The 56,181-nt window shown below is 68.3% G+C and carries 54 protein-coding genes and 1 tRNA gene (1 of these 55 cut by a window edge); 33 read left to right on the top strand and 22 right to left on the bottom strand.

Going from position 1 to position 56,181, the window contains the following annotated elements; genetic code table 11:
• Positions 1-101 precede the first annotated feature (101 nt).
• From ABD156_RS31915 to ABD156_RS31905, 3 genes are all read right to left on the bottom strand, one after another.
• On the bottom strand, positions 102-488 hold the full coding sequence (locus ABD156_RS31915) for an SCO5389 family protein (RefSeq protein ID WP_344282305.1): 387 nt from the start codon (positions 486-488) through the stop codon (positions 102-104).
• Positions 489-580: 92 nt separating this feature from the next.
• The gene (locus ABD156_RS31910) at positions 581-1,306 is read right to left on the bottom strand and encodes an ABC transporter permease (RefSeq protein ID WP_344282302.1); all 726 of its coding nucleotides are present in this window, start codon (positions 1,304-1,306) and stop codon (positions 581-583) included.
• 13 nt (positions 1,307-1,319) lie between these two features.
• On the bottom strand, positions 1,320-2,027 hold the full coding sequence (locus ABD156_RS31905; RefSeq protein ID WP_344282299.1) for an ABC transporter ATP-binding protein: 708 nt from the start codon (positions 2,025-2,027) through the stop codon (positions 1,320-1,322).
• A 169-nt stretch (positions 2,028-2,196) separates the two neighbouring features.
• On the opposite strand from ABD156_RS31905, the gene ABD156_RS31900 reads away from it, so the two are divergent.
• Both ABD156_RS31900 and ABD156_RS31895 read left to right on the top strand, forming a co-directional pair.
• On the top strand, positions 2,197-3,999 hold the full coding sequence (locus ABD156_RS31900) for a sensor histidine kinase (RefSeq protein WP_344282296.1): 1,803 nt from the start codon (positions 2,197-2,199) through the stop codon (positions 3,997-3,999).
• Entirely contained in the window at positions 3,939-4,595 is a 657-nt protein-coding gene (locus tag ABD156_RS31895) for a response regulator (RefSeq protein WP_344282293.1), read from the top strand. Before ABD156_RS31900 ends, ABD156_RS31895 begins: the two co-directional genes overlap by 61 nt.
• Here the strand turns inward: ABD156_RS31895 and ABD156_RS31890 are convergent.
• A complete protein-coding gene (locus tag ABD156_RS31890) occupies positions 4,588-5,181 on the bottom strand; it encodes a TetR/AcrR family transcriptional regulator (protein ID WP_344282288.1) in 594 nt (197 codons plus the stop codon). The genes ABD156_RS31895 and ABD156_RS31890 overlap by 8 nt on opposite strands.
• Before the next feature lie 62 nt (positions 5,182-5,243).
• Between ABD156_RS31890 and ABD156_RS31885 the strand changes: the two genes are divergently transcribed.
• Complete coding sequence (locus ABD156_RS31885; protein WP_344282285.1) at positions 5,244-6,137, top strand: NADP-dependent oxidoreductase; 894 nt, start codon at positions 5,244-5,246, stop codon at positions 6,135-6,137.
• Position 6,138: 1 nt separating this feature from the next.
• Here ABD156_RS31885 and ABD156_RS31880 read toward each other — a convergent pair whose 3' ends face one another.
• Positions 6,139-7,455, bottom strand: a complete 1,317-nt coding sequence (locus ABD156_RS31880) for an FAD-dependent oxidoreductase (RefSeq protein WP_344282889.1) — start codon at positions 7,453-7,455, stop codon at positions 6,139-6,141.
• Between the two features lie 110 nt (positions 7,456-7,565).
• On the opposite strand from ABD156_RS31880, the gene ABD156_RS31875 reads away from it, so the two are divergent.
• From ABD156_RS31875 to ABD156_RS31850, 6 genes are all read left to right on the top strand, one after another.
• A complete protein-coding gene (locus tag ABD156_RS31875) occupies positions 7,566-8,210 on the top strand; it encodes an aminodeoxychorismate/anthranilate synthase component II (protein ID WP_344282282.1) in 645 nt (214 codons plus the stop codon).
• Positions 8,211-8,224: 14 nt separating this feature from the next.
• Complete coding sequence (locus ABD156_RS31870; protein WP_344282886.1) at positions 8,225-9,028, top strand: ATP-binding cassette domain-containing protein; 804 nt, start codon at positions 8,225-8,227, stop codon at positions 9,026-9,028.
• Positions 9,016-9,660: a hypothetical protein gene (locus tag ABD156_RS31865; protein ID WP_344282279.1), complete on the top strand. Its 645-nt coding sequence runs from the start codon at positions 9,016-9,018 to the stop codon at positions 9,658-9,660. The genes ABD156_RS31870 and ABD156_RS31865 overlap by 13 nt, the downstream gene beginning before the upstream one ends.
• 115 nt (positions 9,661-9,775) lie before the next feature.
• Positions 9,776-10,135: an effector-associated constant component EACC1 gene (locus tag ABD156_RS31860; protein ID WP_344282276.1), complete on the top strand. Its 360-nt coding sequence runs from the start codon at positions 9,776-9,778 to the stop codon at positions 10,133-10,135.
• 5 nt (positions 10,136-10,140) lie between these two features.
• Positions 10,141-11,568 (top strand): caspase, EACC1-associated type, encoded by a 1,428-nt coding sequence (locus tag ABD156_RS31855; protein ID WP_344282273.1) that lies wholly within the window; start codon positions 10,141-10,143, stop codon positions 11,566-11,568.
• Between the two features lie 100 nt (positions 11,569-11,668).
• The gene (locus ABD156_RS31850) at positions 11,669-11,998 is read left to right on the top strand and encodes an effector-associated constant component EACC1 (protein ID WP_344282270.1); all 330 of its coding nucleotides are present in this window, start codon (positions 11,669-11,671) and stop codon (positions 11,996-11,998) included.
• Positions 11,999-12,060: 62 nt separating this feature from the next.
• Here the strand turns inward: ABD156_RS31850 and pknB are convergent, their stop codons facing one another.
• The 7 genes from pknB to ABD156_RS31815 form a co-directional block, all read right to left on the bottom strand.
• Positions 12,061-14,043, bottom strand: a complete 1,983-nt coding sequence (pknB, locus tag ABD156_RS31845) for a Stk1 family PASTA domain-containing Ser/Thr kinase (protein ID WP_344282267.1) — start codon at positions 14,041-14,043, stop codon at positions 12,061-12,063.
• Positions 14,040-15,293 carry a serine/threonine-protein kinase gene (locus tag ABD156_RS31840; RefSeq protein WP_344282264.1) on the bottom strand — a complete coding sequence of 418 codons (1,254 nt, stop codon included), beginning with the start codon at positions 15,291-15,293 and terminating at the stop codon, positions 14,040-14,042. The genes pknB and ABD156_RS31840 overlap by 4 nt, the downstream gene beginning before the upstream one ends.
• 3 nt (positions 15,294-15,296) lie before the next feature.
• On the bottom strand, positions 15,297-16,760 hold the full coding sequence (locus ABD156_RS31835) for a peptidoglycan D,D-transpeptidase FtsI family protein (protein ID WP_344282261.1): 1,464 nt from the start codon (positions 16,758-16,760) through the stop codon (positions 15,297-15,299).
• Entirely contained in the window at positions 16,757-18,244 is a 1,488-nt protein-coding gene (locus ABD156_RS31830; RefSeq protein ID WP_344282258.1) for an FtsW/RodA/SpoVE family cell cycle protein, read from the bottom strand. The genes ABD156_RS31835 and ABD156_RS31830 overlap by 4 nt, the downstream gene beginning before the upstream one ends.
• Complete coding sequence (locus ABD156_RS31825; protein WP_344282255.1) at positions 18,244-19,620, bottom strand: PP2C family protein-serine/threonine phosphatase; 1,377 nt, start codon at positions 19,618-19,620, stop codon at positions 18,244-18,246. The genes ABD156_RS31830 and ABD156_RS31825 overlap by 1 nt, the downstream gene beginning before the upstream one ends.
• Positions 19,617-20,078: an FHA domain-containing protein FhaB/FipA gene (locus ABD156_RS31820; RefSeq protein ID WP_037718919.1), complete on the bottom strand. Its 462-nt coding sequence runs from the start codon at positions 20,076-20,078 to the stop codon at positions 19,617-19,619. The genes ABD156_RS31825 and ABD156_RS31820 overlap by 4 nt, the downstream gene beginning before the upstream one ends.
• Before the next feature lie 102 nt (positions 20,079-20,180).
• Positions 20,181-21,416, bottom strand: coding sequence for an FHA domain-containing protein (locus tag ABD156_RS31815; protein WP_344282244.1), 1,236 nt, complete (start codon positions 21,414-21,416; stop codon positions 20,181-20,183).
• A 130-nt stretch (positions 21,417-21,546) separates the two neighbouring features.
• Here ABD156_RS31815 and ABD156_RS31810 point away from each other — a divergent pair.
• From ABD156_RS31810 to ABD156_RS31780, 7 genes are all read left to right on the top strand, one after another.
• Positions 21,547-21,632, top strand: a tRNA-Leu gene (locus ABD156_RS31810).
• Between the two features lie 398 nt (positions 21,633-22,030).
• The gene (locus ABD156_RS31805) at positions 22,031-22,777 is read left to right on the top strand and encodes a hypothetical protein (RefSeq protein WP_344282241.1); all 747 of its coding nucleotides are present in this window, start codon (positions 22,031-22,033) and stop codon (positions 22,775-22,777) included.
• Entirely contained in the window at positions 22,770-23,084 is a 315-nt protein-coding gene (locus ABD156_RS31800) for a hypothetical protein (RefSeq protein WP_116201986.1), read from the top strand. The genes ABD156_RS31805 and ABD156_RS31800 overlap by 8 nt, the downstream gene beginning before the upstream one ends.
• 30 nt (positions 23,085-23,114) lie before the next feature.
• A complete protein-coding gene (locus ABD156_RS31795; protein WP_344282237.1) occupies positions 23,115-23,876 on the top strand; it encodes a hypothetical protein in 762 nt (253 codons plus the stop codon).
• The gene (locus ABD156_RS31790) at positions 23,876-24,430 is read left to right on the top strand and encodes a hypothetical protein (protein WP_344282234.1); all 555 of its coding nucleotides are present in this window, start codon (positions 23,876-23,878) and stop codon (positions 24,428-24,430) included. Before ABD156_RS31795 ends, ABD156_RS31790 begins: the two co-directional genes overlap by 1 nt.
• 20 nt (positions 24,431-24,450) lie before the next feature.
• Positions 24,451-24,900 carry a hypothetical protein gene (locus ABD156_RS31785; protein ID WP_344282231.1) on the top strand — a complete coding sequence of 150 codons (450 nt, stop codon included), beginning with the start codon at positions 24,451-24,453 and terminating at the stop codon, positions 24,898-24,900.
• 40 nt (positions 24,901-24,940) lie between these two features.
• Entirely contained in the window at positions 24,941-26,989 is a 2,049-nt protein-coding gene (locus tag ABD156_RS31780; RefSeq protein ID WP_344282228.1) for a hypothetical protein, read from the top strand.
• Here ABD156_RS31780 and ABD156_RS31775 read toward each other — a convergent pair.
• The gene (locus ABD156_RS31775; protein ID WP_344282225.1) at positions 26,951-28,480 is read right to left on the bottom strand and encodes a hypothetical protein; all 1,530 of its coding nucleotides are present in this window, start codon (positions 28,478-28,480) and stop codon (positions 26,951-26,953) included. The genes ABD156_RS31780 and ABD156_RS31775 overlap by 39 nt on opposite strands.
• A gap of 215 nt (positions 28,481-28,695) precedes the next feature.
• On the opposite strand from ABD156_RS31775, the gene ABD156_RS31770 reads away from it, so the two are divergent.
• Positions 28,696-30,702, top strand: coding sequence for an ATP-binding protein (locus ABD156_RS31770; RefSeq protein ID WP_344282222.1), 2,007 nt, complete (start codon positions 28,696-28,698; stop codon positions 30,700-30,702).
• On the opposite strand, the gene ABD156_RS31765 is transcribed toward ABD156_RS31770, so the two are convergent.
• The 5 genes from ABD156_RS31765 to ABD156_RS31745 all read right to left on the bottom strand — a co-directional run bounded on the left by ABD156_RS31765 (position 30,703) and on the right by ABD156_RS31745 (position 34,855).
• On the bottom strand, positions 30,703-32,322 hold the full coding sequence (locus tag ABD156_RS31765; RefSeq protein ID WP_344282219.1) for a hypothetical protein: 1,620 nt from the start codon (positions 32,320-32,322) through the stop codon (positions 30,703-30,705). It lies immediately after the preceding gene.
• Positions 32,323-32,370: 48 nt separating this feature from the next.
• The gene (locus ABD156_RS31760; protein ID WP_344282217.1) at positions 32,371-32,706 is read right to left on the bottom strand and encodes a hypothetical protein; all 336 of its coding nucleotides are present in this window, start codon (positions 32,704-32,706) and stop codon (positions 32,371-32,373) included.
• A 36-nt stretch (positions 32,707-32,742) separates the two neighbouring features.
• Positions 32,743-33,477: a S1 family peptidase gene (locus ABD156_RS31755; protein ID WP_344282214.1), complete on the bottom strand. Its 735-nt coding sequence runs from the start codon at positions 33,475-33,477 to the stop codon at positions 32,743-32,745.
• A 125-nt stretch (positions 33,478-33,602) separates the two neighbouring features.
• Positions 33,603-34,361, bottom strand: a complete 759-nt coding sequence (locus tag ABD156_RS31750; RefSeq protein WP_344282211.1) for a S1 family peptidase — start codon at positions 34,359-34,361, stop codon at positions 33,603-33,605.
• A gap of 119 nt (positions 34,362-34,480) precedes the next feature.
• Positions 34,481-34,855, bottom strand: coding sequence for an FKBP-type peptidyl-prolyl cis-trans isomerase (locus tag ABD156_RS31745; RefSeq protein WP_344282208.1), 375 nt, complete (start codon positions 34,853-34,855; stop codon positions 34,481-34,483).
• Positions 34,856-35,019: 164 nt separating this feature from the next.
• On the opposite strand from ABD156_RS31745, the gene ABD156_RS31740 reads away from it, so the two are divergent.
• Positions 35,020-38,235, top strand: coding sequence for a penicillin acylase family protein (locus ABD156_RS31740; protein ID WP_344282205.1), 3,216 nt, complete (start codon positions 35,020-35,022; stop codon positions 38,233-38,235).
• Here the strand turns inward: ABD156_RS31740 and ABD156_RS31735 are convergent.
• On the bottom strand, positions 38,189-39,055 hold the full coding sequence (locus tag ABD156_RS31735) for an EamA family transporter (protein WP_344282202.1): 867 nt from the start codon (positions 39,053-39,055) through the stop codon (positions 38,189-38,191). The genes ABD156_RS31740 and ABD156_RS31735 overlap by 47 nt on opposite strands.
• A 67-nt stretch (positions 39,056-39,122) precedes the next feature.
• On the opposite strand from ABD156_RS31735, the gene ABD156_RS31730 reads away from it, so the two are divergent.
• The 4 genes from ABD156_RS31730 to ABD156_RS31715 all read left to right on the top strand — a co-directional run bounded on the left by ABD156_RS31730 (position 39,123) and on the right by ABD156_RS31715 (position 42,587).
• On the top strand, positions 39,123-39,959 hold the full coding sequence (locus ABD156_RS31730) for a LysR family transcriptional regulator (protein ID WP_344282199.1): 837 nt from the start codon (positions 39,123-39,125) through the stop codon (positions 39,957-39,959).
• Positions 39,960-40,005: 46 nt separating this feature from the next.
• A complete protein-coding gene (locus tag ABD156_RS31725) occupies positions 40,006-41,037 on the top strand; it encodes a trans-sulfuration enzyme family protein (protein WP_344282196.1) in 1,032 nt (343 codons plus the stop codon).
• Between the two features lie 237 nt (positions 41,038-41,274).
• Positions 41,275-41,991 carry a hypothetical protein gene (locus ABD156_RS31720; RefSeq protein WP_344282193.1) on the top strand — a complete coding sequence of 239 codons (717 nt, stop codon included), beginning with the start codon at positions 41,275-41,277 and terminating at the stop codon, positions 41,989-41,991.
• Positions 41,991-42,587, top strand: a complete 597-nt coding sequence (locus ABD156_RS31715; protein ID WP_344282190.1) for a class F sortase — start codon at positions 41,991-41,993, stop codon at positions 42,585-42,587. The genes ABD156_RS31720 and ABD156_RS31715 overlap by 1 nt, the downstream gene beginning before the upstream one ends.
• Before the next feature lies 1 nt (position 42,588).
• Here the strand turns inward: ABD156_RS31715 and ABD156_RS31710 are convergent, their stop codons facing one another.
• The gene (locus ABD156_RS31710) at positions 42,589-43,326 is read right to left on the bottom strand and encodes a FadR/GntR family transcriptional regulator (RefSeq protein ID WP_344282187.1); all 738 of its coding nucleotides are present in this window, start codon (positions 43,324-43,326) and stop codon (positions 42,589-42,591) included.
• 77 nt (positions 43,327-43,403) lie between these two features.
• Here ABD156_RS31710 and ABD156_RS31705 point away from each other — a divergent pair, with 77 nt between their 5' ends.
• Genes ABD156_RS31705 through ABD156_RS31670 form a run of 8 tightly spaced genes read left to right on the top strand, consistent with a single transcriptional unit; the run spans position 43,404 to position 51,718 of the window.
• Entirely contained in the window at positions 43,404-44,894 is a 1,491-nt protein-coding gene (locus ABD156_RS31705; RefSeq protein WP_344282184.1) for an ABC transporter substrate-binding protein, read from the top strand.
• The gene (locus ABD156_RS31700) at positions 44,891-45,835 is read left to right on the top strand and encodes an ABC transporter permease (protein ID WP_344282181.1); all 945 of its coding nucleotides are present in this window, start codon (positions 44,891-44,893) and stop codon (positions 45,833-45,835) included. Before ABD156_RS31705 ends, ABD156_RS31700 begins: the two co-directional genes overlap by 4 nt.
• On the top strand, positions 45,835-46,650 hold the full coding sequence (locus ABD156_RS31695) for an ABC transporter permease (RefSeq protein WP_162834330.1): 816 nt from the start codon (positions 45,835-45,837) through the stop codon (positions 46,648-46,650). Before ABD156_RS31700 ends, ABD156_RS31695 begins: the two co-directional genes overlap by 1 nt.
• Positions 46,647-47,381, top strand: coding sequence for an ABC transporter ATP-binding protein (locus ABD156_RS31690; protein ID WP_344282175.1), 735 nt, complete (start codon positions 46,647-46,649; stop codon positions 47,379-47,381). Before ABD156_RS31695 ends, ABD156_RS31690 begins: the two co-directional genes overlap by 4 nt.
• Positions 47,378-48,145, top strand: a complete 768-nt coding sequence (locus ABD156_RS31685; protein ID WP_344282172.1) for an ABC transporter ATP-binding protein — start codon at positions 47,378-47,380, stop codon at positions 48,143-48,145. Before ABD156_RS31690 ends, ABD156_RS31685 begins: the two co-directional genes overlap by 4 nt.
• Positions 48,138-49,562, top strand: coding sequence for an aldehyde dehydrogenase family protein (locus ABD156_RS31680; RefSeq protein ID WP_344282169.1), 1,425 nt, complete (start codon positions 48,138-48,140; stop codon positions 49,560-49,562). The genes ABD156_RS31685 and ABD156_RS31680 overlap by 8 nt, the downstream gene beginning before the upstream one ends.
• Positions 49,559-50,317 carry an SDR family NAD(P)-dependent oxidoreductase gene (locus ABD156_RS31675; protein ID WP_344282166.1) on the top strand — a complete coding sequence of 253 codons (759 nt, stop codon included), beginning with the start codon at positions 49,559-49,561 and terminating at the stop codon, positions 50,315-50,317. Before ABD156_RS31680 ends, ABD156_RS31675 begins: the two co-directional genes overlap by 4 nt.
• 15 nt (positions 50,318-50,332) lie before the next feature.
• The gene (locus ABD156_RS31670; protein ID WP_344282163.1) at positions 50,333-51,718 is read left to right on the top strand and encodes an amidase; all 1,386 of its coding nucleotides are present in this window, start codon (positions 50,333-50,335) and stop codon (positions 51,716-51,718) included.
• Here ABD156_RS31670 and ABD156_RS31665 read toward each other — a convergent pair.
• Positions 51,711-53,399, bottom strand: coding sequence for a toll/interleukin-1 receptor domain-containing protein (locus tag ABD156_RS31665; RefSeq protein ID WP_344282160.1), 1,689 nt, complete (start codon positions 53,397-53,399; stop codon positions 51,711-51,713). The genes ABD156_RS31670 and ABD156_RS31665 overlap by 8 nt on opposite strands.
• Before the next feature lie 58 nt (positions 53,400-53,457).
• Between ABD156_RS31665 and ABD156_RS31660 the strand changes: the two genes are divergently transcribed.
• Positions 53,458-53,904: a hypothetical protein gene (locus tag ABD156_RS31660; RefSeq protein ID WP_344282157.1), complete on the top strand. Its 447-nt coding sequence runs from the start codon at positions 53,458-53,460 to the stop codon at positions 53,902-53,904.
• The gene (locus ABD156_RS31655; protein WP_344282154.1) at positions 53,904-54,485 is read left to right on the top strand and encodes a hypothetical protein; all 582 of its coding nucleotides are present in this window, start codon (positions 53,904-53,906) and stop codon (positions 54,483-54,485) included. Before ABD156_RS31660 ends, ABD156_RS31655 begins: the two co-directional genes overlap by 1 nt.
• A gap of 12 nt (positions 54,486-54,497) precedes the next feature.
• Here ABD156_RS31655 and ABD156_RS31650 read toward each other — a convergent pair whose 3' ends face one another.
• On the bottom strand, positions 54,498-55,247 hold the full coding sequence (locus tag ABD156_RS31650; protein ID WP_344282151.1) for an IclR family transcriptional regulator: 750 nt from the start codon (positions 55,245-55,247) through the stop codon (positions 54,498-54,500).
• Between the two features lie 86 nt (positions 55,248-55,333).
• On the opposite strand from ABD156_RS31650, the gene ABD156_RS31645 reads away from it, so the two are divergent.
• On the top strand, positions 55,334-56,181 hold the 5' portion of the coding sequence (locus tag ABD156_RS31645; protein ID WP_344282148.1) for an MFS transporter. The gene runs 475 nt beyond the window's last position; the window shows 848 of its 1,323 coding nt (coding positions 1-848); it begins with the start codon at positions 55,334-55,336; its stop codon lies beyond the right edge, outside the window.

Here is a 56,181-nt window from a genome sequence, read left to right as displayed (position 1 = left end):
GTAGAACGGCAACGGAGACCGCGGCGGGTACGAACCAGCTAAAGACCGGCCTGGTCAGGGAAATCCCCTGACCAGGCCGGCACCCAAGTCCGAAACCAGGCTCAGCAGTCCCGCAATTCCGGGCTCTGGTTCAGCAACTGCCCCCGCGGCGAGACAAACGCCCGGTACCGATCCCCGTCCGTCTCGCGGAACACTGCTACCCGGTGGCAGTTCTGGAATGCCAGTTTCACCCCGAAATGCCGCTCCAGCCCGCCGCGGATCGCGTCTGAGGCCAGGGCTCGCAGGAGCTGGCCGCGGGCGGCCTCGCTCGGCGGCGGGGTTTCGTTGTCCGCGAATCCGTCCGCGGCGGTGTCCGCTTCCGCGATCACTCCGGTGATGACCTCCCACGCGTACGGCAGCGATTCCCGCACACAGGCCACGAACTCGGCGTCGGAGACCTCCCCGCGTTCGGCTTTTTCCAGCAGCGCGGGCGATACGTCCAAGGACAAGACAACCTCCATGGTCAGCGGTACCCCTCAGAGCTACCGGCCCGCCGGACCCGGCCACAAGAGAAAACGAGTTTCATCACCACTTTGGTGGATCACTCCCACCGGAACAGCCGCACGGCGAGCGCCGTTCCGCCCAGCGCGAAGGCGGCCAACGCGACGAACTGCAGCGGCTGCCCGCCATCGCCGATCCAGGCGTCTTGCAGCGGTTGGGTGCCGGGTGGGAGGTAGCCGCCGATTTTCTGGATCACTGCTGGCAGCAGCGGTCGTGGCAGGTAGACGCCGCCGACGAACATGATGGGGAAGAACGCGATCATGGCCAGTCCGCCGGCGGCTTTGCCGGTGCGGGCGAGAGACGCGGCGATCAGGCCCAGCGCGAACACCGAGACCAGGCCCAGCAGCAGGGCCAGCAGGAAGAGTCCGGGATGGCGGGGGATCGGCACGTCGAAGGCGATGCGGGCGGTCACGAGCATCAGCAGAACTCCGGCCAGCGCGACCGCGGCGTGGATCAGCACCTGGGCGAGCAGGAGATACGCGGGCGGCACGGGGGTGGTGGCTAGGCGGCGGAGAATTCCCTGTTCGCGGTAGGTGGCGACGGCGGCGGGGATGACTTGCAGGCCCAGCATCGCCAGTGCGATGACGATCAGCGAGGGCACCCAAAGGTCGACAAATCGATACCCATCGGTGACGGGGCTCGGTTCTCGCATGCCGGGGATCGAGCCGACACCCAGCAGGACCGCGGTCGGCAGGAAAACGCCCAGGAGCGCCCACAGCGGCGTGCGCAGGAACAGTTTTGCTTCGGTGATCAGCAAAGTACGCATCGGGAGAGCTCCTTCAGCCGCGAGTGAGCGCGACGAACGCGTCGTGCAGGGTGGATTGGCCGGTGGAGGCGAGCAGGTCGGCGGGGGTGCCGGTGGCGACGACGCGGCCCTGGTCGAGCAGCACCAGGCGATCGCACAGCCGTTGCGCCTCGTCCATGAAGTGGGTGACCAGCACGATCGTCACGCCGGAATCGCGGACGTTCTCGACCAGTTGCCAGGTTTCTTGCCGGGCATGCGGGTCGAGGCCGGTGGTCAACTCGTCGAGGATGGCCAGTTCGGGGTTGCCGACCAGGGCGAGTGCGATGGACAGCCGTTGCCGGAGACCGCCGGAGAGCTTGCCGAAGGCGATGTCGCGGTGGGCGTCGAGGCCGAGTCGGGTCAGCAGCGTGTCGATGTCGGCTGGGTTCGGATAGAAGGACGCGAACAGCGAAAGCGCTTCCCGGACCCGCAGTTTGTCCGGCAGGCGCGCGTCTTGCAGCTGGGTGCCGACGCGGCGGCGCAGTTCGGCGGTGTCGCGCGCCGGGTCCAGGCCCAGTACGGAAATCGTGCCGGAATCCGGCGAACGCAGGCCCTGGAGACATTCGACCGTGGTGGTCTTCCCGGCTCCATTCGTGCCGAGGACGCCGAAGATCTCGCCGCGTTCGACGGAGAACGAGACCCCGCCGACCGCGACCCGGCCCGCGTAGGCCTTGCGGAGTTCGGAAACTTCGATGAGTCGCATGCGAACGACGCTAGAAGCGCTCGCGGTCCGGCAGAATGAGCCGGAAACCCCAGTTGAGGTGGGGTTTCGCGGGTGCCGGGGGTGGGGCTGGGGCCACCCTGATCCGGGAGCTGGGGCCAGGGTCCGGGACGGCCGCAGCGGCGAGACTGGGGCGCGAAAGGGGGGTGCCATGACGTCGGTGCGGCGCGCGTGGGCACTAGCCGGTCTCGCGGTGGTGAGCTGGGTCGACGTTCTGCTTGAACTGATCGCGTTCGCGCTGTTGTGCGTCGGTCTCGTGCTCTTCTTCTCCCCGGCGGTCGAAATCGCGCGCGTCCGGTCGCGGCGCACGCGGGAACTGGTCGGCCGGTGGACCGGGCGGGAGATTCCGAGCCCGTACCGGCCCGCGCCGCCGGAGCCGGAACGCGAGCGCGACGGCTGGTATCGCGACGGCACCCAGCTCTACCGGCGCGCCTGGTGGATCCGCTGGAATCGACGTTTCACGTGGATCATGGAGGATCCGGCGACCGGCCGGGAGTTCGGCTGGCAGCTGCTGAATCCGCTGGTCGCGCTGGGTTTCGCGGTGTTTTCGCTGGTCACCGGGCCGGTCGCGCTGCGCGGGTACGCCCGGTGGACCGGGTACTGGCTTGGCCCGCACGCACCGCGGGGGAAGAGCTGGCTTGGTCGCAGGTTCGAGACGCTCGGGTATCAGCTCGGGCTGTGGGCGATCTCGGTGGCGCAGCTGGGCCTGGCAGTCGCCCAGATCATCGTGCTGACCGGCGCGGTGCCGGTGTTCCCGACGGTCACGCGGGCCAGCCGCGCGGTCGCTGACACCTTCCGCCGCGAGGCCGAGCGCTGGACCGGGGTTCGGATCGCCCAGCCGTACCTGCCGCCGCCCGCGTTGCCGGTGCCGCGTGGCGACGGGATGTACCAGTTCGGCAAGCAGCTGTACGAGGAACCGTGGTGGCCGATGCTGCGCGCCCGGATCCACTGGGTGCTCCACGACCGCGCGACCTGGCGGGACCTGGCCGCCGCGCTGCTGCTGCCGGTGCTGACGCCGGTGTTGTGGGTGCCGTCGGCGGCTCTGGTTTTCTGGGGGATTTACGGTCTGGTCGCGCTGTGGATCACCGGCCAGCACAGCTGGTTCGAGATGGTCGGGCTGCCCGCGGTGACCAGCACCGGCGGCGCGTTCGCGATGATGCCGGTGGCATTGGCGGCGGTGTTCGTCGGGCTGCTGCCGGCGCCGTGGCTCGCTAGGCGGCAGGCGAAATTCGGGCGCTGGCTGCTCGGCCCGACCGAGGCGTCCCGGCTCGCGCAGCGCGTCCACCGGCTGGACCAGACACGGGTCGAGGTCAACGTCGCGCAGGCCGCTGAGCTGCGGCGGATCGAGCGCGACCTGCACGACGGCATCCAGTCGCGGCTGGTCGCGATGGGGATGAAGCTCGGCGCGGTGGAGGCCTTGATCGACCACGATCCGGATAAGGCGAAACAGCTGGCCGCCGAGCTGCGGGAAGCGTCGTCGGAAGCGCTCACCGAGCTGCGGTCGCTGGTTCGCGGCATCCATCCGCCGGTGTTGTCGGAGCGCGGACTGGTCGACGCGGTGCGCGCGGCGGCGTTGGACAGTCCGTTGAAAGTCGAGGTCACGGCAACGGTGCCGGGTCGGCTCGAACAGCCGGCGGAGGCGTGCGCGTACTTCGCGGTGTGCGAATTGCTTGGCAACGCGGCAAAACACGGCGAGGCCCGGCGCGCGACTGTGGCGCTGGAATACCTCGACGGGTTGCTGCGCGCGACCGTCACCGACGACGGCAAGGGCGGTGCCGACGCCGCTCGCGGAACGGGCTTGCGCGGGATCGAGCGGAGGCTGTCGGGATTCGCCGGTAGGTTGGCGCTGACCAGCCCGCCGGGCGGCCCGACGGAGGCGATTGTGGAGGTGCCGTGCCAGCTCGACCCCGGACCGTCGTCGCCGAAGACCAGTACCTCCTCCGAGACGGCCTGACCCACCTGCTCGCCGCGCACGGGTTCGACGTCGTCGCGGCGGTCGGTTCCGGGCCCGAACTCGCCGCCGCGCTAAGGGAACACCGGCCTGATGTGTCCATTGTGGACGTAAGAATGCCGCCGACCAACACCGACGAAGGACTGCAGGTCGCCCTCGCCGCTCGGCGGGAGACGCCGGGGCTGCCGATTCTCGTGCTGTCGCAACACGTCGAGCAGCTTTACGCGCGCGAACTCCTGGCGGATGGCACCGGCGCAGTCGGCTATCTGTTGAAGGACCGGGTATTCAACGCGGAACAGTTCATCGACGCGGTTCGCCGGGTCGCCGCGGGCGGGACCGCGATGGATCCGGAAGTGATCGCGAAACTGGTGGCGGGCAATGCTTCCGATCCGCTGGCGGCCTTGACGCCACGGGAACGCGAGGTGCTCGGCTTGATGGCTGAAGGCTGTTCGAACGCCGCGATCGCCAGCCGGTTGCACTTCAGCGAAGGCGCGGTCGGCAAACACACCGCGAATATCTTCGCCAAACTCGGGATTTCCGCCTCGGACGACACGAATCGCCGGGTGCTGGCCGTGCTGAAGTTCCTCGGTTCTAGCTGAGCGGCACCCGCACGGCGGGCGGAAGCGGCCCGGCAGCCGGATGCGCCCGGAACGACTGGAGCAGCAACGCCGTGAACCGCCGCACCGCTGCGACACGGGCGGCAGCCGGTTCCACCCGGATGCCTTCGTTGGCGACCAACGCCAGCACGAGGTCTTCCAGCACGAAATCCGGGCGCAGATCGCCGCTTTCCTTGGCCCGGTGGATGAGTTCGAGCAGCAGCCGCAGTGTCCGGGCGCGGTCGGCGGCGAAGTCGAGTCGTCGCGGCAGTTGCGCGACGAACGCGCGAAACCCCTGCTCACGAGCGTGGACCTCGGTGAGTTTCTCCACCGCCAGGACAAAACCCTGCCACGGATCAGCCGCGGCAAGGCCCTCCTCGACGATCGACGAGCACAACGCTAGTTCTTCGGCGAAGGCTTCGGCGATCAGCGCGTCTTTGGTCGGGAAATGCCGGTAAACCGTCGCGACGCTGACCCCGGCTTGCCGCGCGATCTCCCGCATCGGCACGCGGTATCCGCGGACGGTGAAGGCCGCCCGGGCGGTAGCGAGAATGCGCACGCGGTTGTGCGTGGCGTCGGTCCTTCTCACTTCGGCCGCCACCCCTCTCACTTCCGCCTGAACCGCTGACCTGCCGGAATACCGTCGGACGCATGAAAGCCGTCCAGTTTTCCCAGTATGGCCCGCCCAGCGTCGTGCACGTCGCCGATGTCGCCGAACCGCACGCCGGACCCGGGGAGATCCGCATTTCCGTGCGCGCTTCCGGCTTCTCCGCGGGCGAAACCGCCATTCGGTCCGGTGCGCGCAAAGGTATGTGGCTCCCGTTCCGGACGGGATACGACGCCGCCGGCGTGGTTGACGAGGTCGGTGACGGAGTAACCGGGGTCGAACTCGGCGCGCACGTCTTCGGCATGACAGCCGCGGATCGTCGCGGGGCCAACGCCGAGTACGCCGTTCTCGTTCACTGGGCGGCCAAACCGGCCGCGTGGAGCTGGGCCGAGGCAGGCGGTGCCGCGGGCGCGATCGAAACCGCCACCCGAGTTTTGGATCAGCTGCCTGGCGAAACGCTCCTGGTGCACGGCGCGGCGGGCGGGGTCGGCACGGTCGCGGTCCAGCTGGCAGTAGCGCGCGGTGCCACCGTTATCGGCACCGCGAGCCCGCACAACCACGATTTCCTGCGTTCACTCGGTGCCGAACCGACGACTTACGGCCCAGGCCTGGTCGACCGGGTCGGCAGTGTTGACGCAGTGTTCGACTGCGCCGGGGGAGCGCTGCCAGACCTGATCGAGATCGCCGGAGACCCAGCGAGGGTCGTGACGATCACCGACGCCGCAGCACCCCAGCATGGCGTGCATTTATCGCACAGCGCCGCGATCCCCGGTGCCGATCCGCTAGCAGTACACGGCCTTGCCGCAGCGGTAAAACTCGCTGAGGAAGGCCGGTTAAAGATCCCCGTCGCAGCGACCTTCCCGCTGAGCGAAGCCGCGGCCGCACATGAGCTGAGCGAGAGCAGGCACGCCCGCGGGAAGATCGTCTACGTGAACTGACTCAGGCGCGCGAAACCCGTACCATCTCGTCCCGCTCCACGACCTTCACCCGCTCGCGTCCTTCGGGCTCGCCGAGCGACTTCTCGTGCGCGTCGAGCTTGCCCCACCCTTCCCAGGTGGTGAACGAAATCCCGCGCGCGGCAAGGAAGTCCAGGATCGCGTCCGGCGAGGAATGCCGCGGCGCGGCGAGCGTGTCGGCGTCCGCCAGCAGGTTCGCGACGGTCTCGGCCGCGTCGCCCTTCGTGTGGCCGATCAGGCCGACCGGGCCGCGTTTGATCCAGCCGGTCACGTACACGCCGGGGACCTGGTTCTCGTCCAGGTCCAGCACGCGGCCGCCCTGGTTCGGGATCACGCCCGCGGTGTGGTCGAACGGGATTTCCGGCAGATGCGACGACAGGTACCCGACCGCGCGGTACACCGCCTGCACGTCCCAGTCGTGGAACTCGCCGGTGCCGACGACCTTGCCGTCGCGGTACTCGGTGCGTTCGGTGCGCAGGCCGACGACCTTGCCGTCCTCGCCGAGCACCTCGGTCGGCGCGTGGAAGAAGTGCAGGTGCAGCCGCCGCGGACGGGTGCCTTCGTCGCGAATCGCCCATTCCTGCAGCGTCTTCACGACCATGTCGGTCTGCTTGGAGGACCGCAGCTGCGCGACGCTCGCCTCGTCGAACTCCATGTCCTCGGGGTGCACGATCACCTCGACGTTCGGCGAATGGTCCAGTTCGCGCAGTTCCAGCGGCGAGAACTTCGCCTGCGCCGGGCCGCGGCGGCCGAACACGTGCACGTCGGTGACCGGGCTGGCCTTCAGGCCCTCGTAGACGTTCGCCGGGATGTCGGTCGGCAGCAGTTCGTCGGCGGTCTTGGCGAGCACCCGCGCCACGTCCAGCGCGACGTTGCCGACGCCGAGCACCGCGACCGAGGACGCGGTGAGCGGCCAGGTGCGCGGCACGTCCGGGTGGCCGTCGTACCAGGACACGAAGTCGGCGGCGCCGTGGCTGCCGTCGAGGTCGATGCCGGGCAGGTCGAGCGCGCGGTCGGCCATCGCGCCGGTCGCGAAGATGACCGCGTCGTAGAACTCGCGCAGGTCGTCGAGCTTCAGGTCGGTGCCGTAGTCGACGTTGCCGAGCAGCCGGATGTTCGGCCGGTCGAGCACCTTGTGCAGGGCGTTGACGATGCCCTTGATGCGCGGGTGGTCGGGCGCGACGCCGTAGCGGATCAGCCCGAACGGCGCCGGCATGCGCTCGAACAGGTCGATCTCGACATCGGCGTCGGACTTGTCCAGCAGGTCGGCGGCGTAAATGCCGGCGGGACCGGCGCCCACGACGGCGACACGAAGGATTCGGCTCACCGGTCCACGGTAAGTTAGGTGATCCTAACAATCACTGTGATCTGGCGTACGGTCCAGCAGGTGGGAGCCGCTAAGCTGGCGGCATGCGCGTTCTCGTCGTCGACAACTACGACAGCTTCGTCTACAACCTCGTCCAGTACCTGGCGCAGCTCGGCGCCGACTGCACGGTGTGGCGCAATGACGTCGTCGACCTCGACCGCGTCCCGGAATTCGACGCGGTGCTCGTCTCCCCGGGCCCGGGAACGCCGGAACGTGCAGGTCAGAGCATTGAAGTGATCGCGAAGTGCGCCGAGACGCGCACGCCGATGCTGGGCGTCTGCCTCGGCCACCAGGCGCTGGGCGTGCACTTCGGAGCCACCGTCGACCGGGCGGACGAGTTGCTGCACGGCAAGACCAGTCAGGTGCATCACACCGGCGTCGGCATCCTCGCCGGGCTGCCGGAGGAGTTCACCGCCACTCGCTATCACTCGCTCACAGTGCTGCCGGAGACCATCGATCCGGCCATTTTCGAGGTCACCGGGACCACCGAGAGCGGCATCGTGATGGGCATGCGGCACCGCGAGCTGCCGCTGGAAGGCGTGCAGTTCCACCCCGAATCCGTGCTCACCGAATGCGGCCACCGGATGCTGGCGAACTGGATGGCCTCGGCGGGGCACCCGGTCGCGCCGACCGTCGTCGACGACCTGGAGCGGGCCACCCGCACCCTGCAGAAGGCCGCGACTGCGTGACCGCCCCGACTCCGCTGATCCGGCTCAGCGGAGTCGGAAAACGGTACGGCAGCGGCGAACCCGTCCTGACGCACGTCGATTTCGAGGTGCCCGCCGGACAGGTCGCCGGCATCCTCGGCGCGAACGGCTCGGGCAAATCGACCCTGCTGCGGATCCTCGCCGGGGTGTCGCGGGCGTCGTACGGGGACATCACCGGAAGCCCGGCGGTCGGCTACCTGCCGGACCGCTTCCCCGGCGGCCAGCGGCTGAGCGCGCGGGCGTACCTGCGGCATCTCGCGCGGATCCGCGGGCTGGCTGACCTGTCCGGGATCGATCCGCTGCTGAAGCGGCTCGCGCTGGTCGGCAGCCCGGACGCGCAGCTGCGGACGCTGTCGAAAGGCAACGCGCAGAAGGTCGGCCTCGCCCAAGCCGTGCTGGTGCGGCCGGACCTGCTGATCCTCGACGAACCCTGGTCCGGCCTCGACGTCGGCACGCACGCGGTGCTCGGCGAACTGGTCGCGGAAACCCGGGCACGAGGCGCGAGCGTCGTGTTCACCGACCACCGGCCGGACGTCGTGCGCGCCCACGCCGACGAGGTGTACCGGCTCGAATCCGGCCGGCTCGCGCCACTGGAAACGCATCCGGAGCGCAAGCGGATCACGCTGCTGCCGGTGTCCTCCAGCGTCGACAACTGGTCCGCCGAACCCGGCGTGCACACGGTCGCCGATCAGGCAGGCGGCGTGGTCCTGACGGTCGACGCCGACCACGCCGACGCCGTACTGTTGCGCGCCCTGTCCGGCGGCTGGTCGGTGCGGGAGGTGGCGCCGTGCTCGCAGTGAGCCGCTATTACCTGGCGCTGCTGGGACATTCGCAGCGGTATCTGCCGGCCGGACTCGCGTACCTCGCGTTGTGCTCGATCCTTTACGCAGACCCGAGTTCGCCGGTGATTCCGCTGTATGGCGTTAGCGGGGCGGGGATTCTCGTACTGGGCTGCTGGCTGACGATCGCGTTGCTGGACATCGAAGACCCGGTGCAGCGGTTGATCACCCTCAATCACGCTGGGGGCAACCGGAAAACCATTGGCGGCGCGGCGCTTACGGTTTTTGGCTGCACCTTGGCGAGCACATTGGTGACCGTCGCATGGGCTGCGACGCATCGGAATCAGCTGCATTGGCAGATCGTCAGCGCCGGATTGGCGACCCATCTGGCGTGCGCTCTCGTCGGCATCGCAATCGGCCTGCCGTGCTCGCGACTGCTGGTGTCGCGTATCGGATGGACGGTGCTCGCGGCGGTTCTCGTGCTTGGCGTGGTGCTGCTGGGAAAGTGGGTTCCGGTGGTGCATCCGCTGCTGGAGGCGCTGATGAACGGCACTCCATACGGCGGCCCGCTCACGTTGGCGATCGGCGCGTCGGTGGTGTTGCTGGCGGCCAGCATGACGGTGGTGGGTGCGGTTTCGGCCCGCCGGTCTTGAATCTTTATCAAAGCCTTGAGCGAGACGCATTCTGCACCTCTCGGGCGCAAGCTAGGATATCCGACCTGAGCTGGGCCGAGTGCGGTTTCCGGCCCCATGAGCAAGGGGAGGTCTCATGGCGGATGGCACCATTGCGATCACCATGCCAGGAGCGTCGGACGACGAACTCCGGAAGCTCGCGGCATGGTTTCGGGACGAGGACGACTTGCGCGGCCGGGTCCGAGCCCAAGACGCTCCGGCTGGTCCCGGGGAAATGGGCGGTGCGCTCGACGCGATTACCGTCATCGCCACCAGTGGTACAGCTACCGCGTTTTGCCGTTCGCTATTCGACTGGCTGACTCGTCTCCGCGACGCGCGCAAGGTTTCGCTCAAGCTGACGAGGGGCAAGGAGACGCTCGAACTGGAGTGCGGCTCGGGCGACGACTCCGCCCAAGTGCTCGCCGCGGTCCGGAATTTCCTCGAGCGGGAGTCCTGATCGGAGTGAGCGCGCTTCCCGACCCGGAGCGGTCTCGAGCGATCCTCATCGGCACGAGCGACTTCGAGTCCGAGCTGTTCGTGAACCTGCCGGCGGTCCACAACAACCTGGCGGACTTGCGTTCCGCGCTCAGCGACCCGCGGGCCGGGATTCTCGAATGGGACCACTGCTATGTCGTCGACAATCCTGATTCGCCGACAAGCCTGACGAAGCGCTTGCGCCGCTTCTCCCGGGAAGCCGAAGATTTCCTCTTCGTCTACTACGCGGGCCACGGGGTCCGGCACGAACTCCGCGACCGGCTCTATTTGACGACCCGGGAGACCGACCCCGAGGAACCCGACACGACAGCGGTCGCCTTCGATACCTTGCGCGACGCGGTGGAGATGAGTCCCGCTCAGGTCAAGTTGCTCGTCCTGGACTGTTGTTACTCCGGAATGGCGATCGGGGCGATGTCTGATTCCCGGCTGGACTCCCGGGAAATCAAGGTTCGCGGGACAACGGTGATCGCCTCTTCGCCGAAGAACCGGGTGTCGCTCTCGCCGCCCGGAGACCGCAACACCGCGTTCACCGCGGAGTTGCTCACCTTGCTCACCAGCCGTTCTCCCGGACGTCCGCTCGACGTCAACAACCTCTACGGTGCCCTTGACGCGGCTCTCGCGCGTCGTGGAATGCCCCGGCCGAAGATGCAGGCGATGGACACCAGCAGCAGTCTTCTGCTGCGCAGGGAACCATTGACGGACAAGCCCGCTGTGGAGAAGCCGCCCGCGGTTGTCGAACCAAAGAGCCCGGTCGCTTCGGAACCGATCAGAAGCAAGCCGGTCACTCCGGTGCTCACGCCCGCGGAACCGGTTGTGCCGACAGCGGAACCGAAGCCCGCCAAGCCCAAGCTCGAAGAGGTCTCGAAGGCCCCGACAGTCGCTCAGGATGACCCGCTTTCTGCCCAGCCGCGCGGTCAGCAAGCAGTGTGGCTGTGGCGGGCGGCGCTTGCCGCTCTGCAGTGGCTGGTCTTCTATATCAGTCTCGGCTACACCGTCGGAGGACTGGCCAATGCTCTGGGCAGCGACGCTTCTGCCAGCAGCAGGCTCGGAGACCTCGCCCTCAGTTTGGTGATGCTGGTGATCGCCGGAGGAACGGGGACTTCTCTCTATCGGCGCATCCGGCACGAAGGTCGACGGATCGTCTTCGCGACAGCTTTCCCCTGGCTCGGCGAAAAGGCGGAAAAAGTCCGTGCGGCGCTCCTGTGGGCGCTGCTCGCGTGTTGTGTCGCGATGGCTGCGGCTGGAATATTCTCGCCCATGCGGACCCCGCAGCCGGGGTCGACCGCCTCTGTTCTCGTCGCGAATGTGGGGTTGCCGACCGTTTTCTCGCTCGGCGCGGTGATGTGCGTATCCGCGCTGGTCAAGCAGCATCGCGGACGGAAGCACTCGCTGTAGTTTGCAAATTGCATTCGGCAAATGCCGATTTGGGGGTTCCGGGTTCGGTAGCGAGTCGGTTACCCTCGCGCCGTCTGTTCGGCCCGGGAGGGGAGCATCCGTGACGGCAGGGATCGCCGCGATCAGCGTGGACGGCTCCGCGGACGAGTTGCAGCAGCTGGTTTCCTGGCTCGGCGCCGAGGACGAGCTCGCCGGCCGGGTTCGGCTCGCCGGGCCGGGAAGCGACGTCGTCGTGATGGTGAGCAGCCGGTCGGCGGGCACGTTCTGCCGGTCGCTCTTCGGCTGGTTGCGCGGGCAGCGCGACGGGCGGCAGGTGTCGCTCACGGTGAAGCGTTCCGGGGCCGTCGAAGAGCTGGACGTCGATTGCGGCGGCGGGCACGACGTGGACGAGGTGCTCGCCAGCGTGCGGAGTTTTCTCGACCAAGACTGATCGGCCGGCGCGAAAAAAGGGCCCGCACGGTGCGCACCGTGCGGGCCCTCCTTACGACCGGGTCAGCCGTTGTTGTGGATCCCGCCCGGCGGGAAGATGCCGCCGGAGCTCGACGTCGTCGAGCCGCTGCCGTCGTCCGCCTTGATCACCAGGACGATCGTCTGGTTCGGGCTGATCTGGGTGCCCGCGGGCGGGTTCTGCTTCACCACGGTGTTCGGCTGGCCGCTGCCGCTGTGCGTCGTCTGCGGCTGAATGGTGCCCGACCAGCCCATGTTCTGCAGCTGCTGCGTCGCCTGGTCCTGGGTCATCCCGGTCAGGTCCGGCATCTGGATCTGCTTCGGCCCGGACGACACGGTCAGCCGCACCGGGCTGTTCGGGGGCAGGTTGCCGCCGTTCGGCTGCTGGTCGATGACCTGGTCCTTCGGCTTGTCCGAGGCCTGGTCGGTGCGCTTGACCTGGAAACCGGCGTTCTCCAGCGTCTGCTTCGCCGACGCGTAGTCCTGGCCGACCGTGTTCGGCACCGTCTTCTGGTTGACGCCCGAGCCGACGACGATGTCCACCGGCGTTCCCTCGACCGCCGAGGAGTTCGCGGTCGGGTTCTGCGACACGACCTTGCCGACGTCGCTCGGGTTGTCGACGGGCTTCGAGGTCGTGTTGCCCAGCTTCAGCTTGGCCTGCTCGAGCGCCGACTTCGCCTCGTCCTGCGACTTGCCCTGCAGGTCCGGCACCGTCGCGCTGCCCGGCTTCTGGCCGACGGTGAGGGTGATCGTGGACGTGGTCGCCACCGTCGCGCCGACCTGCGGGTCGATCGCGATGACCTTGTCGATCTGGTCCTCGGTGCAGGTCTGGCCGCCGGGGTTGCTCGCCTCGGGGCCGCACACCACGTACTTGGTCGGCCCGAACGACGAGAAGCCCGCCTGCTGCAGCTGCGACTTCGCCGTCTGCACCGGCGTGTTGACCACCGGCGGGATCTGCGCGGTCTCGTTCTTGTCGCGGAACGATCCGCTCAGCCAGAAGATCAGCAGCACCACGCCCGCCACGAGCAGCGCGGCGATCACCCCGAAGATGATCCGGCGGCGGCGCTTGGCCCGCGGGTCCTCTTCCGGATCGTCGGGGTACTCGTCGTAGGCCTGCGGCTGGCGCCGGTCGGCGTTCATCACCTGGGTGCGCTCGTCGTCCGACATCACCATCGGGGCCGACGGCCGCTGCCCGGACAGCGTCCGGACCAGGTCCGAGCGCATCTCGGCGGCCGACTGGTACCGGTTCGCCGGGCCCTTGGCCAGCGCCTTCAGCACGACCGCGTCCAGCTCCGGCGACACCGCCGGGTTCACCGACGACGGCGGGTTCGGGTCCTCCCGCACGTGCTGGTACGCGACCGCGACCGGGGAATCGCCGGTGAACGGCGGCTCGCCGGTGATCAGTTCGTACAGCACGCAGCCCGCCGCGTAGACGTCCGAACGGGCGTCCACCGACTCGCCGCGCGCCTGCTCCGGCGAGAGGTACTGGGCGGTGCCGATGACGGCCGCGGTCTGCGTCATCGCCGACTGGCCGTCGTGCATGGCGCGCGCGATGCCGAAGTCCATCACCTTGACGGCGCCGTTCTTCGTGATCATCACGTTCGCCGGCTTCACGTCGCGGTGCACGATGCCGTGCCGGTGCGAGAAGTCGAGCGCGGCGCAGACGTCGGCCATGACCTCCATCGCGCGCTTCTGCGACAGCGGGCCTTCGGTCTTGACGATGTCGCGCAGCGTCCGGCCTTCGACGTACTCCATCACGATGTACGGCAGCGGCCCGACGTCGGTGTTCGCCTCGCCGGTGTCGTACACGGCGACGATCGCGGGATGGTTCAGCGCGGCGGCGTTCTGCGCCTCGCGCCGGAACCGCTCCTGGAACTGCGGATCGCGGGCGAGGTCCGCGCGCAGGACCTTGATCGCGACTTCCCGGCCCAGCCGCACGTCGTGCCCGTGGTGGACCTCGGACATACCGCCGTACCCGAGCGTGTCGCCCAGCTCGTACCGATTGGAGAGCAGTCTGGGTGTCGTCATCGCTTCGTGCCGTTCCATTCCGTCCAAGGTGTGGTCATCATGCCTTGCAGGCCCTGGGCCTCGCTCGTACCGGCCGGGGTGGCTGAGGTCGGTCCGCTCCCGCTGTCCACGCTTCGCGGCGTCCCGCCGTTGCCGGCCGACACCACTCTCGCGATCAAGAACGCCACGGCCACCAGGACCACGACGACGACCACCGCGAGCAGCACCCACCAGCCCCATTGGTTCCGCCTCGGCGGCGGGACCGGCGGGACCCGCTGTCCCGGCGGACCCGGCGGAGCCGACAGCGGCCGGAACGCCGGATTGGAGCTGGGCCCGATCGGCGCGCCGGTACCCGCCTGCGGCACTGCGGGCGGAACCGGCGGCACTGGTGGTTGCCCCGCCGCGTAGGCGGCGTTCACCAGGCCGAGCGGGGTGGGCAGCGGGCGGCCGGCCCGGACCGCGGCGACCGCGCCGGCGAACTCTCCGCCGCTCGCGTACCGCTGCCGGGGGTCCTTGACGAGCGTCGCCTCGATGACCGCCCGCGCGCCCGGCGGCACGTCCGGCGGCAGCGGCGGCGGGACGTCGCGGATGTGCATCATCGCGACCGTCACCGCGTTCTCGGACAGGAACGGCCGGTGCCCGGCGAGGCATTCGTACCCGCACACGGCGAGCGAATAGACGTCGCTGGCCGGTTCCGCGTCCTGGCCGAGCGCCTGCTCCGGCGCGATGTAGTGCGCTGTGCCCATGACCATGCCGGAGCGGGTGACCGGGGCTGCGTCGGCGGCCTTGGCCACGCCGAAGTCGGTGATCTTCACCTTGCCCGCGGGGGTGACCAGGATGTTGCCCGGCTTCACGTCGCGGTGCACCAGGCCCTGCTCGTGCGCGGCCTGCAGCGCGGTGCCTGCTTGCTCAAGCAGATCGAGGGTGTAGTCCGCGGTGAGCCGCCCGTGCTTGGCGAGGATGCCCGCGAGCGGATCGCCCTCCACGTACTCCATCACCAGGTACGCGATGGACAGATCCTCGTTGACCGTCTCGCCGTAGTCGTGCACCGCGGCGATTCCGGCGTGGTTGAGCGACGCGGTCATCCGCGCTTCGGTACGGAACCGGTGCAGGAATTCGGCGTCGCCGGACAGTTCGGCCTTCAGCACCTTCACCGCGACGATCCGGTCGAGCCGGGTGTCGCTCGCCTGCCAGACCTCGCCCATCCCGCCGACGGCGATCCGGTTCGTCAGCTTGTAGCGCTCGGCCAGCAGCTGACCCGAGGACAGCATCGGCTATCCACCCCCGAGCCGGGCGGCGATGGCGGCGCGGCCGATCTCGGCGGCCACCGTGCCGCCGGTCGCGGCGAGACCGCGGTTGCCGCCGTTCTCGACGATGACCGACACGGCGATCTGCGGGTTGTCCGACGGCGCGAACGCGGTGTACCACGCGTGCGGCGCGGTGTTCTTCGAGTCGGCGCCGTGCTCGGCGGTACCGGTCTTCGAGGCGATCTTCAGCGCGTCGTTCTTGCCGCCGCCCTTGGTGAAGGACTCCGACGCGATCATCATGTCGGTGAGGATCTTGTCGTTCTCCGGCGACAGCGCGGGCTTGCCGGTGAGCTGCTCCGGGTCGACGTTCTCGACCGTCGACAGGTCCGGGGCCAGGATCGACTGGATCAGCTGCGGCTTCATCGCGTAACCGTTGTTCGCGACGGTCGCCGAGAGCAGGCAGTCCTGCAGCGGAGTGAGCCGGACGTCGCGCTGGCCGATGCCGCTCTGGTAGAGCGCGCCCGGCGAGTCGAGCGGGCCGACGGTCGAGCCGACGACCCGCATCGGCACCGTCAGGTCGTTCTGTCCGATGCCGAAGTTGGTCGCGGCCGCCTTCATCTTGTCCGCGCCGAGCTGGCCCGCGAAGGTCGCGAATGGCACGTTGCAGGAGTGCGCCAGCGCGTCCTTGAACGTGTTGCCCGGGCAGGTCTCGCCGCCGTAGTTCTCCAGCGTCGTGTTCGTGCCCGGCAGCTGCACGTTCGGCGCGGTGCTGACCTGGGTGTCCGGGCCGATGCCGCTCTCCAGCGCCGCGCTGGCGGTGACGATCTTGAACGTCGACCCCGGCGGGTAGTTCTCCGAGATCGCCCGGTTCAGCATCGGGTTGTTCTTGTCCTTGGAGTAGGCGTCCCACGCCTTGTTCTGGTCGGTGCCGTGCGTCGCCAGCTGGTTCGGGTCGTACGACGGGGTCGACACCATCGCCAGGATGCGGCCGGTCTTCGGCTCCATCGCGACCACCGCGCCGGTGTACCCGCGCTGCGTCATCAGGTCGTAGGCGGCCTTCTGCACCTTCGGGTCGATGGTGAGCTTCACGTTGCCGCCGCGCGGATCGCGGCCGGTGACCATGTCCGACAGGCGGCGCACGAACAGCCGCGGGTCCGACCCGTTCAGCACGTCGTCCTCGGCGCGCTCGAGCCCGCCCGCGCCGTAGTTGATCGAGTAGTACCCGGTGACCGGGGCGTACATCGGGCCGTCGGCGTAGGTGCGGAAGAACTTGAACTTGTCCGTCGAGGGCTTCACGCCGGCGAGGACGGTGCCGTCCGGCGTGACGATCTGGCCGCGCTGGCGGGAGTACTCGTCGTAGAGCACCCGCTGGTTGCGCGGGTCGGTGCGGTACGTGTCGGCCTTGATGACCTGGACGTAGGTGTCGTTGGCCAGCAGCAGCACGATCATCGCGAGCATCGCCATGCCGACCTTGCGCAGGGGGGCGTTCACGCGGTCCTCCCGTTCGGGTCGCCTTCGGCTGGCGGACGCCGCACCATCACGGTGTGCGCCTCGGCGATCGGAGCCTGCGGCTGCTGCGGCTTCGGCCGGGTGGCCGGCCTGCGCGCCGCGTCCGAAATGCGCAGCATCAGGGCGACCAGGATGTAGTTCGCCAGCAGCGAAGAGCCGCCGTAGGACAGGAACGGCGCGGTGACGCCGGTTTCCGGGATGAGCGCGGTGACGCCGCCGACGACCACGAAGATCTGGATCACGATGGTGAAGGCGAGTCCGCCGCCGAGCAGTTTGCCGAACGTGTCGCGCACGGCCAGCGCGCTGCGCATGCCGCGCATCGCGAGCAGCACGTACAGCATCAGCACCGCGGCCAGCCCGATGAAGCCGAGTTCCTCGCCGATCGCGGCGGTGATGAAGTCGGTGCTCGCGGCGGGCGGGATGTCCGGGCGGCCCGCGCCGAGCCCGGTGCCGCCGACGCCGCCGGTGCCGAGCCCGAACAGGCCCTGCGCGAGCTGGTAGCTGCCGCCCAGCACGTCGTAGCGCGGGCCGAGCGGGTCGGTCCAGTTCTCCACGCGCTGCTGGACGTGGCCGAACAGGTTGTAGGCGAGGATGCAGCCGCCGACGAAGAACGTCAGCCCGACGACGACCCAGATCGCGCGCTCGGTCGCGACGTAGAGCATCACCAGGATGATGCTGAAGTACAGCAGCGACGTGCCGAGGTCCTTCTCGAACACCAGCACGCCGATGGCGACCCCGGCTGCGATCAGGATCGGGCCGAGGTCACGCGCGCGCGGAAGTTCCACGCCGAGGAACTTCTTGCCCGCCACCATGAACAAGTCGCGTTTGGACACCAGGAACGACGCGAAGAAGATCATCAGCAGCAGCTTCGCGAACTCGCCCGGCTGGATCGAGAAGAACGGCAGCTTCAGCCACACCTTCGCACCGCCGGCCTCGGACAGGCTGGCGGGCAGCACCGCGGGCAGCGCGAGCGCGCCGAGCCCGATCAATCCGGCGATGTAGCTGTAGCGGGTCAGCGTGCGGTGGTCGTTGACCACCACCAGCACGATCACGAACAGCACCAGCGAAACCGCGGTGAACAGCAGCTGCTTGGTGATCTCCGGCGAGTACTCCTTGCCGCGCTGCAGCGCCGATTCGGCCTTCGCCAGGTCGAGCCGGTGAATCATCACCAGCCCGATCCCGTTCAGCAGCGCGACGCACGGCAGCAGCACCGGGTCGGCGTACGGGGCCCACCGGCGCACGGCGAGGTGCGTCGTGGCGAGCACGCCGAGGTAAGCCAGCCCCACCCACAGGATCGAGAGCGTCAGCTCCTGCTCCTGGTTGGCTTCGACGATGACCAGCGCCAGGGTGACGATGCCCGCCGCGAACGCCAGCAACGCGAGCTCCGTGCCCCTGCGCTTCGGGAGGTCTCGCGGCGGATTCGTGGCGAACTGGGCGGACGTCGGGTCGGCCAACGGCTGGCCCATCAGTTACCGCCCCCTGTCGGCGGCGTACCCGCCGTCGAGCAGTCCCTCCCCGCAGGCTGGTTCGCCGACGAAGGCGTGCCGCCGGGCGGCGCCACGCTGGACGAGGGCGCACCCGACTGCGGGACGCCCGTGGAAGAGGTCGGCTTGCAGTCCGACAGCTTCTTCTTGAGACGCAGGAAATCGTCGATGTACTTGCGCGCGTCGTCGAGGCTTTCGCGCTTCACGCCGTTCTGCACGGCGATCCGCGCGTCCTCCTGCAACGCGGAGACGCGGAGCTTGTCGGTGCACAGCTGGCCCGGCGGGCACGAGCCCTGCTCGAGCGCGTGCAGGTCGATGCCGAGGATGCTGCCCGGGACGCCGCGATAGATCACGACCTCCTGATCGGGGCCTTCTCCGACGTAATACTGGCTGAGCACGAAGTATCGAGTCGCGATCGCGGCGGCGCCCAGCACGATCAGCACCACGACCGCCCCCACGAGCCAGCGGAACCGTTTCCGCCGTTTCGCCTTCGGGTCTTCCGGTGGAGCCTGCTGCTCCGGCCGCGGCTGCGGAGGCGGCTGAGTCAGCGCGCGCGCCCGGGCCGCGGGGGAATCGCCCTGATGCATCTCGTCGCTGCCGTCGCCGGCCGCTCCGCCCACGATCGGGGCGTCGTCGCCGAAATCGACGTCGACCACGTCGGCGATGATGACGGTCACGTTGTCCGTGCCGCCGCCCTTGAGGGCCAGTTCGATCATCCGGTCGGCGCAGTCCTGCGGGTCCGGGATCTGCACGGCCTCGGCGAGCGTCTCGTCGCTGACCATTCCGGACAAACCGTCGGAGCAAATCAGGTACCGGTCACCGGGACGCGCTTCGCGCACGGTGAGGCTCGGTTCGACCTCGTGTCCGGTGAGCGCCTTGAGCAGCAGCGACCGCTGCGGGTGCACCGCCGCCTCTTCCGGCGTGATGCGGCCCTGTTCGAGCAGTTCGTTGACGAAGCTGTCGTCCCGGGTGATCTGGGCGAACTGGCCGCCGCGCATCAAATACGCGCGCGAGTCGCCCACGTGGACCAGACCAAGTCTGCTTCCCGCGAACAAGACGGCGGTGAGCGTGGTGCCCATGCCGTCGAGATCCGGGTCCTGGGACACCAGTTCGGCGATCGCCGCGTTGCCGTTCTGGACGGCTTCGCGGAGCTGGGCGAGGAGGTCGTCTCCAGGCTCGTCGTCGTCGAGCGGGGCGAGCGAGGCGATGACGACCTTGCTGGCCACCTCACCTGCGGCGTGCCCGCCCATGCCGTCGGCGAGCGCGAGGAGACGCGGGCCGGCGTAGACGGAGTCCTGGTTGTTGGAACGCACCAGGCCCCGGTCGCTGCGGGCCGCGTAGCGGAGGACGAGAGTCATGGGCGAAGCTCGATCACCGTCTTGCCGATCCGGATGGGGACTCCGAGCGGGACCCGGAGGGGTGCAGTGACCTTAGCCCGGTCGAGGTAGGTCCCGTTCGTCGAGCCCAGATCTTCCACGTACCAGTCCTCCCCGCGCAGCGCGATCCGGGCGTGCCGGGTCGATGCGTAGTCGTCGTCGAGCACCAGCGTCGAGTCGTCGGCCCGGCCGATGAGGATCGGCCGGCCGTCGAGCGCGATGCGGGTGCCCGCGAGGGCCCCGTGTGTGACGAGCAGTTGCTGCGGGGCCTTGCTGCCCCGCGGCTTCTTCTCTTTGTTGCGGCGGAAGGACGGCACCTGGACCCGGAGGCCCGACGCGGCGTAGAGGTCCGAGCGCACGACTCGGAGCGCGGCGAACACGAAGAGCCAGAGCAGCACGAGAAAGCCCACTCTGGTGAGTTGAACGACCAGCTCTGGCACTTGTTGTGTCCGCTCCCGCCTGTGCCTGCAAGCCGCGGCGCCACGCGCGCCGCGGATCCCCCCGCACGACAATTCTGCGGGAACCCTGTGGACGGTCTGCGATCAGCCCTGGGTTCGGAACACCAGGGACGAATGGCCCACCCTGATCACGTCGCCGTCGGCGAGCTGCCACGTCTGCACCGGAGTGCCGTTGACCGTGGACCCGTTGGTCGACCCGATGTCGGCGAGCGTCGCGCTCTGGCCGTCCCAGGTGATCTCCAGGTGCCGCCGGGAGACGCCGGTGTCCGGGAGCCGGAAGTCGGCGTCCTGGCCGCGGCCGACCACGTTCGCGCCCTGCTTCAGCGAGTAGGTGCGGTTGGAGCCGTCGTCCAGCTGGAGGCTCGCCTGCAGCTGCCGTCCCGGAGCCGGGGCGCCCTGCTGCGCGTACGGGTCCTGGCCGTAAGCCGCCTGCTGCTGGCCGCCGTACTGGTCGTACCCGCCCTGCTGGCCGTAACCCTGGTCGTAGCCGCCCTGCTGGGGCTGGCCGTAACCCTGGTCGTACCCCTGCTGCGGCTGCCCGTAGCCCTGGTCGTACCCGCCCTGCGGAGCCTGGCCGCCGTAGCCCTGGTCGTAGCCCTGCGCCGGGGGCTGGCCGCCGTAACCCTGGTCGTACCCCTGCTGCGGCGGCTGCCCGCCGTAGCCCTGGTCGTACCCGGGCTGCTGGCCCTGGCCGCCGTACTGGTCGTAGCCCTGCGCGGGGGGCTGGCCGCCGTAGCCCTGGTCGTAGCCCTGCTGCGGCTGACCGCCATAACCCTGGTCGTACCCGGGCTGCTGGCCACCCTGCTGTCCGTAGCCGTACTGGCCCTGCTGGCCGTACGGGTCACCCTGGTCGTATTGGCCGTAGCCGGGGGGCTGGCTCATTGGTGGGTCTCCTGCGTTGCTGGGTCGTGCCGACCGTGACGGCCCTTCCCCCGCAGTGTCGCGGGCGTCGGGATCGACGGACGAACGGGTCTTGAACTGTCCAGTATGCAGCGCCTCGTTGCGCTCGAGTGATACGACGACGTCACCATAGGTGTCCCAGCCCTGTGCGGCGAGGTGTTCCGCCACCGCCCTCGCGAGAACCCCGGTGACCCGCTGCTCATCGCCGGCCATGCGATCGTGGTCAGCCGCCCCCAAAGACACGATGTAGTGATTCGGGGCGAGCTGCCGACCGCCTGCCAGCTCACGAACGTTCTCCTCGCCTTCCCTCTCGAGCGCAACCGCCACTTCCTGCGTGACGACGTTGCCGCCGAACATGCGCGCGAAAGTATTCCCCACCAGGTTCTCGAGACGCCTGTCAAAGCGCTCAACGCGACCCACCGGGGACAACCTCCTCACACGTGTGCTTCCGCATCGATCCTATCCGGGGGAGGAAGGGTTGGGCATGCCCCCGGTGAAACCCGTCAGAAGGCCCTGCTAAGCTTTGCTGGCTGCCTCAAGGAAGCAACTCGGGCGAGTGGCGGAATGGCAGACGCGCACGGTTCAGGTCCGTGTGTCCGAAAGGACGTGAGGGTTCAACTCCCTCCTCGCCCACCATGGTCAGAGCCCCAGTCGCTTGCGCGACTGGGGCTCTTTTCCGTTGTCGGTCGTTCCTTTGCCCCGGGGGCCGAGCCCCCGGACCCCCGCGGTGCCTTCGGCTGCGGTTCGCGGGTGGGTTGGGCCGTGTGGGTGTGCGTTGCCTGTTTGGGGCGGGCATATGCGCGGGTTTTTGTCGTCATGGCTGTGTACGTGGTGTGGGACACAGTTTGTTCGGGCAGCTTGGGGCGTGGGGGCGCTTGGGTGGTTTGTGCCTTGAACTGCGTCTCGGGGAGCGGTCTGTGTTGTAGCGTCGGAGTGCTTAATTGAATACGTACAGCTACTGCCGACAAGACCTGGGGAGGGCTTGATGGGGTTCACGACCCGGCCGGACGCGCTCTCCGAACGCGACAAGGAGCGTGACCGCAGTGGATGACGGCAGGTGGGGCTTCGAGGAAGCGGAGGACTGGGAATACGAGCAATCCGCGCGTGCTGAGGAGCCGGTCCCCGACGAGGATCGGCTCGTGGGGCGAGATCCTGATCGGATCATCTCGGTCACGGTCTCGCCGGGCGCGGAAGTATTGGCGGTAGCGGTCGATCGCGATTGGACAAGGGCGGTCGACCCGCGGGGCCTGCATTCGAGTGTTGTCGCGGCGGCGAACGCGGCCACTATGGCGGCTCTCGCTCGCCAGGTGGAAGACGTCCAGCGGAATCCGCCTGCCCCGCCCGACTTCGGCGGGAGTCAGTCACGATCGGCTGACGAGTCGCCGCTCAGCCCGGACGACATGCTGCGGCTGGTCGACGCGGCGACCAGCGAAATGAACCGTTTCACCGAGCAGGCGGCGGCGGTGGTCGATCGCCGGCTCACCGCCGAGAGCGCCGGCGGACATCTGAGCGGCGCGGCGATCAACGGTCAAGTAGTCGACATATCTATTGACCCGACGTGGGCGGGCAGCGTCCGCTCCACCGAGATCGCGAGCGAGATCAAGGACGTGCTGCAGCAGCTTCATGTCGCCACCACGCCGCCGGAAATCATCAACGGGCCGCAAGGGTCCGCGATTGCCGAGATCATGGGAATGCTCTACGACCCGCAACGGCTGTCGCGCCGAGTCGGCCTTCTGCCACCACTCAACGGCGAAACGACGGAGGAGCGACGCAATGACTGATGTAGCCGTAGCCTTGGCAGCTCTCCGGTCGGACGCGGCGACCTGGGACCAGACCGCGGACGGGCTGCAGCCGCCCAAAGGCGCGATCGACCCACTCGGTCTCGGTCCTCGCGAGGTGATGTCGTACGCCGCCTCGCACGGCTTCGACCGGCTCTACAACCAGACGCGCTCCACCATGCAAGACATGATCAACCAGGCGGAGGCCAACTTCCGCAACCTCGCCGGTGCGCTGCGGAAAGCCGCTGACGTGTACGAACGCGATGAGGAAGACCACCAGCATCGCATCACTCGGGCAGGCGGACGCTGACAGCGCGATGACAGGGAGGGGATTTTCACGATGACCGCCGCAACCGGAGACGACCCGATCATCGACCAGACGATCGGCAAGCTCAACGAGGTCGAACGCCTGGTCCAGCAACTATTCGACAAGGTCAACGACGTAATCAGCTGGGTGCCGGGATTCCTGTCGGACCTGATCGAACCTATTCGCAAGGCCATGGACGATCTCAACAAGAAAATGGCTGAATTCTGGGAATCTTGCAAGCATTTCATGACCGACCGGGGGCGTCCTAGCATTCTCAAGGCCACCGCGGCCAGTTGGTCAGACGGGGTCGGAAATCCCATCGGCGATCTCGCGGGCGCGATCTCTCTGGACAAGCTCAAGACGGAGATCGAGTGGCAAGGGCGAGGGGCCGAGGCGTACAAGGCCACGGTGCCGGCTCAGGCAAGCGGGTTGAACGCGCTGAAGGACCTGGGCTTGCAGATCCGAAACTCGCTGATCAATCTCGCTAACGGAATCGACAGCTTCTGGACTCAGCTCATCGGCGTGGTCACGGGGCTGGCGATCGCATTGGGTGTCGCGCTCGTGAGCGCGGCCACTGTCGTGGGCATCCCGGCCGCGATCGTGGTTCTGCTCGGCGCCATCGGAGCGGGCATCGCCGGGATTATCACGACCATCTCGGCTGTCGACTCCCTGACCGCCACTGTCACCAACGAGCAGCAGGGAATCCTGGACAAGGTCAAGGCTCTCGGTTCCACCTGGTCGGTTTCCGATACGGGGGCGATGTCGAGTCCGTCGGACTGGCGCATCCAGCAGTGATGAATCCCTACCAGCCAGCAGTGGCTCCCGATCGCTGGCTCCCTCCAGCGCTGATCGGGACGATTCGTGCCACCACCATGCGCTGGGGCTTGGCGAGTGCCGTTCTCGGCCTGCTCATGATCATCGCTATGCCCGTGTTCGGGTACCTTCTGCCCACTTCGTACGACGTGACAACAGTGGTCACGGTCGGCCTGGGGACGCTCGCGTCGGCTTGCTTGCTGATGTCCGGAGTCGGTCTGCTGATCGCCCGTTCCTATGTGGCGACCGGGTATCTCCGGTATCGAAAAGAGTACATGGCGATCGGAATTCAGCTAGGATCTGTTATTCCTGGATGGTTGGTGACCATCGCTTTTGTGCTCTGGTACATTGTCGTCGTCACGACGTCGGGCAGCTACATTGGCCAGGAACAACTGCACTTCACTGTGCCCATCGTTATTTACATGCTGCTTCCGGTTGTAGCGATGCTCATTAATTCAGTAAATTTGATTATTGTATTTTGTTTGTTCTTTCCGTCGCCTCGCAGGTTGAGCAGGTACAGTTCCAGGGCGGCGTAACCGAGTCGGATGGGCACCTGATGAGTGAGCTGGAAGCCCGGGTCGAGCGGTACTTCGAGGGCGACTGGCACGAGCCGGTGCGCGTTGTGGTGCTGGGGCGGGTCAAGGTGCGGCGCGATCGGCGGCGGGCTGATCGGTCGCTCGGGTGTGTGGCGGAGACCGTTCTGGAGATTTTCGCGCATCTCGCCTGGCCCGTTATGGGGCTTTGGGAGTTCGTGACGGTTCCCAAGAGAAAAAGGAAACCGGTGGCGGTGCCCAGCGGGCCGGCTCGTGGGCAGGCTTACGAAGTGGCCTCGAGGTTGAAGGGGCGCGGGGAGATAGCTGTGGTGCGCGGGGCGGCGCGGGTGGCGTTGGTCGAGGTGGGGGAGGGCGCGCCGGTCGTGGTGTGGCAGGGACAGGCGCGGTGGAGTCCTTCGCCTGCCTGTTTGTACTGGGAAGACGGCTCGATGTTGCTGCTGGCGCCGCAGTGAATCGGTAAGCTGGCGGTCACTCGGGGTGAGGGGTGGACTGGTGCACAACGAAGTCGGGTCGGTCGGCAGCGGTGGTTCTCTCGTGCAGGCGCAGTACATCGGCACGGTCAACCAGCAGCTGCCCGGGCCCGAACGCGTGGTGCCGCACGAGACGCCGCGGGCGTTGCGGCGGTTGGTCGGGCGGGAAGAGCAGATCAAGGCGTGTCTCGAAGATCGGCGCGCGCCGCTCGTGGTGTTCGACGGGTTGACCGGGGTCGGGCGGCGGGCGTTGGCGCGGTATGTGGCTGAGCAGGTGAAAGACCGTTATCCGGGCGGGGCCTATTACACGGACTACGCGACCCACACGGTCGACGGGGAGACGGTGATTTCGGCGGCGCTGCGGTCCTTGCTGCGCCGGGACGGGGTCCGCGACGAGGTGATGCCCGCCGAACCTGGGCTGGCGAGTCTGTGGCGGAGCCGGTCGTCCGGGGCGGCCGCGGTGATGTTGCTGGAGAACGTCACGGAAGCCGAGCAGTTTCTGCAGTTGATGCCTGGCGGGCGGGATTGGCTGGTGCTCGTCGCGGGGCGGGTGGAGTCGCCGATCGAGATCGACGAGGTCGGCGGCAAGAGGGTCCGGGTCACTCCGCTCGACGAAGCGCAGTCGGCCCAGTTGTTTCGTGAGCTGAGCGGGCTGGACGGCGATGATGCGCTGCTGGCGGAGATTCTCGGCTACTGCGGCGGCTTGCCGTTGGCACTTCGGAACGCCGCGACGCTCGTCGTGGTCGGGCGGTGTCCTTCGTTGCCGGAGCTGGCGGCGCGGCTGCGGCGTTCGCGTGCCGAGCTGATGCGGACCGACCGGGGGCCGAAGAAGGGGGAGCCGGTGTTTGAAGCGACGTATCAGGAAGCGACGGAACCGGCGCAGCGCGCGTATCGGCTGCTCGGCGCGTATCCGGCGATCGAGTTCACCGCGCCGGTCTTCCACCTGCTGCTCGGGCTCGACGAGGCGACGGCGGGAGACATCCTTGCCGAACTGGTTCTGCTGAAGGTGCTTCAGGAAGATCGAGGCCGGTACTCCATGCATCCGCTGGTCCACGACCACGCGGCGTCCCTTTCGGGCTTGGGCGACGAGGAGATCCACGAGGCGCTCGCCCGGGTGGTGCGAGGGTTCCGCGACGTCGCGTACTACGCGGACGCGGCGATGATCGAGGTCAATCGGTACCGGGTCGCGGGCGTTCCGGAGATTTCGGATCCCTTCACCGGCGACCGGCGGGCCAACGGGCTTGCCTGGTTCGAGGAGAACCGGCGCGCGCTGCACGAGCTGCTGCCGGTGGCCAGTGAAATCGGCCTGGTGGACGAGATTTGGCAGATCGCCGAGTCGCTCGCGGCCTACTACTTCGATCGCAAGCGGCATGCCGATTCGCTCAGCAGTCTCCGGCACGGCATCAAGGCCGCGGAAGAAGCCGGGAATCGTGCCGCGGAGGCACGATTGCGCAGCCTGGCGTCGCGTCCGTTGACGGATCTTGAGCAGTTCGAGCAAGCCGGGGAGTTCGTGGCACGCTCTCTCGAACTGGCGGATCAGGACGGACATCTGGTGCTGCGGGCGTCGGTGCGGGAGTTCGCCGGTCGGTACCACGATGTGGTTGGGCAGCCGGAACAAGCGCAGCAGCGGTATCGCGAATCGATCGAGTTGAACGAGGTGGCCGGGGAAGCGCGTGGTGAGGCGCTGAGCCGGATGTTTCTCGGGCAGTCGCTCGGCGACGCGGAGGGGTTGCGCGAACTGGAAGCCGCGCATCGGGCGTTTGGCGAGATTGGCGACGGGCGGTTGGCTGCGCGAGCCTTGCTGATTACCGGGCAGGTGCGGGTGCGCATTGGGGTGCCGGGCGGAATTGACGCGTTGATCAAGGCTGCGGAGGCGTTCGAGGCGAGCGGCGCGACGTTCTACGAAGCCCAGGCGCGGGAAGCGTTGCACGCGGCGATGGCCGATGAGAGTCCGGAGGCGGCGCGTAGCCATCTGGAGCGGGCGATTCGGCTGTATCGAGAGCTTGGCAGTCCGAGGGCGGACAAGCTGGCGTCAGAAAACAACGGTGGTCTCGACGGAGCCGAGTCGTAGGGACAGCGGACGTTGTGCGCGGCCGGTCGCCAGGCAGGCGTGCAGGGCTGATGCCAGTGCGGCGACGTCAGCAGAGCCGGTCACGGTGAAGGTGTTGCCGTCTCGGGTGTGGGCGACGCATCCGTCCGGGATGGCGGCCGCGGCCAGTGTGCAGGCGGGGTGGAGTCGCAATGCGTTGGCGCACCAGGATTCTGGTGCTGGGAGCAGTGCGGTTCGGGTGAGCACGGTGGCGTTGCCGATTCGGCCGAGGTTGTCGTCGCTTTCGTCGGCGACCACGTGTCTCAGGTTGGTCGAGGCTCGTTCGGAGTCCGGTTTCCATTCTTCTACCGAGCGCGGGAATCGGTGCAGGGTAAGGGAATCTGGTGCGGTGAACTCCGGATAAGCGGTGAAGGCGAGCGGAACGGTCTGGCGTAGTTCGGGGTCCGGTGCGCGCAGGAGTTCGAGGGGGCGGGCTTCCAGGCCTGCCAGGCGGAGTACGAGCGAGTGCAGTTCAGCGGTCGCGCCGTGCGGGTTGGCGAAGGTGCGTTCGGCGAGATCTTGTTGCCAGTGCTGGGTTTCCGCCGCTTCGATCTGGTCTCGTAGCGGGCGGTCCCAGGCAAGCCGGGAGGCGTGCCGGCCGAGCAGTTCGGCACTGGTGCCGGGGACGACCTCGGCGCCGAACGCGCCGAGCAGCAAGGGCCGGCCGGTCGCGGCTGCCAGCAGGGAGACCGAGCCGTGGTCGCCGACGACGACGTCCGCGGCGACGATCGCGGCCTGCCATCCGCGTTCCGGCGGGAGAAGCAGAAGCCCGGCGTCTTCGGCGGCGGCGAACCACGAGCGGATCTGGAAGGGGCGGTAGCGCGACCAGACGTTGGGGTGCAGGACGAGGCCGACGGCCGCGGAGTCGTAGTCGAGGGCCGCCAGCAGTTCGGCGGGAAGCCGGGGGCGGCGGCCGATCAGCGAGGTTTCTCCCCAGGTGGAGCTGACCAGCACGAACTTCCGGCCGGTCACGCCGAGCGCGGCGCGGTAGTGGTCGCGATGCGGTTCGCTCCGGAGCAGCTGCTCGAACTGCGGATCGCCGACGAGGACGGTTTGCCCGTCTGTCAGCGGGTCTGCGTCGTGCAGTTGCTTTCTCTGGCTCGGATGGGAGAGCGCCATCAGCACCCGGCCGGACCGCAGCGCGGTCGACGGGATCAGCCCGGAAAGCCGCGTGCCGGCGGACCCGGAGTCGGGAACGTACTTGTGGAATCCGACGCCGTGCGGAAGGACCAGCACTGGTCCGCGGATGTGGTCGAAATCAATGTTCTCGCTGGCCGTGATGGCGAGTGCGTAATTGAGCTTCGGAACATTTTCCCAGGGGGTGCGATGCGCTTCCGCCCTGGCGAGCAACTCCTCGACGCCCGCGCTGAAGCGGGACCCGCGGTCGACCGTGAAGGTGAAGCGAATCCGCTGGTCATCCTGGAAGAGACGGCAGACTTCGAGCAGCTTGATCGCCGAAGTCCAGGTGCGCACGACTCCGAGCACGACGACCGGGTCGAAAGTCCGCCACCTGCTTTGCTGCTTTGCTGCTTTGCTGCTTTGCTGCTTTGCTGCTCAATTCAATTCTACCAAATCCGTCCTAGAATTCCTGGTCAGAACCTTACCCGGCCCTGATCGTGGTGAAGGGCTGGACACGGACGGTGACGTTTCCGGTAGCCTGAGCCGGGACCAGCTGGGCGGGGGCAATGGTGAGCGACAGCAACTACTTCGACGGCCAGGCGGACAAGGTCTTCCAGGCGCGCAACGTCTACGGCGACGTGCATTTCCACGCGCCGGAGCAGCCCGCGGCGCCGGCGTTGCAGGTCCAGGCGCCGCCGAAGCACTACCGGAACAACGAGCCGCAGCTTGATCTGCTGACTGAGATCCATGACGCAGCCTTGGACCGGGTCGCGATCGCGATTGTGCGGGGTGCGCCGGGCAGCGGCCGGACGACCCTGTGCGAAACCTGGCTGCACCAGCATCAGGACCGGTTCGACCGGTTCTACGAGGTGCGGGTGGGCCATCGGGCGGGCGCGGACGTGCTGGCCGAACTGCTGTCCAAGCTGGGATACGGTCCGGACGAGATGCCGGCGAGTCTCGAGGGGCGCGCGGCGATGTGGCAGTCGCGGACCGCCGGGTTCAAAGTCGCGCTGCTGATCGACGACGCGTTGAGCGCGGCCGAGGTCAAGGCGCTGCTGCCGACGCACCCCGGGGCGTACGTGCTGGTGGTCGGGTCGGGGCTGGACGCGTTGCATACCCGGCATTCCGCGCGGGACGTCGAGTTGGAGCCGTTGGGCGACGAAGCGGCGCTGGGCATCCTGACTGAATTGGTCGGCGAGGAAAAGCTCGCCGCGGAGCCGCAGCAGCGGGACGAGCTGCTCCGGATCTGCGCTGGTTCTGCCGCGGAAATCAACGTCGCGGGCATGATCCTCGCGCGCCAGGGCGGGACGGTACAGCGGCTGATCGCACGGATCCGGGCGAAAGGCACCCTGGCCAGCGCGGTCTACGACGTTGCCTACGAGTTGCTGGGCGAGCCCGAGCAAGCGGCGTACCGGCTCTTCGGCGCGCATCCGGGCGACGGCGGCGTTGGGCTGAAAACCGTGGCGGCGTTCCTCGCCCTCGACGAGTACGACACTGAGGACACGCTGGAGAAACTGGTCGCTGCCAAGCTGATCGAGGTCATCAGGGGTCGCTACCGGATGTCCGAGCTGGCGCGGATGCACGCCGCGACGCTGGCCGGCGAGCTTTCCGAGGCGGTGGTCGGGTACTACGCCGAGCAGGGGCTCCGGATCGCGGAACGCGCGCTGCCGACCGGCTGGCCAGCGAGGATCTGGTCGGGCTTCGCGCCGGCATCCGAGGGTGACGCTTGGGAGTGGTTGTTCGCGGAGCAGGCGAACCTGCTCGCCGCGGCGGAGGTCGCGTTGCAGGCCGGGGCGCACGAGGACGTCATCCGGCTGGCGAGGGCGTTGTGGCCGGTCTACAAAGACGGCGCTTACCCCGTCGAGCTGGCGGCGGTGAGTCAAGACGCGGTCCAGGCCGCGCAGGCTGCCGCGATGCCGGTCGCCGAGGGGTTGGTCCGGACTCAGCTCGGATTCGCGTTGATGCAGCGGCGGAATTGGGCTGCGGCGCGGGAGCAATACGCCGCGGCGGCCGAGCTGGCCACGACGCCGGAGGAGCATGCGTCGGCGCTGGAAGCGCGCGGGCTCGCGTTCTTCGAGCCGGGGTTGCTCGCGCGGCAGCAGGGGCGGGCCGAGGAAGCGGTTTCGCTGTACAGCCAGGCGGAAGCCTGCTTCCGGGAAAGCCTTGCGCTGGCCGAGCAGATCGGCGATCCACGTCGGCTCGCGTTGATTCGGATGCATCTGGCCAAGGTCGTGTCGCCGGAGGAGGCGGCCGTTCTGCTGGCGCAAGCGGAGCAGGGGCTGAAGAACGAGCCGGGCAATCTGGTGAAGATCCGGCTGTGGCAGGGGCGGAAGCTGATCGAGGCCGGGGCGTACGAGGAAGGCGCGGCCGCGCTGGCCGAGCTCGACTCCTCGGCGGAGAAGGCCAAGCTGCAGCGGGAACGGATCGCGGCGTTGCGGTCCCGGGCGGAGGCGGCGCTTGCTCGCGGCTACCGTGACCAGGCGAAGGCACACGCGGAGGACGCGTTGGGCATTGCGCAGCTGCACGGGTTTACCGCCGAGGCGACGGATCTGCTGATCTGGATCGAACAGCTCTGACTATCCATAGTGGACGGTGAGCTGGACTTCATGCTTGCGGCCGCCCGCGGTGAACGGAAGTTGTTCGGGGAAGTCGAGGCCCAGCCGGTCGCGCGTATACAGCAGAGACGGCACGGCCTGCGGCAGGTCGGTGCCGGTGAAGGAGACGACCAGGCCGTCGCGGCTGCCGGCCAGCCAGCCTGATCCGGCTGGACAGGCGGCCCATTCGCAGCCGGGAAATTCGGCGAGGGTGAGGGCGATCCAGCGGGCTGGGTCGGGGAATCTGTCGCCCAGCACGATGTCGGCGCGGCGCAGTTGACGTGGATCGGGGCCGTCGACGTGAACGACCAGGTGAGCGTCGGGTGTGGCACCGGCGAATCTGGTGACTTCGTCGCCTCGGACCTGGATCCATTGTGCGCCGGGCTCGGGGCGTTGGACGTGCGGCAGCGGGAACGCGGTGAATCCGGCTGGTTGAGCTGGTGGCGGGAGGTTGAGGGTGCGGTAGCCGAGGTCGGTCAGGAGGGCCGCGGACTGGCCGGGGACGCTGGTGGCGAGCGCGGTCGCGGCGGCCAGGTCTGCGGGCTGGGTCGCGGTGCGCAGTTGGTCGGCTAGGTTTTGGCTGGTCAGCATGGGGGCGGCGCGCAGTAGAGCGGCTACCGGGGAGTCCGGGTCGACAGCTTCGTGTGGCGCTGCCGCCAGCAGGACTGGGGTGCCTAGGCAGGCGGAGTAATAGGTGACGGAGCCGTGGTCGCCGATGGTGACGTCGGCGGCTACTGCGGCTGCTTGCCACAGATCTTCTTCCGGGAGGACGATTACTCCCGCCCGTTCGCAGTCTTGAAGCCACATTTTCAGCTGCCACGGATAATGGCCTTGGCCGATGTTGGGGTGCAGGGCGAGGACGACGGCGAATTCGTCCAGCGGCAATTGTTGCGCGATACGGGCGGGCAGCTCGGGGCTGGATCCGTAGGACGAGAGGCGGCCCCAGGTGGACGAGATCAGCACCAGGGTTTGCCCGCCGGTCACGCCGAGGGCCTGTCGGTAGGATTCGCGCAGTTCCCGGGCGTCTCGCAGGCGGTCCAGACAGGAATCTCCGGCGATGACGGCGTGGGCGGCGGCTTCCGGGCAGTACTGCCGCAGGCGGGTGAGCTGCTCGGGATGGGACAGGACGTGATGTTCGGCGATCACCTCGCCGTTATGCATCAGCCATTGCTCGGACAACCCGAAAACCGGTTTCCGGTTTCCGGTTTCCGGTTTCCGGTTTCCGGTTTCCGGTTTCCGGTTTCCGGTTTCCAAGAATTTATTATAACCCATTCCGTGCGGCAAAACCGTCAGCGGAGCGCGTAATTCATGCAATTTTCCGCCGTAACTCGCCGCCAAAGCCCAGTCGAAGTCCTCCGCGACGACGTCTTCCCAAGGCTCCAGCGGGATCCCCCGCGCGGCGAGGTACTCCTGCGTCCCCCGCGTGAACGCGCTCGAATCCGGGCAGGTGAACACCACCTGCACCCGGTGATCCCCGGCGAACAACGGCAGTACGTCCAGCAGCCGGGTCGCCGCGGTGACGTTGTGCACTACCGCCAGCAGGGTCCGTTCCGTAGGCACAGTGCGCCATCGGGGCGGCACGGGGTAGGACGACGAAGGCACGGAGAGCGATCCTACCGATCGCGCTCCGTGCCGGTCGCTCGAAAAGCCTCAGAGGCTGATATTGCCTTGTACGTCACGCAGCTGGACGACCTTGGCCCCTTCGGCCACGGTGCCCACGTGGTTCGTCACCCCGCCGCTGCGCGCCTCTTGGTGCACCTCGAACTCGGTGCGCAGCGCGGCGCCGAACTCCGGGTCCTGGCGGCTGACCTCGTCGAGGCGTTCGGCCAGCGCGGTCACGGTGGCCGGATTCTCCGGGGTGGCCGCCTCCAGTTCCGCGGTCGCCTTGCTGTTGCCGGAGAACTTGCGCTTGACCAGGTCGTACAGCCCGGTCGCGGCCTTCGTGGCCAGCGCGGTGGCGACAGCGGTCAGGATCGGCTCGGGCATGCGACTCTCCTCAGGTCGACGGCCCTTCCACCGTACTCACTTCGCGTGCTCGTCGATCCAGTCGGCGATCACATCGATGCGCGACGTCGTCTCCGCGCCGGTGTGCGGGCAGTCCGGGCCGTTGTTCTCGATCGAGATCAGCTTGCCGTCGGTGAAATACGGCGCGCCCGTGTCGTAGGTGCACGCGCTCGTGGACGCTTCCGGCGCGACGCCGTGAATGCCGACTGTCGTGCCGCCCACCGACGAGATCTTCATCGTGCCCTGCTGCAACTGCTTGGACGGCACCGGATTCTGCGCGGTCCGGCTGCCCCAGCCGGCCAGCGTGACCTGCTGCCCGACGCCCGGCACCAGGTGGTTCGCGGCGAGCGGCGTGATGCCGGAGACCGGACTGTCGAGCTGCGCCAGCGCGACGTCGTTCGGTCCCGCTTGCAGAACCTGCGTGACCTTGCGCTGGACGCCTTTTTCCTTGGTCTCGTCGACCAGGCCCAGCGACACCGTCGTCGGGTACGGCACCGGGCCGGACACCCGGTTCTTGTTGGCGTCGTGGAAACAGTGGCCGGTGGTGACGATCCACTGCGGCGCGACGAGCGCTGCCGAACAGAAGCTCGAGTACGTGCTTCCGTTCGGCAGCGGGATTCCGGTCATGCTCAGCTTCGCGGCGAAGCCGAATTGGCCTGCTGGGACGTCAGAGCCGTTCGCGACGGCCAAGGCCGGGCTCGCGGTGAGGATGGGCAGGAGAACTGCTGCGGAGATCGCGGCGCGGACGCGCATTCTGTCCCTTCGTCCGGTGCCACCGGCGGACGCCGATGAACTCGGCCTTCCACGCTAACGACACCGTCCGCGATGCGGAATTCCCTTGATGGGCGACGAAAACCGACCGATCTCGCGACTTGCCCTCACTGAGTGTGCGAGGCGATCCAGTCCTTGAGGATGTCGACGCGCGCGGTCGTCTCCGGAGTGGCGTGGGGGCAGTCCGGGCCGGTCGACTCGACCGAGATGATGCGGCCGGTGTGGTCGCCGTCGTCGACGAAGTACGGCGCGCCCGAGTCGTAGCTGCACGCGCTGGTGTCCTTCTTCGGTGCGACGCCGACGATGGTCGCGGTGGTGGCGTCCGAGCCGACGACCTGCATCTCGCCCTGCTGCAGCTTGTCCGACGGCTTCGGCGAAACCTCGGTGAGGCTGCCCCATCCGGCGAGCAGCACCTTCTGGCCGGTGGTCGGCGCGGCGGGCGAGACGGTCAGCGGCTTGATGTCGGTGACCGGGGAGTCGAGCTTGGCGATCGCGACGTCGTTGACGCCCGCCTGCTGCACCTCGGTGACGTTGCGCCGTTCGCCCTTGCCGGGTTCGTCGGTGGTCGAGCCGAGAAGCACCGAAGTCCCGTACGGCACCGGGCCGGAGACCGGCTTGCGGTTGACGTCGTGGAAACAGTGTCCGGCGGTGATGATCCACTGCGGCGCGATGAGCGAACCCGAGCATCCGCTCGAATAAGTGGTGCCGTCCGCCTTCGGGATGACAGGCATGGACAGCTTGGCCGCGAACGGATACTCGCCGGGCGCCACATCGTTGCCGTTCGCGACCGCGGACGCAGGCGCGGCCACGGCTAGCGCGGCGCCGGCGGCGAGGAAGGCAGCGGAAAGGGCGGCACGCAAACGCATGAAATATCCTCCGGAAGACGACTACTCAATGCGAACGTAGGCGTCTCCGGTTTCCCCCGAAAGGGGGATCAGCCGGGGCTGCCCGATCGGGCTTGCCCGGCTGCCCGCGTTTTCTTGAATCAGCTCACGCCGACGAGATCGACGACGAAAACCAGCGTTTCGTTCGGGGCGATCACGCCGCCCGCGCCGCGTTCGCCGTACGCCAGGTGCGGCGGGATCACCAGCTGGCGGCGGCCGCCGACCTTCATGCCCGCCACGCCCTGGTCCCAGCCCGGGATGACCTGGCCCGCGCCGACCTGGAATTCGAGCGGCGCGCCGCGGTCGTAAGAGGCGTCGAATTGCGCGCCGGTGGAGTGCGAGACACCCACGTAATGCACGCTGACGGCATTGCCCGCCTTGGCCTCGGGGCCGTCGCCGACCGTGATGTCTTTGATCTGCAGCTCGGCGGGCGGCGGTCCGTCCGGGCGCTCGACTAGGGGCTTTTCCACGCTCATGGGGCTCACCGTACCTATCGGTCAAACGCCGCGCCTGATGGACCGCTACCAGGGACGACTACTCCCAACGAGGGGATAAACGCGAAAACTCTTCACATGTGCCCTACTCGTCGGTAGCGTGCGCTGGGTCACCCTGGGGAATCCTTCGTGGACGGAGCTGCGGCATGCGACGACGCATCCCAATCCTGGCCGCGGGCGCGGTAGCCGTGCTCACGGCCGGGCTAGTGCAGATCGGAACCGCGGCACCGGCTTCCGCCGCGTTGCCCGGCAACGACTATTGCGCTGGCCAGTGCAACGACATCCTTCCGCCGGGCGAGAACGGCAGCGCGACGCTCGCCGAAATCCTCGCCAACAAGGCGTTCGGCACGCAGCCTGGGCACGCGGACGACCAGCTCGGCAAATACGCCGACCTGGCGGGCGGGTACAAGACGCTGACCACCGACACCATCGGCAAGTTCTTCAACGACTCGTCCTTCGGCGTGCCCGCCGACCAGGTCGCGAGCACGCTGAAACCGCGCGACGACGTGACGATCACGCGGGACAAGGCCACCGGCGTCCCGCACATCCAGGGCACGACGCGGTCCGGCACCGAGTACGGCGCGGGATACGCCGCGGCGCAGGACCGCTTGTGGCTCATGGACATCATGCGCCGGGTCGGGCGCGGCCAGCTGACGTCGTACGCCGGCGGCGCGGAAGCGAACCGCGAGCTGGAGCAGTCCTTCTTCGCCTCCGCGCCCTACACCGAGGACGAGCTGCAGCAGCAGATCGACGCGGTGGCGGCGAGCGGTCCGCGCGGCCAGCAGGGGCTCGCCGACGCGAAGGCGTACATCGAGGGCATCAACAAATACATCACCGATTCGCACAACGGCCGGTACTTCCCCGGCGAATACGTGCTCACTGGGCACGTCGACGCGATCACCAACGCGGGCACCATCGAACCGTTCAAGCTCACCGACCTCGTCGTACTCGCTTCGGTGGTCGGCGCGCAGTTCGGTGCCGGCGGTGGCGGCGAGGTGCAGAACGCGGTCGCGAAGCTGGCGCTGCAGGAGAAATACGGCGTCGAGCAGGGTGAAAAGGTGTGGCAGAGCCTGCGCGCCGAGGATGATCCCGAGGCCGTGAAGACCCTGCACGACGGGCAGAATTTCCCGTACGGCAACACTCCGGCGAACCCGCAGGGCGCGGCGTTGCCGGACAAGGGTTCGGTGACGAACCAGCAGCTTGTGTTCGACCAGACCGGCTCGGCGGCCGCCGCGCAGGCGAAGGTGAAGGTTTCCGCGCCGAAGGACCAGGAATCCGCGCGCGGCATGTTCGACAACGGCGTGCTGCCGGGCAACATGCTCAAGGAAAAGCACGGCATGTCCAATGCGCTGCTGGTGTCCGGCGCGAAGACCGCCAGCGGACATCCGGTCGCCGTGTTCGGTCCGCAGACCGGGTATTTCGCGCCGCAGCTGTTGCTGCTGCAGGAAATCCAGGGCCCGGGCATCAGCGCGCGCGGCGCGTCGTTCGCCGGGCTCAGCATGTACGTGCTGCTCGGGCGCGGCCAGGACTACTCGTGGAGCGCGACGACCGCGGCGCAGGACATCATCGACACCTACGCGCTGCCGCTGTGCGACCCGAGCGGCAAACCGGCCACAAAGGACTCGAACTACTACCTGTACCAGGGCAAATGCCTCCCGATGGACACCGTGGAGCGCAAGAACGCCTGGTCGCCGACGGTCGCGGACGGCACCGCGGCCGGGTCCTACACACTGCGCAGCTACCGCACGAAGTACGGCCCGGTGACCTCGCGGGCGACGGTGGACGGGAAGCCGGTGGCGTATTCGTCGCTGCGGTCTTCGTACTTCCACGAGGTGGATTCGCTGATCGGGTTCCAGGAATTCAACGACCCGGGCTACGTGAAGTCGGCCGCGGACTTCCAGCGCGCCGCGAACGACGTCAACTTCACCTTCAACTGGTTCTACGCCGATTCGAAGGACATCGCGTACTTCAACTCCGGCGCGAACCCGGTGCGCAATTCCACTGTGGACCCGATGATGCCCGCGTGGGGCGATCGCGGCTTCGACTGGAAGGGCTGGAACCCGGCGGGCAACAAGGCCGACTACACGCCCGCGTCCCAGCATCCGCAGTCGGTGAACCAGGACTACTACGTCAGCTGGAACAACGCCCAATCCAACGGCTACGCCTCCGGCGGCGCGGACAAGTCGGCTGTGCACCGTGCCGATCTGCTCGACGCGCGGGTCAAGGGCCTGCTTTCCAGCGGCACCAAGGTGACTCGGGTCAACCTGACCCAGGCGATGGAGGACGCGGCACTGGCCGACCTGCGGGCGGAGAAGGTGCTGCCGTTGCTGCTGCAGGTGCTCGACAAGGCCCCGCTCACCGGTGCCGCCGCGGACGCCGAGGCGAAGCTGAAGACGTGGATGGAGCACGGACACCAGCGCGTCGAGTCCAGCCCCGGCAGCAAGACCTATAACGACGCCGACGCGATCCGGATCATGGACGCGTGGTGGCCGCTGCTGGTCACCGGCGAGTTCAAGCCGTCGATGGGCGACGACGCGTTCGGCGCGATGACGAACGTGCTGCAGATCAACGAAAGCCCGTCCGGCTTCCAGAACGAGACGCCGGGCAAGCACGTCGGGCAGCCGCACCAGGGTTCGGCCTACCAGCACGGCTGGTGGGGTTACGCCAGCAAGGACCTCCGCACCGTGCTCGGACAGCCGGTGGCAGGCCCGCTCGGCGCGAAGTTCTGCGGCGGCGGCGACCTGACCGCGTGCCGGCAGACGCTGGTCGACTCGCTGACCACGGCCGCCGGTCAACCGGCGAACACCGTGTACCCCGGCGACAGCGACTGCTCGGCGGGCGACCAGTGGTGCGCGGACTCGATCATCCAGCGTCCGCTGGGCGGCATCGGGCACGGCAAGATCAGCACGCAGAACCGGCCGACGTTCCAGCAGGTCGTGGAGTATCCCGCGCATCGCGGCGACAACGTCTCGAACCTCGCGGCGGGCAAGCCGGTGAACGCCTCCAGCGCGGAAACCGGGTTCTACAACTCGCCCGCGTCGAACGCGGTCGACGGCAACGCGGGTACGCGCTGGGCGAGCGATTGGAGCGACAACCAGTCGATCACCGTGGATCTGGGCTCGGTGCAGCAGGTTTCGCGGGCGGTGCTGTCGTGGGAGAAGGCGTATGGGAAGGGGTACAAGATCCAGCTGTCCACGGACGGCACCGACTGGCATGACGCCGCTGCGGTGACGGACGGGAACGGCGGGGTGGGCAACGTCTCGTTCGCCCCCTCAGACGCGCGATTCGTTCGGATGCAGGGGGTCTCGCGCGGGACTAAGTACGGGTATTCGCTGTATGAGTTCGAGGTTTACGCGCACTGAGTTCTGCTGCTACTGACGTGATGACGAGAACCGCTCCGGCCAGCATGATCGGCCGGGGCGGTTCTTTCATGAACAGGACGCTGATCAGGCAGGCGAGGATGGGGACGGCGTAGGCGTAGGTGCTGACTAGCGCGGCGGAGGTCGTGCGCAGGAGCCAGGTGTAGAGGCCGAAACCGGCTAGCGAATCGACCAAGGCGAGGTAGCTGAGCGCCAGCCAGGAAGCAGTGGTGGGCTGGTCGACCACTTCGCCGGTTGCCACGCCGACGGTGAGGAGGACGGTTCCGCCGCTCAGCAATTGCACGGTGGTGGTCGCGTATGGCCCGGGGAGGTTGATTGTGCGGGCGGTCAGGACAGTGCCGATCGCCCAGACGAAACCGGCCGCGGCTACGACGAAGGTCCATGGGTTGGCCTGCGCGCCGGTCAGCAGGGCGACGCCGGAGAAACCAACGAGCACTCGCAGCAAACCTGCTCGGCTCGGGCGTTCGCCGAACGCTGCGTTCAGCACGGTTACCCACAGCGGAAGCGCGGCGACCACCAGCGCGGCGGTTCCGGCGAAGGTCGTGCGTTCGGCTAGTGCCACGGTGCCTTGCGCGCCGAGCAGGCAGATACCGCTCGTCGCGGCGGTGGCGATCTGCCGGAAGTTCAAGCCGCGCAACGCGGTTGGCCGGAGCGCGAGTAGTGCCAGACCCGCGGCGAGAAATGCGGTGCCGGAAGCTGACAGTGGCGGCAGGGTGTGCGCCATGACTCGCATCGCGGGAAACGACGTTCCCCAGCACAGCCAGAGGCCCGCCAGCGCGAGATAGACCATGTACTTCAGCACAGCTCACCTGCGATTATGCGTCCAACAACTTCTCGTCATCTCCCGGATGCGGTGAGATCATCAGGCGGTGGACGTGACGGTGGCTCAACTCGAAGCCTTGCTCGCGGTGGGGGAGCACGGCAGTTTCACCCGCGCCGGGCAGGCATTGGGGCGGACGCAGTCGGCGGTAAGCCGGGCGATTGCCGCGTTGGAAAGTGCGCTCGGCGGACCGGTCGTACACCGCGGAGAAGCTGGGTTCACCGAACTCGGGCGCACAGTGGCGACGCATGCATCGTCAGTGCTGGGTGGGTTGCAGGCGATCAGCGATCTCGCCGCGGACGTTCGCGCGCCGACGCTGCGGGTAGGCGCGGTCGCGAGTGCGTTGGTGCGTTTCGTACCGACGGCAGTGCTGCGGCTGCGACGGGATTGGCCGCGAAGTCAGGTGCTCACCTTGCAGGGCGAGGACGACGAACTCCTCGCTTGGCTAGCCGACGGAACCATCGATCTCGCCGTGACCACCCAGCCCGGCCCGGATTCGCAGCGGGTAATCGACGACGAATTCCTTGCCGTAGCGCCGAAGGAGCATCCGGCCAGCCGGCGGGAACGGATCCGGCTTGCTGAGTTGATCCGGCTCGGGGTCGCTGATCCCGGCGGAACGTGCGGGCCCGCCTTGGCAGAGGGGTTCGCGGCGCACGGAGTCGAATGGCGGCCCGACCATGTGGTTCGCGACGTCGGGACGGTGGTCGCGATGGCCGCTGCCGGGATTACCGCCGGGGTCGCGCCCGCGATGGCGTTGCCGGATCCGCCGCCGCCCGGCGTCGTGGTCCGGCCGCTGGAACCGCGGCTGTTCCGGGCCGTCTCCCTGCATTACCGGCCCGCCGATCAGGATGTCGTCCACTTTGTGGAACACCTGACCACCTGGTGATATTCGTCGCCTGCCGTTCAGACGGTCGCGAAGTTACCGTGTCCGCATGGACGACTGGACTCCGCGGACCCGCGCGATCGCGGCGGGCCGGCCGCACGGCCCTGGTGAGCCGCTGACTACGCCGATCGTTGCGACGAGCACCTTCGAGGCCGGTGGCGACGCGGTGTACGCGCGTTCCGACGGCACGGCGACCTGGGCTGCTTTCGAGGAGGTCGTCGGCTCGCTTGAGGGTGGCACGGCGGTCGCCTTCGCGTCGGGCGTTGCCACGTTGTCCGCGGTGCTGGATTCGTTGCCGGTGGGGTCGACGGTTGCGGTTCCGTCTTTCAGTTACGCCGTCACGCGCGGAGCGTTGAAGCACGCGCAGGAGATCGGTCGCCTCACGGTCACCGAATTGGAGCCGACGGACACGCAGGCGTGGCTTGACTGCGACGCCGATCTGTTGTGGCTCGAATCGCCGACCAATCCGACGCTCGACGTGATGGACATCGAAACCATCGCGCGCGGCACGAGGGGACGCGTAGTCGTCGACAACACCTTCGCGACTTCGCTGCATCAGCAACCACTGTCGCTCGGCGCGGACATTGTCGTGCACAGCGCCACGAAGCTCATTGGCGGACACAGCGATCTGCTGCTCGGCGTCGCGGTCGCAGCCGAGCAGAACATTGTGGACGAGCTTCGTGCGGCGCGGACTCGGGTCGGCGCGACGCCGGGTGCGCTCGAAACGTGGCTTGCGTTACGCGGATTGCGGACGCTTCCGGTGCGGCTCGCCGAGCAAACGCGCACCGCCGAGTTGCTGGTGTCCCGGTTGGCGGAACACCCGGCGGTAACAAAGGTTCGCTACCCCGGTTTCGGGATGATGGTGGCGTTCGAGGTCGACGGCGCCGATGCCGCCGACAAGGTGTGCGCGACCGTCCGGCTGATCCGGCCGGCGACGAGCCTCGGCGGGGTAGAAAGCCTGATGGAGCGGCGTGCCTGGCTTCCCGGCGAGGAGCGCGTGCCGCCGGGGCTCATCCGGTTTTCCGTCGGACTGGAGGATCCGGAGGACCTGTGGCGGGATTTGCTGACCGCACTCGGCTGATTTCCGCCATTCTTTAACGAGGGCTGTCCGGGTTGCCTGGCAACTGTTACGGTATGGGCACGACAAGCCGGATTCCCGGCAATCGGGCGAAATCATCGCCGTCGAGAAGGCGTTCGTTACGTCTTTCCCTCGTGTCATTAATCACCAGCTAAAGGGTTACCCCTATGGGCTGAATCTTCGGCAGGATCAGCGGGCGCGGTGGGGGTCATCGCGCTTTTCCTCAGAGGGGTAATCATCTTGAAGAAGACCCTGGGCAGACTCGCGGGCGCTGTGCTCGCGGGCGCCCTGATCAGCCTTGCCGTCGTGCCCGCCGCGAACGCGGAGACCGCGCCGGAACCCTCCGCCTCGGCTCCGGCCACCACGAGCGAGACGGCTCCCACCTCGCAGCCTCCGGCCAGCGAGACCGGCAAGCCGAGCGAGCCGGGCAAGCCCAGCGAGACGGGCAAGCCGACTGAGACCGGCAAGCCGACCGAAACCGGCAAGCCGACTGAGACGGGCAAGCCGACCGAGACCGGCAAGCCGACCGACACCAGCAAGCCGACCACGCCGACCTCGTCGACCTCCACTCCGGAGGAGCCGCCGTACGTCGACGACACCGGCTGGGGCCTCGACCTCGACGACGGCTACGGCTACATCGAGATCGCGTGCGCCGCCGGCGAGCCGACCGGCCTGCACTCCAACGACTTCGACATCGTCGAGGGCCCGCAGCAGGACGAGACCGACGGCCGCTACTGGTCGTGGATCGTCAAGCGCCACGAGGGTGTCACCTTCGACAGCGGCACCGTGCGCGCGGTCTGGACCTGCGGCGGCAAGAAGACCGACGACGGCAAGGTTCCCCCGGCGGGCGGCGCGGGCGCGGGTTCGGCCGGCACCACCGGCGGACACGGCAACTCGCAGGTGAAGTACACGCCGAAGCGCGGCGTTGAGACCGGCTTCGGGGGCATGGCCGCCTGATGTCCAGGAAGTTCGGGCAGGGTGCCGCCGTCGCGGGCGCCCTGCTCCTCTCCCTCTCGCTGAGCGCGTGCGGTTCGGACGCCCCGGCGGCTCCGGCCGCGCAGGCCCCGGCCAGCGCGGCGGTCCCGGTGACCAAGCCGTTCAGCGGGCTGCGGCCGACGTCGGTCGAGATCCCGAAGATCGGCGCGAAGTCGACGCTGATCACGGTGATGCCGAACAAGGACGGGCAGATCTCGGTCCCGTCGGTGAAGAACCCGATGCAGGCCGCGTGGTACCGGCTTTCGCCGGTGCCGGGCGACGTGGGCCCGGCGATCGTGCTCGGGCACGTCGACGGCGACCACAAGCCGGGGATCTTCTACAAGCTCAAGGACGTGAACCCGGGCGACGAGGTCGACGTCGAACGCAGCGACGGCAAGAAGCTGAAGTTCGTGGTGGACCGCAAGGAACAGGTCCCCAAGGACACGTTCCCGACGCAGGCCGTCTTCGGCAACACGGACAAGCCGCAGCTGCGCATCATCACCTGCGGCGGCGTGTTCGACCACGCCGAGCACAGCTACAAGGACAACATCGTGGTGTACGCGAACCTGGTCTCCTGACTCAGGTCAGCAGCGGAGTGAGCAGCGTGCGCTGGTCCTTCGGCACGTATTCCGCGTAGTTGTCATACAGCGCTTGACGCGCCAGCCGCGCCGCCGACTTCCCGTCGGCGGCGCGGATCGCGTTCAGCACCTCTTCGTGGTGCCGCAGCCACGAGCGCATCAGCGTGCCGCGGTCGTTGGCGTGGCTGAGCTTGTCCTCGATCAATTCCAGCACCACCCCGCGGACCACTTCTCCGCTGACTACCAACAGCGGATTCCGCGACACTTGGGCAATCACGTCGTGGAATGCGACGTCCGCGCGGCTGAATTCGGCGTATCCGTCCGCTGCCGCCATTCCTTCCAACGCGGTGTCGAGCGCGGTCAAATCCTCGGCGGTGCGCAGTTCCGCGGCCAGCAGGTGCGACGATCCGTCCAGCACCATCCGGAATTGCAGCAGTTCCGCCAGTCCGACGTGGTCAGCCCGCGCCAGCCGGTGCATCGACCGGTGCAACGCGCCCGGCGAAGCCGCCAGCACCTCGGGCCCGCGCGGATCGCCTGGTCGCGACCGGATCAGCTCGGCGGCCTGCAGCACCCGCAGCGCCTCGCGCACGGTCGAGCGGCCGACGCCGAACTGCGTCATCAGCTCCCGTTCCCCGGGCAGCCGGTCACCGGGTTTGAGGCGGCCGCTCACCACGGCCTCCTCGATCTGCTCGACGATCCGCTCGTAGGCGCGGACCGGAGCCACCGGTTCGAACTTCATCTTGACCTCGGTGTCTGCCGGATGCGAGTCTGCTGTCAGAGTTACTGGTCTGACCAGTGTACTGAGCAGGAGGCGGAATGAAAGCCCGGAGCACTGCGGTGGCACTGGCGCTGCTGCTCGTGACATCCGGCTGCTCGGCAGGCTCCAGCGCGAGTGTTTCCCCAGGTCCGGACACGCTTTCCGTCGGGTACACGGCGGAGCCGGCGAACTTCGACTTCACCCGTTCCGACGGCGTGGCCATCCCGCAGGCGCTGCTCTACAACGTCTACGAAGGCCTGGTGAAGCTCGATCCGCAGGGCCGGATCGTGCCGCTGCTCGCGAAGTCCTGGACGATCAGCCCGGACCGCAAGACGTACGACTTCCAGCTGCAGCAGGGCGTGAAGTTCGCAGGCGGTGCGCCGTTCACCGCATCAGACGTCCAGTTTTCGCTGATGCGGGTGAAGACCGACTGGACGATCTCGCTCAAATCGGCGATGGACGTCGTGGACCACGTCGAAGTCGTCGCGCCGGATCACGCTCGCGTGGTGTTGTCGAAGCCCAGCAACGGCTGGCTGTTCAGCCTCACCAGCCGCCTCGGCGCGATGTTCAGCCCGACCGGCGTCGCGGATCTGGCGAACCATCCGGTCGGCACCGGACCGTACGAGGTGGCTTCGCGCCGCCGTGGCGATTCCATTGTGCTGCGCGAGAATCCGCAGTACTGGGGCCGGAAGCCGGCGTATCGCACGGTGGTGCTCAAGTACTTCGCCGATCCGACCGCGCTCAACAACGCCTTGCTGTCCAACGGAATCGACGTGATCTCGAACCTCACGTCGGCCGATTCGATCCCGCAGTTCCAGGGCGACGACCGGTTCACCGTGCAGCAGGGCACCACGAACAGCGAGGTCACGCTGGCGTTCAACGGCCGTCGCGCGCCGCTGAACGACGTGCGCGTCCGGCGCGCGCTCACCTACGCCATCGACCGGAAAGCCGTGCTGGACCTGGTCTTCAGCGGACGCGGCACACTCATCGGCAGCATGGTTCCGCCCACCGACCCGTGGTACGAGGACCTGTCGAAGGTCTATTCCTACGACCCGGCGAAGGCGAAGCAACTGCTCGCTGAGGCGGGGGTGCACGATCTCAAGCTGCGGCTGCGGATTCCGAACCTGCCGTACGCGGTGTCGGCGGCGCAGGTGGTGCAATCGCAGCTGGCGGACGTCGGCGTCACCGCGACGATCGAGCCGCTCGACTTCCCGGCGGTGTGGCTCAAGCAGGTCTTCACCGACCACGACTACGACCTGTCGATCATCCAGCACGTCGAAGCCCGCGACATCTCGACGTTCGGAAAACCCAAGTACTACTGGGGTTACGACAACAAACGCGTGCAGCAACTGCTCGCCGCGGCGGACAGCGGCACGCCGCAGGAGCAGGTGAGCGACATGAAGGAGGTCGCGCGGCAGCTGAACACCGACGCGGCCGCGGACTGGCTGTTCCTGTTCCCGAACGTCGTGGTCGCCAAGAAGAAGGTGACCGGACTCGCGCGCAACCAGGTCAGCGAGTCGTTCGACCTGACCGCGGTGAGGCCGGCATGACCGCCCGCGTGCTGCGGCGGGTGGCCGTGTTCGCGGTGAGCCTGTTCGTGGCGTCCATCGTGGTGTTCCTGTTCATGGCGGTGCTGCCGGGCGATCCCGCGCAGGTCGCTTTGGGTGTCAACGCGACGCCGGAGCTGCTCGCGAAGACCCGCGCCGAATTCGGCATCGACCGGCCGCTGATCGAGCAGTACCTGAGCTGGATGGGCGGAGTGCTGCACGGCGACTTCGGCCGGTCGTACGTCACGCGTGAGGCGATCAGCCCGCAGCTGGTGGACCGGCTCGGCGTCACGTTGTGGCTGGTCGGCGCGGGAATGATCGTCGCGCTGGTGATCGCGTTGCCCGCCGGCGCGTTCGCCGCGGTGCGGCACCGGAAAGCCAGCGGTGTCGCGGTTTCCGGGCTCTCGCAGGTCGGCGTCGCGATCCCGGCATTCCTCGCGGGCATCATCCTGGTGCAGATTTTCGCCGTACAGCTGCGTTGGCTGCCGAGCGGCGGATGGACGCCGCCGGACCAGGACGCGGGCGAGTTCCTGCGCGGACTGATCCTTCCGGCGTTGTCGCTTGGTCTGGTGCAGGGGGCGGTGCTCACGCGATACGTCCGCTCGGCCGTGCTCGACACGCTCGGCCAGGACTACCTCCGCACCGCCCGGTCCAAGGGCCTATTGCCTGGTCAGGCGCTGTTCCGGCACGGGCTGCGCAACGCGTCCGTCCCGGTGGTCACCGTGCTCGGGCTGCAGCTGACGACGCTGCTGATCGGCGCGGTCGTGGTGGAGCGGGTGTTCGTGCTGCCCGGGCTCGGCAGCATGCTGCTGGACGCGGTCGCGCAGCGCGATCTGCTGACGGTGCAAGGGATCGTGCTGGTGCTGGTGGCCGGGGTGCTGCTGGTGAACTTCGTGGTCGACGTGCTGTATTCGGTGCTCGACCCGAGACTGCGGGGGTCCTGATGCGCCGCAACGGAAATCTCCTGCTCGGCGGGACGCTGGTCGCGCTCGTCGTGCTGGCCGCGCTGGTGTCGTTCGTCTGGACGCCGTACGACCCGGTGCAGGTCAACGCCGCGGACCGGCTGCTGGGCTTCTCGGCCGAGCACCTGTTCGGCACGGACAAATTCGGCCGCGACGTCTTCAGCCAGATCCTCGTCGGCGCGCGGACCACGCTGTACGTCGGCGTCGTCGCGGTCGGCATCGCAGCGGTCATCGGTACGCCGCTGGGCGTGCTGGCGGCGATGGCGCCGCGGTGGCTCGGCGAGTTCGTGATGCGGGTGAACGACCTGGTGCTCGCGTTTCCCGCGCTGCTGCTGGCGATCATGTTCGGTGCGGTCTTCGGCGCGGACACGCTCACCGCGATGGTCGCCATCGGCATCGCGACCATCCCGTCGTTCGCCCGGATCGCGCGGTCCGGCTCGCTGCAGGTGATGAGCAGCGAATACGTGCTGGCCGCCCGTGCCGGCGGCCGGTCGCGGACGCGGATCGCCTGGTCACACGTGCTGCCGAACATCGGCGGGCTGCTGATCGTGCAGGCCTCGGTGTCGTTCGCGATCGCGGTGCTGGCCGAGGCGGCGCTGTCGTTTCTCGGCTTCGGCACGCGGCCGCCGACGCCGTCGTGGGGCCGGATGCTGCAGGAATCGCAGGAATTGCTCACCGCGCATCCGCGGCTCGCGCTGGTGCCGGGCGTCGCGATCGCGGTGGCAGTGCTCGGATTCAACCTCCTCGGCGACGGTCTGCGCGACCGTCTCGACCCCCGATTGGCGGCGCGGGTATGACGCTGACGGTGGAAAACCTGCAGGTCGCGGACCTCGTGCGCGGGGTTTCGTTCGAGCTGGGCGCGGGCGAGCGGGTCGGGTTGATCGGCGAATCCGGGTCCGGGAAATCGCTCACCGCGCTGTCCGTGCTGGGCCTGCTGCCGGAAGAGCTGTCGGCCACCGGCTCGGTGCGGCTCGACGGCCGGGAGTTGCTCGGCGCGTCCGAAAAGGAGCTGTCCCGGTTGCGCGGCAACGGGATGGCGATGGTGTTCCAGGAGCCGATGACCGCGCTGAACCCGGCGATGCGGATCGGACGGCAGGTCACCGAGCCGTTCCGGGTGCACGGCCGCCGCGGGCGTCCGGCGGAGGAACTGCTGGCCGCGGTCGGGTTGCCGGGGGTCGCGCGGGCGTATCCGCATCAGCTGTCCGGCGGGCAGCGGCAGCGGGTGGTGCTGGCGATCGCGCTGGCCAACGACCCGGCGCTGCTGATCTGCGACGAGCCGACCACCGCGCTGGACGTCACCGTGCAGGCGCAGATCCTCGGCCTGATTCGCGAGCGGTTGTCGGCGGAGAGTTCGTTGCTGTTCATCACGCACGATCTGGCGGTGGTGGCGCAGATGTGCGACCGGGTGCTCGTGATGCTCGACGGGTCCATTGTGGAGCATGGCTCGACGCGGGAGGTGCTGACCGCGCCGAAGCATTCCTACACGCAGCGGTTGCTCGCGGCTTCTGATCTGGAGGGCGCGCGATGATCTCCGTACGGGATTTGGAGCGGCGGTACACGCGGCGGGACGTGCATGCGTTGCGCGGCTTGAGTTTCGATGTTTCCGCTGGTGAGCGGTTCGGGATCGTCGGCGAATCCGGCTCCGGGAAGTCCACGTTGGTGCGGTTGCTCGCTGCTTTGGATCGACCGACTGCGGGCACGGTGTCGTTCCAAGGAAAGCGGATCGATTCGCTGCCCGAGCGGAGGCTGCGGTTCCTGCGCCGGGAAATGCAGATCGTCTTCCAGGATCCGATGGGCTCGCTCGACCCGCGGATGCGTGTGCGGGACATCGTGTCCGAACCGCTCGGCCGCCGGTCGCCGGAGCGGGTGGCCGAGCTGCTGACCGCCGTCGGGCTGCCTGAGGACGCGGCGATGCGGTATCCGCACCAGTTTTCCGGCGGGCAGCGGCAGCGGATCTCGATCGCCCGCGCGCTCGCGCCGAACCCGAGTGTGCTGATCGCGGACGAACCGGTGAGCGCGCTGGACGTTTCGGTGCGCGCGCAGATCCTGGACCTGCTGGCCCGGCTGGTGGACGAGTTCTCGCTGACGTTGATTTTCGTCTCGCACGACCTCGGCGTGGTGCGGCACGTGTGCGATCGCGTCGCGGTGATGCGGCGCGGGGAGATCGTGGAAATCGGTGCGGTCGAGCAGGTTTACGCCGAACCGGAGCACGAGTACACCCGGGAACTGCTGGCCGCCGCGCCGAATCTGCGGACCGAGCTGGCCCGGTTGAAGGGAGAAACGGATGCCTGACTACCCGGACGGCCTGCCGATCGGTCCCGGCTGGGTGTCCACAGTGGATACCGCGGACGTCGTGTTTCCCTACGACGGCAGCGTGGTCGGCACCGCTCCGGTCGGCACGGCCTCGTTGGCTTCGCGGGCTGTTGACGAGGCGGTGGCAGTGGCTCGCGAGGTCGCTTCGCTGCCTTCGCGGACCCGTCGGGCGTTGTTGAACGAAGTGGCTTCAGCGGTCCGGGAACGTCGTGCGGAGTTTGAGCGGCTTCTCGTGCTGGAGACGGGAAAACCGCTGGTCGACTGCCAGGTGGAGGTTGCGCGGACGATTGTCACTTGGGAGGCCGCGGCCGAGGAAGTGTCGCGGCTGCACGGCGAAACCGTGCCGCTCGACCTGCTGCCGTCGGGGGACGGGCTGGTCGGGTTCTGGAAGCGCAAGCCGATCGGCGTAGTCGTCGGGATCGCCGGGTTCAACTACCCGCTGCTGCTGGCGTCGCACAAGATCGCGCCCGCGATCGCCGCCGGCTGCCCGGTGGTGGTGAAGCCCGCGCCGCAAACCCCGTTGGCGACGCTGTGGCTGGTGCACCTGGTCCGCTCGCTGACCGATCTTCCCGCGATGGTTCAGCTGGTCACCGGAGACGCTTCGGTCGGATCGGCGCTGGTCACGGACCGGCGAGTCGGCGCGGTGTCGTTCACCGGCTCGGCCGCCGTCGGCCACCGGATCGCCCGCGACGCCGCGCCGACAAAGACCCTGCTGGAGCTGGGCTCGAACGCCGCGCTAGTGGTCGCCGAGGACGCGGACCTCGACGCTGCCGCGGATGCCGTGCTGCGCGGTGGGTTCTACGCGTCCGGTCAGGCCTGTATTTCCGTACAACGCGTGCTGGCGGTGTCTTCGGTGGCCGCGGAGTTCACCGACAAGGTGCTCGCGCGGCTCGGCGAAGTGACCGTTGGTGATCCGCGTTCCCCCGGCACCCGCGTATCGGCGCTGATCGACGAACGCTCGACCGCTCGGGTCGCCGAATGGGTCGACAAAGCGATCGCGGCAGGCGCTCACCTGCTGGCCGGTGGCTCCGTCCGTGAGGGCGTGCTGGAGCCGACGGTGCTCGCGGGCGTTCCGGACGGCGTCGAATGCTGGGACGAGGAGATCTTCGGCCCGGTCGTCTGCCTGCGCACAGTGTCCGATGTGGACGAAGCGTTCGCCGCGGTCAACGCGTCGCGGTACGGGCTGCACGCGAGCGTGTACAGCCGCTCGCTGAAGACCGCGTTCCGGGCGTTGGACGAGTTGGAGGTCGGCGGGGTAGTGGTGAACGAGGTGCCGGGTTTCCGGTCCGACACGATGCCGTACGGCGGGGTCAAGGACTCCGGGATCGGCCGCGAGGGGCCGCGATTCGCCGTCGAAGAGCTGACCGTGACCAGGATGGCGGTGCTGCGCCCGTGAACTACGCCGGACTGTTTCGCATGGACGGCCGCCGGGCCGTCGTGCTCGGCGCGGGCAGCGGGATCGGCCGCGAGGCCGCCCGAGCCTTGGACGCGCACGGTGCGTCGGTGATCTGCGCGGACCGAGACCTTGCCGCGGCTAGGGAGACCGGCGTCGGCGAGGCGTACGAGATCGACCTGCTTGCCCCCGGGGCCATCGCTGCCGCTGCCACCGACCTGGGACCGCTGGACGCCGTCGTGCTGACCGCCGCCACGAACGTCCGGAAACGGCTGCTGGACTACACGCGCGAAGAGTTCGACCGCGTGGTGGAGCTGAATCTGGGCGTCGCCTTCGAGGTGCTGCGCGCGTTCGGCGCACCGATGGTCGAGCAGCGCCGCGGAAGCATCATCGGCTTCTCCTCGATCCGCGGTACCACCGTCGAACCCGGTCAAGGCCCGTACGCAGCAACGAAAGGCGGCTTAGTGCAGCTCTTCCGCACTGCCGCCGCCGAGTTCGGACCGTCCGGCGTGCGCGTCAACGCCATCGCCCCTGGCGTTGTGGAGACGCCGTTGACCGCACAGATCAAAGCGCGCCCCGACTGGTACGACGCCTACGCCCAGAAGGGCGCGCTCGGCCGCTGGGCGCGCGCGGACGAACTGGCCGGCGCTGTCGTGTACCTCGCTTCGGACGCTTCGACCTTCGTCACCGGCTCCGTGCTGGCTGTCGACGGCGGCTGGACCGCAGTCGACGGCCGCTTTGACCCACCCGCTTCGTGAATCGGAGGTTCCGCGATGACCGAATTGGCCGACCTGACCGCTAACGAGCTGGTAGCCGGGTACCGCGCGCAAACGTTCTCGCCCGTCGAAGTGACCGAAGCCGTCCTCGCGCGCATCGATGCCCGCGAACCCGAACTGCACGCCCTGTACGCGTACGACGCCGCTTCAGCCCGCGAAGCCGCGAAGGCGTCTGAAGCACGTTGGCACGCTGGCGAACCCTCCGGCCCCATCGACGGCGTCCCGTTGACCCTGAAGGAAAACATCGCCTCCGAAGGCGTCCCCACCCCGCTAGGCACCGCCGCTACCGCTCTGACACCCGCAGCCGCCGACGCCCCCGCCGCAGCCCGCGTACGCGAGTCCGGCGCGGTACTGCTGGCAAAGACGACCATGCCCGACTACGGCATGCTCACCTCAGGCCTTTCAAGCTTCCACACTGCTTCGCGCAACCCGTGGGACGTCACGCGCACTCCCGGCGGCTCCAGCGCGGGTGCCGCCTCCGCGGCCGCCGCAGGCTACGGCCCTTTGCACGTAGGCACCGACATCGGCGGCTCAATCCGCCTCCCCGCCGGTTGGTGCGGACTAGTCGGCCTGAAACCCAGCTTCGGCCGCGTACCAGTCGACCCGCCCTTCCTGGGCCGCGTCGCCGGACCGCTGACCAGGACCGTCGCCGACACCGCCCTGCTGATGAGCGTCCTGGCCCAACCCGATCCGCGCGACCACCTCAGCCTGCCGCCCGCGTCGATCGACTGGCGCTCGCTGACCGGTTCCCTCGCTGGCCTGCGCGTCGGCCTGCAACTGGACCCCGGCGTCGGCCTCCCCGTCACTCCGGAGATCGCCGACGCAGTGACCGCCGCCGCCACCCTGTTCTCGTCCGCAGGCGCTGTCGTGGAACCTGTCGCCCCGTTCCTGACCCGCGACCACCTGAACGGCCTGGACACCTTCTGGCGAGTCCGCGCCTGGTCGGACATGGCCGGTCTGCCGGAGGAGCGCCGCGCGCAGGTCCTGCCGTACATCGCGGATTGGGCGGCCGGGGGAGCGGATGCGTCCGGTGTGGACACTTATCGCGGGTTCGCCGCCATCGACGCGATCAGCGTGGCCGCCTTGCGCGCGACCGAACCGTACGACGTGGTCCTCTCGCCGACCTGCCCAGTCGGACCGCCGCCCGCGGATTGGCCATCCCCGACCAACGACCCGACGCGGCCGTTCGAGCACATCGCGTTCACCGTGCCGTACAACATGTCCGGACAGCCCGCGGTCTCCCTGAACTGCGGCTATACCCCGGAAGGCTTGCCGATCGGCCTGCAGATCGCGGGTCGCCGGTTCGCCGACCTGGAGGTGCTGCGGGTCGCGGCGGAGTTCGAGAAGCTGCGCGAGGAACAGCGCCCGTGGCCGGTCAGCTGAGCGGGTTTCCGCTCAGCACGGCCAATTCGTCGGCCACCTCGGCGACTTCCGCTTGCAGCGACGCGAGGTCCGAACGGAGCTGAGCTTGCAACGGCCAGGCGAGTTCGTGCTCGCGACTGCCGATTCCCGGCGGGCGAACGTCGTGATGGTCGTCGAGCCGCGTGTGCCAATAGGTCAGGAACCGCGGCAGGATCTCGTCCTGGAGGCGGGGGATCAGGGTGCCCAGCCCCGGCCGGACCGAGGTGGAAGGGCGGAGCGCGTCCTGGTCGATGCCGCCGGTGATCTGCCGCAGGCTGCCGAACAGTGCGTAGAGCGAGTTGAGCGCGCTGCGCAGCAGACCTTCGCCGTCCGGCAGCTCGCGCAGCGCGACCCGGCTTTTCAGCTCGTTGAGGATCTGGTGCGCGGCACGCCGTTCCGCTTCGTCGATCTCCGACCGCCGGCGCGCGGGGACGACGGTGTGCCGCGGCCGGGCCTGGTTCTTGAGGAGCGCGATCGTCGCTTGCCGCACCTGTTCGGCTCGCGCCGGTCGCGGGTCCCGGCCTCGCACCACGATGTGAAAGGCGTGCGGCAGCGTGAACTCGCCGAGTCCGCCGACGACGACTCCCGCGGCGAGCAGCGCGGTGAACTCAGCGTCGAGGTCGGTGCTGATGCCCGCCTCGGCGAGGATGTCCGCGACAGCGTCACGGGTCAGCGGCACGGGGGAGGCAGCGGCTAGCACCCTGGCGAGATCCCACGCGCCCGCCACCGCCGGAAGGAGCCGTTCGGCGAGCGGGTCGAGCAGCGGAGACTGGCGGCGATGCAGGCGATCGAGCACCGTCTCGGTGCTGCCGGAGAACTGTTCGGAGAGCCGGCGCGCCAACCCGGTGCTGCCCTCCGCCGCGGTCCGGAGACCGGCCGTCAGATCCAGTTCGTCCTCGCGCAGATCGGTCAGTTCGACGGCGGAGCCCAGCTTCGCCAGCCGCGGGTCGCGGGTCAGCAACAGGACCGGGACACCGGCGGGGAGCGGCTCCGGCGGAGAGCCGACGTCGTCAAGCACCACCAGATCATCAGCGGTCGCCGCGGGAGAATGCCCGGCGAAAACGGTGCGGTAGGCCGGGCTGAACTGCTGTACGTACGCCTGGGCAAAGGTGGTTTTGCCGATGTCGACCACGCCGTGCACCACCGCCGTCCCGCCGCCGCGCAGGATCGAGTGGATTTCCCAGAGTTCCTTCCACCGGCCGGTGAACTTCGGCGGAGCGGACCAGCCGGTCGCCGTGCCCGGATCGCCGATCGGTCCTGGCGTGTCGGCGACTCGGCTCCGCACCGCGTCGGCGAGGGCGTTCAGCGCCGGTTTGGTCGCGGGATGGCCCGGCAGCAAAACGTCGAGCAGCTCCCGAGGCGCCAAGTGCTGGCTGCTCGGTTCGGGGTTCACCGCCAGCACGTGTCCGGGTCCGGCCAGGTAAGCGGTCGTGAACTCCTCCTGGCAGGCACGCCGCGATCCGTAGCTGCGGCTGTAATAGGCGAGCAGCACCTTGGACTCGCCGAGAGCTTGGCTCAGCCGTCCCGGGATCGAATCGAACGGACGGATCTCCTCGGTGTCCAGGAACACCCGCAGCCCGGCGCCTTCCAGCGCCGCCGCGATGCGCCGCACCGCCGCCGCGTCCGTCCGGTCGTAACTGACGAACACATCCCAGTCCGGCACTAGCCCCTCCCCTCCGAGACGGCTGCCGCCGCTGCCGCCGACACCTAGAATGCCGAACATGAGTGTGTCCGAGCGACCTGACCGGTCTCTGGCCTGGAATTTGCACGTCGAGCTGGCCAGCCGGATCTCGGCGGTCCGCCTCGGCCCGGACGAGGGACTTCTGTCGGAAGCGCTCAGCAGCCTCTACCAGGTGTTCACCGAAGCCCGCCGCGCGCTGGCCGAGCATCCGCCGGAGCGGTCGCTGACGTCGGATTCCCTGCACCAGGTCGTGTTCCGGCTGCTCAACGACGGATTGCGGCCGTTCCTGGCCAAGTGGCATCCGCTGCTCGACGCGCACCTGGAACGCCGTCCGCCAGGCTCGTCCCAGTTCGACCACGAGCGGGAGTGGGACCAGGCCGGGCAGTTGCGCGCCGAACTGGCCGACCTGCAAGTGCTGCTGCGCGACGCGACCGAACGGCTCGCCGAACTCGCCGGCGCGGGCTCGCTCCTCGTGGAGGTGCGGTGATGGGGAAGCGAACGAGGCAGTTCCGGCCGCGCGAGGTCGGGGTGAAGCTGAAGCTGCCGTTCGTCGGCGAGATCAGCGGATCGTGGACACCGCACCAGGCCGAGGCGAAAGCGGCGTGGGAGCTGTACGTCGAACTGGCGACCCGGATCTCGGTGGTCAAGCTGCGCCGGGACGAAGGCCTCGCGCGGGAAGCGCTGAGCAGTCTCTACACGCTGTTCGGCACCACCCGGGAGATCCTGCGCAAGTACGGTCCGGAAGTGTCGCCGCGAGAGAGCGCGGACGCGATCACGTTCGGAAAGCTCGCGCTGACAGTGCTGAACGTGGCAGTCCGCCCGCTGCTGGCGCGCTGGCACCCCCGCCTCGGCTCGTGGGAAGCCACCCGATCCGACGGCGTCGCCCCGATCGACCACGAGAACGAGTGGGAGCACATCGAGGACCTGCGCGCGGAGATCGAATCAGTGCGGGTCGCGCTGCTGCAGGTCGCCGAATTGCTGGCGAATGTCTCTGGAGCCGCCCCGCTCACCCCGGACTCCCGGCTCCTTGGCGACCTCGGAAAAGAACGGGGGGGGGTAGTTGCTTGACGGCCTCGTCCTTCAGAAGGACAGGAACCGCTCGATCTCCGCTTTCGCCGCGATCGCCTTCTCGCCGTACGTCGCGTAGAGGTCAGGCGTCAGCCTCGTCGTGGGACCGGAAATGCTGAAGCATCCGCAGGTTTCGCCGTCCGCCGTCTTGAGCGCGACGGCGACCGCGGCGATGCCTTCGTGGAGTTCTTCGTTGGTGACCGCGTAACCGCGCTGGCGGATTTCCTCGACTTCCCGGCGGATGACGTCGGGGTCGGTGACGGTGTGGTCGTTGACCTTCTGCAAACCGTTGCGCAGGAACGACTCGACGGCCGCGTCGGCCAGCGAAGCCAGGTACGCCTTGCCGTTCGATGCCGCGTGCAGCGGAAGCCGCGTGCCCAGCTGGAGAAACGCGCGGAGCTGATGCGGGCTGTCGAGCCGCTCGATCAGCACCATCGCGTCGTCGTCGGGGACCGTCAGGTGGATGGTCTCGCGGGTGTCGCTTTGCAGCCGGCTGAGGACCGGCAGCGCGATCTCGCGCAGCCGCGGCCCGGAGCTCACCGCGCTGCCGATGCTGAACGCCTTCCCGGTGATCACCCACCGGCCGTCTCCGCTCGGCTCCGGCCGGACCCAGCCCGCGTCGGCGAGCGTCTTGAGGCATCGCTGCACCGTGCTCTTGGGGACCTCGAGCCGGCGCGCGAGTTCGCTCAGGCCGGCGGGTTGCGCCGCGGCGACCGCCTCGAACACCCGTAACGCGGTGAGCACGCTGTTCACATTCGCCACCCCTTGACCTTCGGTGATCCCGTTCATACGCTACCGGTCCACATAGTAGTCCATCGGTCCGCAATGTGGACCACAGTGAGGTGGTCATGACGACGATCAAGGAAGCCGGCGGCGAACGGTCGCGCGGCGATCAGGCCGACCCGGGGCCGCCGGTCCGGATGAACCGCGCCCAGCGCAACGCGTTTTGGGGGTCCTTCGGCGGCTGGGCGATGGACGGGTTCACGCTCGCGATGTTCGGCCTTGTCCTCGCGCCGACGCTGACCGAACTGCTTCCGCCGTCCGGCATCGCCCCGGACGTCGGGAACATCGGGTTCTATGGCCAGCTCAGCGGCGCGCTCTTCCTGGCCGGATGGGGCTGTTCGTTCATCTGGGGCCCGATCGCGGACCGTTTCGGCAGGCGGCCCGCGATGATCGGCAGCATCCTGCTCTTCTCGGTGTTCACCGCGCTGGCCGGCTTTTCGACCAACGTGTGGGCCTGGATGGCGTTCCGCTTCCTGTGCGCGGTCGGGATCGGCGGCGAATGGGCGATGGCGGCCACGCTGGTGGCGGAGGCCGTTCCCGAGCGGCTGCGCGTCAAGCTCGGCGGAGTGCTGCATTCGGCCAACTACGTCGGCCAGCTGCTGACGGCCGTGATCTACCTGGCGTTCGGCCAGCAGCTCGGCTGGCGCGGCCTGTTCCTGCTGGGCATCGTGCCCGCGCTGCTCGTCCTGTTCATCCGGCGCAACACGAAGGAGCCGGAAAAATGGGCGGCACAGGCCGAAACCGCCCGGCGCACGTCGTTGCTCGCCCCGCTGCGCAACATCATGAGCCGCGGCTACCGGCGGCGGACCGTCGGCAATCTGCTGCTGCTCGGGGCCTGCGTGATCGGCCTGTGGGCCACCGCCACCTACGTGCCGACCGCAGTGACGGCGCTCGTCAAGGAGACCGGCGCGAG

Source organism: Amycolatopsis albidoflavus, from assembly GCF_039525725.1.
GTDB classification, from domain to species: domain Bacteria; phylum Actinomycetota; class Actinomycetes; order Mycobacteriales; family Pseudonocardiaceae; genus Amycolatopsis; species Amycolatopsis albidoflava.
The sequence above is the reverse complement of the archived record's forward strand: the minus strand, read 5'-3'. Positions and strand labels throughout refer to the sequence as shown.

What these genes read in the sequence shown, in the direction of transcription:
- ABD156_RS31910 (WP_344282302.1), bottom strand. Translation starts at nt 1,306, where the DNA reads ATGCGTACTTTGCTGATCACCGAAGCAAAACTGTTCCTGCGCACGCCG.
- ABD156_RS31905 (WP_344282299.1), bottom strand. Translation starts at nt 2,027, where the DNA reads ATGCGACTCATCGAAGTTTCCGAACTCCGCAAGGCCTACGCGGGCCGG.
- ABD156_RS31900 (WP_344282296.1), top strand. Translation starts at nt 2,197, where the DNA reads ATGACGTCGGTGCGGCGCGCGTGGGCACTAGCCGGTCTCGCGGTGGTG.
- ABD156_RS31885 (WP_344282285.1), top strand. Translation starts at nt 5,244, where the DNA reads ATGAAAGCCGTCCAGTTTTCCCAGTATGGCCCGCCCAGCGTCGTGCAC.
- ABD156_RS31875 (WP_344282282.1), top strand. Translation starts at nt 7,566, where the DNA reads ATGCGCGTTCTCGTCGTCGACAACTACGACAGCTTCGTCTACAACCTC.
- ABD156_RS31860 (WP_344282276.1), top strand. Translation starts at nt 9,776, where the DNA reads ATGGCGGATGGCACCATTGCGATCACCATGCCAGGAGCGTCGGACGAC.
- pknB (WP_344282267.1), bottom strand. Translation starts at nt 14,043, where the DNA reads ATGACGACACCCAGACTGCTCTCCAATCGGTACGAGCTGGGCGACACG.
- ABD156_RS31840 (WP_344282264.1), bottom strand. Translation starts at nt 15,293, where the DNA reads ATGCTGTCCTCGGGTCAGCTGCTGGCCGAGCGCTACAAGCTGACGAAC.
- ABD156_RS31830 (WP_344282258.1), bottom strand. Translation starts at nt 18,244, where the DNA reads ATGGGCCAGCCGTTGGCCGACCCGACGTCCGCCCAGTTCGCCACGAAT.
- ABD156_RS31825 (WP_344282255.1), bottom strand. Translation starts at nt 19,620, where the DNA reads ATGACTCTCGTCCTCCGCTACGCGGCCCGCAGCGACCGGGGCCTGGTG.
- ABD156_RS31800 (WP_116201986.1), top strand. Translation starts at nt 22,770, where the DNA reads ATGACTGATGTAGCCGTAGCCTTGGCAGCTCTCCGGTCGGACGCGGCG.
- ABD156_RS31795 (WP_344282237.1), top strand. Translation starts at nt 23,115, where the DNA reads ATGACCGCCGCAACCGGAGACGACCCGATCATCGACCAGACGATCGGC.
- ABD156_RS31790 (WP_344282234.1), top strand. Translation starts at nt 23,876, where the DNA reads ATGAATCCCTACCAGCCAGCAGTGGCTCCCGATCGCTGGCTCCCTCCA.
- ABD156_RS31785 (WP_344282231.1), top strand. Translation starts at nt 24,451, where the DNA reads ATGAGTGAGCTGGAAGCCCGGGTCGAGCGGTACTTCGAGGGCGACTGG.
- ABD156_RS31760 (WP_344282217.1), bottom strand. Translation starts at nt 32,706, where the DNA reads ATGCCCGAGCCGATCCTGACCGCTGTCGCCACCGCGCTGGCCACGAAG.
- ABD156_RS31755 (WP_344282214.1), bottom strand. Translation starts at nt 33,477, where the DNA reads ATGCGCGTCCGCGCCGCGATCTCCGCAGCAGTTCTCCTGCCCATCCTC.
- ABD156_RS31750 (WP_344282211.1), bottom strand. Translation starts at nt 34,361, where the DNA reads ATGCGTTTGCGTGCCGCCCTTTCCGCTGCCTTCCTCGCCGCCGGCGCC.
- ABD156_RS31745 (WP_344282208.1), bottom strand. Translation starts at nt 34,855, where the DNA reads ATGAGCGTGGAAAAGCCCCTAGTCGAGCGCCCGGACGGACCGCCGCCC.
- ABD156_RS31740 (WP_344282205.1), top strand. Translation starts at nt 35,020, where the DNA reads ATGCGACGACGCATCCCAATCCTGGCCGCGGGCGCGGTAGCCGTGCTC.
- ABD156_RS31725 (WP_344282196.1), top strand. Translation starts at nt 40,006, where the DNA reads ATGGACGACTGGACTCCGCGGACCCGCGCGATCGCGGCGGGCCGGCCG.
- ABD156_RS31715 (WP_344282190.1), top strand. Translation starts at nt 41,991, where the DNA reads ATGTCCAGGAAGTTCGGGCAGGGTGCCGCCGTCGCGGGCGCCCTGCTC.
- ABD156_RS31710 (WP_344282187.1), bottom strand. Translation starts at nt 43,326, where the DNA reads ATGAAGTTCGAACCGGTGGCTCCGGTCCGCGCCTACGAGCGGATCGTC.
- ABD156_RS31705 (WP_344282184.1), top strand. Translation starts at nt 43,404, where the DNA reads ATGAAAGCCCGGAGCACTGCGGTGGCACTGGCGCTGCTGCTCGTGACA.
- ABD156_RS31700 (WP_344282181.1), top strand. Translation starts at nt 44,891, where the DNA reads ATGACCGCCCGCGTGCTGCGGCGGGTGGCCGTGTTCGCGGTGAGCCTG.
- ABD156_RS31695 (WP_162834330.1), top strand. Translation starts at nt 45,835, where the DNA reads ATGCGCCGCAACGGAAATCTCCTGCTCGGCGGGACGCTGGTCGCGCTC.
- ABD156_RS31690 (WP_344282175.1), top strand. Translation starts at nt 46,647, where the DNA reads ATGACGCTGACGGTGGAAAACCTGCAGGTCGCGGACCTCGTGCGCGGG.
- ABD156_RS31685 (WP_344282172.1), top strand. Translation starts at nt 47,378, where the DNA reads ATGATCTCCGTACGGGATTTGGAGCGGCGGTACACGCGGCGGGACGTG.
- ABD156_RS31680 (WP_344282169.1), top strand. Translation starts at nt 48,138, where the DNA reads ATGCCTGACTACCCGGACGGCCTGCCGATCGGTCCCGGCTGGGTGTCC.
- ABD156_RS31670 (WP_344282163.1), top strand. Translation starts at nt 50,333, where the DNA reads ATGACCGAATTGGCCGACCTGACCGCTAACGAGCTGGTAGCCGGGTAC.
- ABD156_RS31660 (WP_344282157.1), top strand. Translation starts at nt 53,458, where the DNA reads ATGAGTGTGTCCGAGCGACCTGACCGGTCTCTGGCCTGGAATTTGCAC.
- ABD156_RS31655 (WP_344282154.1), top strand. Translation starts at nt 53,904, where the DNA reads ATGGGGAAGCGAACGAGGCAGTTCCGGCCGCGCGAGGTCGGGGTGAAG.